Annotated in this window: 60 protein-coding genes and 1 pseudogene (1 of these 61 only partly in view); 26 read left to right on the forward strand and 35 right to left on the reverse strand. The window is 62.8% G+C overall.

The window, feature by feature from the left end; translation table 11 throughout:
- Positions 1-387, forward strand: a 387-nt coding sequence (locus AC5RT3_RS18365) for an efflux permease Rv1217c-related protein (RefSeq protein WP_494124872.1), incomplete at its 5' end; no start/stop codon positions are given.
- Positions 388-399: 12 nt separating this feature from the next.
- Here AC5RT3_RS18365 and AC5RT3_RS18370 read toward each other — a convergent pair.
- Positions 400-726: a DUF3040 domain-containing protein gene (locus tag AC5RT3_RS18370; protein ID WP_494124873.1), complete on the reverse strand. Its 327-nt coding sequence runs from the start codon at positions 724-726 to the stop codon at positions 400-402.
- 484 nt (positions 727-1,210) lie between these two features.
- Between AC5RT3_RS18370 and AC5RT3_RS18375 the strand changes: the two genes are divergently transcribed.
- Positions 1,211-1,648: a hypothetical protein gene (locus AC5RT3_RS18375; RefSeq protein WP_494124874.1), complete on the forward strand. Its 438-nt coding sequence runs from the start codon at positions 1,211-1,213 to the stop codon at positions 1,646-1,648.
- Between the two features lie 93 nt (positions 1,649-1,741).
- Here AC5RT3_RS18375 and AC5RT3_RS18380 read toward each other — a convergent pair whose 3' ends face one another.
- On the reverse strand, positions 1,742-2,437 hold the full coding sequence (locus AC5RT3_RS18380; RefSeq protein ID WP_494124875.1) for a hypothetical protein: 696 nt from the start codon (positions 2,435-2,437) through the stop codon (positions 1,742-1,744).
- A 5-nt stretch (positions 2,438-2,442) separates the two neighbouring features.
- The gene (locus AC5RT3_RS18385; protein ID WP_494124876.1) at positions 2,443-2,961 is read right to left on the reverse strand and encodes a DUF421 domain-containing protein; all 519 of its coding nucleotides are present in this window, start codon (positions 2,959-2,961) and stop codon (positions 2,443-2,445) included.
- A gap of 415 nt (positions 2,962-3,376) precedes the next feature.
- Here AC5RT3_RS18385 and AC5RT3_RS18390 point away from each other — a divergent pair, with 415 nt between their 5' ends.
- The 4 genes from AC5RT3_RS18390 to AC5RT3_RS18405 are packed head-to-tail and all read left to right on the forward strand — an operon-like array spanning position 3,377 to position 5,743.
- A complete protein-coding gene (locus AC5RT3_RS18390) occupies positions 3,377-4,492 on the forward strand; it encodes a DUF2254 domain-containing protein (RefSeq protein ID WP_494124877.1) in 1,116 nt (371 codons plus the stop codon).
- Between the two features lie 46 nt (positions 4,493-4,538).
- Positions 4,539-5,057: a hypothetical protein gene (locus tag AC5RT3_RS18395; protein WP_494051260.1), complete on the forward strand. Its 519-nt coding sequence runs from the start codon at positions 4,539-4,541 to the stop codon at positions 5,055-5,057.
- A gap of 53 nt (positions 5,058-5,110) precedes the next feature.
- A complete protein-coding gene (locus AC5RT3_RS18400) occupies positions 5,111-5,518 on the forward strand; it encodes a four-helix bundle copper-binding protein (protein WP_494051259.1) in 408 nt (135 codons plus the stop codon).
- Between the two features lie 12 nt (positions 5,519-5,530).
- Positions 5,531-5,743, forward strand: a complete 213-nt coding sequence (locus AC5RT3_RS18405) for a hypothetical protein (RefSeq protein WP_494010111.1) — start codon at positions 5,531-5,533, stop codon at positions 5,741-5,743.
- 96 nt (positions 5,744-5,839) lie between these two features.
- On the opposite strand, the gene AC5RT3_RS18410 is transcribed toward AC5RT3_RS18405, so the two are convergent.
- The 4 genes from AC5RT3_RS18410 to AC5RT3_RS18425 are packed head-to-tail and all read right to left on the reverse strand — an operon-like array spanning position 5,840 to position 8,097.
- Complete coding sequence (locus AC5RT3_RS18410; protein ID WP_494051258.1) at positions 5,840-5,992, reverse strand: hypothetical protein; 153 nt, start codon at positions 5,990-5,992, stop codon at positions 5,840-5,842.
- A gap of 46 nt (positions 5,993-6,038) precedes the next feature.
- Positions 6,039-6,887, reverse strand: a complete 849-nt coding sequence (locus tag AC5RT3_RS18415) for an alpha/beta fold hydrolase (protein ID WP_494124878.1) — start codon at positions 6,885-6,887, stop codon at positions 6,039-6,041.
- Positions 6,888-6,902: 15 nt separating this feature from the next.
- Positions 6,903-7,799 carry a diacylglycerol/lipid kinase family protein gene (locus tag AC5RT3_RS18420; protein WP_494051256.1) on the reverse strand — a complete coding sequence of 299 codons (897 nt, stop codon included), beginning with the start codon at positions 7,797-7,799 and terminating at the stop codon, positions 6,903-6,905.
- Between the two features lie 46 nt (positions 7,800-7,845).
- Positions 7,846-8,097, reverse strand: coding sequence for a hypothetical protein (locus AC5RT3_RS18425; RefSeq protein ID WP_494051255.1), 252 nt, complete (start codon positions 8,095-8,097; stop codon positions 7,846-7,848).
- Positions 8,098-8,299: 202 nt separating this feature from the next.
- Here AC5RT3_RS18425 and AC5RT3_RS18430 point away from each other — a divergent pair, with 202 nt between their 5' ends.
- Together AC5RT3_RS18430 and AC5RT3_RS18435 are read left to right on the forward strand one after the other, a co-directional pair.
- Positions 8,300-9,022 carry a TetR/AcrR family transcriptional regulator C-terminal domain-containing protein gene (locus AC5RT3_RS18430; protein ID WP_494124879.1) on the forward strand — a complete coding sequence of 241 codons (723 nt, stop codon included), beginning with the start codon at positions 8,300-8,302 and terminating at the stop codon, positions 9,020-9,022.
- A 515-nt stretch (positions 9,023-9,537) separates the two neighbouring features.
- Positions 9,538-10,434: a diacylglycerol/lipid kinase family protein gene (locus tag AC5RT3_RS18435; RefSeq protein ID WP_494124880.1), complete on the forward strand. Its 897-nt coding sequence runs from the start codon at positions 9,538-9,540 to the stop codon at positions 10,432-10,434.
- Positions 10,435-10,471: 37 nt separating this feature from the next.
- Here the strand turns inward: AC5RT3_RS18435 and AC5RT3_RS18440 are convergent, their stop codons facing one another.
- From AC5RT3_RS18440 to AC5RT3_RS18450, 3 genes are all read right to left on the reverse strand, one after another.
- Complete coding sequence (locus AC5RT3_RS18440) at positions 10,472-10,738, reverse strand: hypothetical protein (RefSeq protein WP_494051252.1); 267 nt, start codon at positions 10,736-10,738, stop codon at positions 10,472-10,474.
- Between the two features lie 353 nt (positions 10,739-11,091).
- The gene (locus AC5RT3_RS18445; RefSeq protein WP_494051251.1) at positions 11,092-11,619 is read right to left on the reverse strand and encodes a hypothetical protein; all 528 of its coding nucleotides are present in this window, start codon (positions 11,617-11,619) and stop codon (positions 11,092-11,094) included.
- 597 nt (positions 11,620-12,216) lie between these two features.
- Positions 12,217-12,975, reverse strand: coding sequence for a GAF and ANTAR domain-containing protein (locus tag AC5RT3_RS18450; RefSeq protein ID WP_494124881.1), 759 nt, complete (start codon positions 12,973-12,975; stop codon positions 12,217-12,219).
- 334 nt (positions 12,976-13,309) lie between these two features.
- Between AC5RT3_RS18450 and AC5RT3_RS18455 the strand changes: the two genes are divergently transcribed.
- Positions 13,310-13,546, forward strand: a complete 237-nt coding sequence (locus AC5RT3_RS18455; RefSeq protein ID WP_494051249.1) for a hypothetical protein — start codon at positions 13,310-13,312, stop codon at positions 13,544-13,546.
- A 25-nt stretch (positions 13,547-13,571) separates the two neighbouring features.
- Here the strand turns inward: AC5RT3_RS18455 and AC5RT3_RS18460 are convergent.
- Positions 13,572-13,748, reverse strand: a pseudogene (locus AC5RT3_RS18460) (SLC13 family permease); the annotation flags it as partial.
- A 239-nt stretch (positions 13,749-13,987) separates the two neighbouring features.
- Between AC5RT3_RS18460 and AC5RT3_RS18465 the strand changes: the two are divergent.
- Complete coding sequence (locus AC5RT3_RS18465) at positions 13,988-15,118, forward strand: carboxylate-amine ligase (RefSeq protein WP_494124882.1); 1,131 nt, start codon at positions 13,988-13,990, stop codon at positions 15,116-15,118.
- A gap of 167 nt (positions 15,119-15,285) precedes the next feature.
- On the opposite strand, the gene AC5RT3_RS18470 is transcribed toward AC5RT3_RS18465, so the two are convergent.
- Positions 15,286-16,308, reverse strand: a complete 1,023-nt coding sequence (locus AC5RT3_RS18470) for a hypothetical protein (protein WP_494124883.1) — start codon at positions 16,306-16,308, stop codon at positions 15,286-15,288.
- Between the two features lie 316 nt (positions 16,309-16,624).
- Here AC5RT3_RS18470 and AC5RT3_RS18475 point away from each other — a divergent pair, with 316 nt between their 5' ends.
- The 7 genes from AC5RT3_RS18475 (at position 16,625) to AC5RT3_RS18505 (ending at position 22,266) form a co-directional block, all read left to right on the forward strand.
- Entirely contained in the window at positions 16,625-17,032 is a 408-nt protein-coding gene (locus tag AC5RT3_RS18475; RefSeq protein ID WP_494124910.1) for an MmcQ/YjbR family DNA-binding protein, read from the forward strand.
- A 253-nt stretch (positions 17,033-17,285) separates the two neighbouring features.
- Positions 17,286-18,305: a 1,2-phenylacetyl-CoA epoxidase subunit PaaA gene (gene paaA, locus AC5RT3_RS18480; RefSeq protein WP_494051239.1), complete on the forward strand. Its 1,020-nt coding sequence runs from the start codon at positions 17,286-17,288 to the stop codon at positions 18,303-18,305.
- Complete coding sequence (gene paaB / locus AC5RT3_RS18485; protein ID WP_494010135.1) at positions 18,302-18,724, forward strand: 1,2-phenylacetyl-CoA epoxidase subunit PaaB; 423 nt, start codon at positions 18,302-18,304, stop codon at positions 18,722-18,724. Before paaA ends, paaB begins: the two co-directional genes overlap by 4 nt.
- Positions 18,721-19,647, forward strand: coding sequence for a 1,2-phenylacetyl-CoA epoxidase subunit PaaC (gene paaC, locus AC5RT3_RS18490; protein ID WP_494124884.1), 927 nt, complete (start codon positions 18,721-18,723; stop codon positions 19,645-19,647). The genes paaB and paaC overlap by 4 nt, the downstream gene beginning before the upstream one ends.
- Before the next feature lie 8 nt (positions 19,648-19,655).
- Positions 19,656-20,201, forward strand: a complete 546-nt coding sequence (paaD, locus tag AC5RT3_RS18495) for a 1,2-phenylacetyl-CoA epoxidase subunit PaaD (RefSeq protein ID WP_494124911.1) — start codon at positions 19,656-19,658, stop codon at positions 20,199-20,201.
- Between the two features lie 9 nt (positions 20,202-20,210).
- Complete coding sequence (gene paaE / locus AC5RT3_RS18500; protein WP_494124885.1) at positions 20,211-21,452, forward strand: 1,2-phenylacetyl-CoA epoxidase subunit PaaE; 1,242 nt, start codon at positions 20,211-20,213, stop codon at positions 21,450-21,452.
- 31 nt (positions 21,453-21,483) lie between these two features.
- The gene (locus AC5RT3_RS18505) at positions 21,484-22,266 is read left to right on the forward strand and encodes an enoyl-CoA hydratase/isomerase family protein (protein WP_494124886.1); all 783 of its coding nucleotides are present in this window, start codon (positions 21,484-21,486) and stop codon (positions 22,264-22,266) included.
- A 4-nt stretch (positions 22,267-22,270) separates the two neighbouring features.
- Here the strand turns inward: AC5RT3_RS18505 and AC5RT3_RS18510 are convergent, their stop codons facing one another.
- The 10 genes from AC5RT3_RS18510 to AC5RT3_RS18555 all read right to left on the reverse strand — a co-directional run bounded on the left by AC5RT3_RS18510 (position 22,271) and on the right by AC5RT3_RS18555 (position 31,273).
- Positions 22,271-22,579 carry a hypothetical protein gene (locus AC5RT3_RS18510; protein ID WP_494124887.1) on the reverse strand — a complete coding sequence of 103 codons (309 nt, stop codon included), beginning with the start codon at positions 22,577-22,579 and terminating at the stop codon, positions 22,271-22,273.
- 156 nt (positions 22,580-22,735) lie between these two features.
- Positions 22,736-24,169: an ABC transporter ATP-binding protein gene (locus AC5RT3_RS18515; protein WP_494124912.1), complete on the reverse strand. Its 1,434-nt coding sequence runs from the start codon at positions 24,167-24,169 to the stop codon at positions 22,736-22,738.
- Between the two features lie 2 nt (positions 24,170-24,171).
- Positions 24,172-25,056 carry an ABC transporter permease gene (locus AC5RT3_RS18520; protein ID WP_494010365.1) on the reverse strand — a complete coding sequence of 295 codons (885 nt, stop codon included), beginning with the start codon at positions 25,054-25,056 and terminating at the stop codon, positions 24,172-24,174.
- Positions 25,056-26,045, reverse strand: coding sequence for an ABC transporter permease (locus AC5RT3_RS18525; RefSeq protein WP_494010140.1), 990 nt, complete (start codon positions 26,043-26,045; stop codon positions 25,056-25,058). Before AC5RT3_RS18525 ends, AC5RT3_RS18520 begins: the two co-directional genes overlap by 1 nt.
- 17 nt (positions 26,046-26,062) lie before the next feature.
- On the reverse strand, positions 26,063-27,616 hold the full coding sequence (locus AC5RT3_RS18530; protein ID WP_494124888.1) for an ABC transporter substrate-binding protein: 1,554 nt from the start codon (positions 27,614-27,616) through the stop codon (positions 26,063-26,065).
- A 120-nt stretch (positions 27,617-27,736) separates the two neighbouring features.
- Positions 27,737-28,126 (reverse strand): Fur family transcriptional regulator, encoded by a 390-nt coding sequence (locus AC5RT3_RS18535; protein ID WP_494010142.1) that lies wholly within the window; start codon positions 28,124-28,126, stop codon positions 27,737-27,739.
- A 1-nt stretch (position 28,127) separates the two neighbouring features.
- Positions 28,128-29,042, reverse strand: coding sequence for a metal ABC transporter permease (locus AC5RT3_RS18540; protein ID WP_494010143.1), 915 nt, complete (start codon positions 29,040-29,042; stop codon positions 28,128-28,130).
- On the reverse strand, positions 29,042-29,830 hold the full coding sequence (locus tag AC5RT3_RS18545) for a metal ABC transporter ATP-binding protein (RefSeq protein ID WP_494010144.1): 789 nt from the start codon (positions 29,828-29,830) through the stop codon (positions 29,042-29,044). The genes AC5RT3_RS18540 and AC5RT3_RS18545 overlap by 1 nt, the downstream gene beginning before the upstream one ends.
- 3 nt (positions 29,831-29,833) lie before the next feature.
- Complete coding sequence (locus AC5RT3_RS18550) at positions 29,834-30,871, reverse strand: metal ABC transporter substrate-binding protein (protein WP_494010145.1); 1,038 nt, start codon at positions 30,869-30,871, stop codon at positions 29,834-29,836.
- Positions 30,872-30,952: 81 nt separating this feature from the next.
- Positions 30,953-31,273: a hypothetical protein gene (locus tag AC5RT3_RS18555; RefSeq protein ID WP_494051233.1), complete on the reverse strand. Its 321-nt coding sequence runs from the start codon at positions 31,271-31,273 to the stop codon at positions 30,953-30,955.
- 151 nt (positions 31,274-31,424) lie between these two features.
- Here AC5RT3_RS18555 and AC5RT3_RS18560 point away from each other — a divergent pair, with 151 nt between their 5' ends.
- Entirely contained in the window at positions 31,425-32,522 is a 1,098-nt protein-coding gene (locus tag AC5RT3_RS18560; RefSeq protein WP_494124889.1) for a GTP-binding protein, read from the forward strand.
- 29 nt (positions 32,523-32,551) lie between these two features.
- On the forward strand, positions 32,552-32,674 hold the full coding sequence (gene ykgO / locus AC5RT3_RS18565) for a type B 50S ribosomal protein L36 (RefSeq protein WP_011693081.1): 123 nt from the start codon (positions 32,552-32,554) through the stop codon (positions 32,672-32,674).
- A gap of 239 nt (positions 32,675-32,913) precedes the next feature.
- Here ykgO and AC5RT3_RS18570 read toward each other — a convergent pair whose 3' ends face one another.
- From AC5RT3_RS18570 to AC5RT3_RS18585, 4 genes are all read right to left on the reverse strand, one after another.
- Positions 32,914-33,966 carry a serine hydrolase domain-containing protein gene (locus AC5RT3_RS18570; protein WP_494124890.1) on the reverse strand — a complete coding sequence of 351 codons (1,053 nt, stop codon included), beginning with the start codon at positions 33,964-33,966 and terminating at the stop codon, positions 32,914-32,916.
- A gap of 723 nt (positions 33,967-34,689) precedes the next feature.
- Positions 34,690-35,103, reverse strand: a complete 414-nt coding sequence (locus AC5RT3_RS18575) for a PadR family transcriptional regulator (protein WP_494051230.1) — start codon at positions 35,101-35,103, stop codon at positions 34,690-34,692.
- Positions 35,090-35,521, reverse strand: coding sequence for a hypothetical protein (locus AC5RT3_RS18580; RefSeq protein ID WP_494124891.1), 432 nt, complete (start codon positions 35,519-35,521; stop codon positions 35,090-35,092). The genes AC5RT3_RS18575 and AC5RT3_RS18580 overlap by 14 nt, the downstream gene beginning before the upstream one ends.
- A 791-nt stretch (positions 35,522-36,312) precedes the next feature.
- Entirely contained in the window at positions 36,313-37,104 is a 792-nt protein-coding gene (locus tag AC5RT3_RS18585) for a GAF domain-containing protein (RefSeq protein WP_494124892.1), read from the reverse strand.
- A 381-nt stretch (positions 37,105-37,485) separates the two neighbouring features.
- Between AC5RT3_RS18585 and AC5RT3_RS18590 the strand changes: the two genes are divergently transcribed.
- The 7 genes from AC5RT3_RS18590 (at position 37,486) to galU (ending at position 43,307) form a co-directional block, all read left to right on the forward strand.
- Complete coding sequence (locus AC5RT3_RS18590; protein WP_494010166.1) at positions 37,486-37,641, forward strand: hypothetical protein; 156 nt, start codon at positions 37,486-37,488, stop codon at positions 37,639-37,641.
- 191 nt (positions 37,642-37,832) lie between these two features.
- Positions 37,833-38,360 (forward strand): hypothetical protein, encoded by a 528-nt coding sequence (locus AC5RT3_RS18595; RefSeq protein ID WP_494010167.1) that lies wholly within the window; start codon positions 37,833-37,835, stop codon positions 38,358-38,360.
- A gap of 2 nt (positions 38,361-38,362) precedes the next feature.
- A complete protein-coding gene (locus AC5RT3_RS18600) occupies positions 38,363-38,644 on the forward strand; it encodes a PqqD family protein (RefSeq protein ID WP_494124893.1) in 282 nt (93 codons plus the stop codon).
- Positions 38,645-38,681: 37 nt separating this feature from the next.
- A complete protein-coding gene (locus AC5RT3_RS18605; protein WP_494124894.1) occupies positions 38,682-39,857 on the forward strand; it encodes an ATP-binding protein in 1,176 nt (391 codons plus the stop codon).
- Between the two features lie 11 nt (positions 39,858-39,868).
- Entirely contained in the window at positions 39,869-41,449 is a 1,581-nt protein-coding gene (locus tag AC5RT3_RS18610) for a tyrosine-protein kinase domain-containing protein (protein ID WP_494124895.1), read from the forward strand.
- Positions 41,450-41,458: 9 nt separating this feature from the next.
- Positions 41,459-42,355 (forward strand): nucleotidyltransferase family protein, encoded by an 897-nt coding sequence (locus AC5RT3_RS18615; RefSeq protein WP_494124896.1) that lies wholly within the window; start codon positions 41,459-41,461, stop codon positions 42,353-42,355.
- 61 nt (positions 42,356-42,416) lie between these two features.
- Positions 42,417-43,307 (forward strand): UTP--glucose-1-phosphate uridylyltransferase GalU, encoded by an 891-nt coding sequence (gene galU, locus AC5RT3_RS18620; RefSeq protein WP_494124897.1) that lies wholly within the window; start codon positions 42,417-42,419, stop codon positions 43,305-43,307.
- Between the two features lie 15 nt (positions 43,308-43,322).
- Here the strand turns inward: galU and AC5RT3_RS18625 are convergent, their stop codons facing one another.
- The 9 genes from AC5RT3_RS18625 to AC5RT3_RS18665 all read right to left on the reverse strand — a co-directional run.
- Positions 43,323-43,724, reverse strand: coding sequence for a VanZ family protein (locus AC5RT3_RS18625; RefSeq protein WP_494124898.1), 402 nt, complete (start codon positions 43,722-43,724; stop codon positions 43,323-43,325).
- Positions 43,725-43,914: 190 nt separating this feature from the next.
- Entirely contained in the window at positions 43,915-44,508 is a 594-nt protein-coding gene (locus tag AC5RT3_RS18630; RefSeq protein WP_494124899.1) for an LPXTG cell wall anchor domain-containing protein, read from the reverse strand.
- Positions 44,509-44,689: 181 nt separating this feature from the next.
- Entirely contained in the window at positions 44,690-46,393 is a 1,704-nt protein-coding gene (locus AC5RT3_RS18635; RefSeq protein WP_494124900.1) for a DUF4012 domain-containing protein, read from the reverse strand.
- Between the two features lie 160 nt (positions 46,394-46,553).
- Complete coding sequence (locus tag AC5RT3_RS18640) at positions 46,554-47,867, reverse strand: UDP-glucose dehydrogenase family protein (RefSeq protein WP_494124901.1); 1,314 nt, start codon at positions 47,865-47,867, stop codon at positions 46,554-46,556.
- A gap of 58 nt (positions 47,868-47,925) precedes the next feature.
- Entirely contained in the window at positions 47,926-49,362 is a 1,437-nt protein-coding gene (locus tag AC5RT3_RS18645; protein ID WP_494124902.1) for a sugar transferase, read from the reverse strand.
- A 27-nt stretch (positions 49,363-49,389) separates the two neighbouring features.
- Entirely contained in the window at positions 49,390-50,364 is a 975-nt protein-coding gene (locus AC5RT3_RS18650) for a GDP-L-fucose synthase family protein (protein ID WP_494124903.1), read from the reverse strand.
- Entirely contained in the window at positions 50,364-51,392 is a 1,029-nt protein-coding gene (gene gmd / locus AC5RT3_RS18655; protein ID WP_494124904.1) for a GDP-mannose 4,6-dehydratase, read from the reverse strand. The genes AC5RT3_RS18650 and gmd overlap by 1 nt, the downstream gene beginning before the upstream one ends.
- Positions 51,393-52,492: 1,100 nt before the next feature.
- The gene (locus tag AC5RT3_RS18660) at positions 52,493-53,806 is read right to left on the reverse strand and encodes a lipopolysaccharide biosynthesis protein (protein WP_494124905.1); all 1,314 of its coding nucleotides are present in this window, start codon (positions 53,804-53,806) and stop codon (positions 52,493-52,495) included.
- A protein-coding gene (locus AC5RT3_RS18665) for a WecB/TagA/CpsF family glycosyltransferase (RefSeq protein WP_494124906.1) crosses the window boundary here: on the reverse strand, positions 53,794-55,260 show its 3' portion. Its footprint extends 105 nt past the window's final position; only the last 1,467 of its 1,572 coding nucleotides appear in the window; its start codon lies off the right edge, out of view; its stop codon occupies positions 53,794-53,796. Before AC5RT3_RS18665 ends, AC5RT3_RS18660 begins: the two co-directional genes overlap by 13 nt.

Below are 55,260 nucleotides of genomic sequence, written 5' to 3' on the forward strand. Positions count from 1 at the left end.
GCCGCCGCGGGAGCCGCGGCGGCCGCTGTGCTCACCGTCTCCCAAGCCGGGGGCAGCAGCGCCGCCACCGTCTTTGCGGCGGCACTGGCCCATGTTCCGGCGGCGCTGGTCTTTCCCGCGGTGACGGTGCTGGTGTTCGCGCTGGCGTCGCGGTGGACCAGTGCGGTGGGCTGGGGATTCCTGGCCGTGGGGCTGGTACTGGGCCAGTTCGGGGACCTGCTGGGGCTGCCGGTGTGGCTGCAGGACCTGAGCCCGTTCCGGCATTCGTCCGCGATGCCCGCCGAGGCATTCGACCCGGCCGGCGCCGTGCTGCTCGCCGCCGTCGCCGTCGCCCTGGCCGCGGCGGCCGGCCGCCTTGTGCGCGAGCGCGACCTGGCCGGGTACTAAGGGCTGCAGGGGTTACCGGAAGTCCTTTCCCTTTCCGGCACGCGAGCGGGCAGGAGGTTCGACTTTCCAGGACGAAATTCCCAGCCCATCCAGAAGCCAGTAGGCAGCAGCGCACTCGAGCACAAAGCCGGCAATACCGATCAGCAGTATCTGCGTTGCGACGCCCACGACGACGAGTACCAGGCCCGCCAGGACCGCGAGGATGGCGAGTATCATCCGGCGCGGGACCGATCCGGCCGGTTTGCCTGCTTCCAGGTTCCGGGCCAGGGAGGGATCCTGGGCGCTCAGAAGGTTCTCAAGCTCCTCAAGGCGCCTGCGCTCGTCGTCGGACAGTGGCATTGGACTTCGCCTTCTTTGGCTCTGGAAATGCCTTCACTATTCAGGCTAGGCACCCGGTTCGTCCGGACAAAGGGGTGTTACTCAGTCGTGATGGCACTGCAGTATTCTTGACGCCCTTGTAACGGCCCGTGGCCCGGGACGGACCTACGGTTAAAGGGAGCATCATCACCCGGCGTCCCCGATACAGCGTTGACACGTCGTGGGACCGCCAAGGCGGCAAAGACCCCCAGAAAGGATGTGGCATGGTGCCGTGGGCCTCCTCACATTGAGGACCGCGACGGAGCAGACATTGGAACAGTCGATGACCTTCTCATCGATCCCGAAGAAGAACGCGTCCGCTGAGAAGCCATTTATCCCGGTGGACGCGATCTCATACGTCACGGGGCCCCAGGGTACGCCTATCCGACGCATCCATTCCCGCGCCGCTGAGCACGCCGCGAACTCTGCCTGATCGGCAGCCGGCTGAGATTGGAGGACACTCTTGATGGAGAAGTCAGCGAATATTCTCACAGCAGTGCTGGCGCTGCTGCTGCTACTGGTGGGGTGCACACCCCCCGCTGACGAGGATCACGACGCGGTCGCTGTGGGGTCGAACAAGGATTTTGCCGGCCTTGAATTGCGGAGCGTCTTTATTGTTACTGCAGCCGAGAATGAACCCGGCCGGATTCTTGGAACGATCTTCAACACCACGGGCGAGGACCTTGATCTGGTCATCGGGGACAATGACGACGAGTTGCCTGTGACCATTCCGGCTGGCGGGAAGGTGGAATTCGACACTTCGCGGTTTGTCCTCACCAGCACAGAGGCCAGGCCCGGTGCGCGGACGGACCTGACAATCCAGGCAGAGGGTGAGACGGCGAGCTTTGATGTGGCTGTTGTCGACGGCACTTTGGAGCAACACGCACCCTATGTGCCTGAATAGGGCCGGGCAGCATCACGTCAAAGGCACGTCCGTGCACCCAGCGCCGGGCCCACGAGGTGGTGGTCGCATTAGCTCGAGGCGTCCCGGCCTGTGTCAATTATCCGAATCTTTCTGACGCAGAAAGTAGGCGCCCAGGGTACCCGCGAGCGTCGCGAACACCACAACGGAGTAGATGGCCATCAGCACCTGGATGAGGCGGGCGGAGAAGCTGGTGCCGGTGATCCCGCTGCCGGTGATCGCAGCCATGGCTGATTCATAGAGGGAATCCGCGTAGGAGCTGTGCTCGCCGGTGGCGTAGAGGAACTGGCTGGTTGCCAGGATGACGACGGCGGTCACGGCGGCGAGCCAGCCGATCCTGCTGGTCAGGAGCTTGCCTGCAGAACGCGAACCGCGGACACCCGCGGAGAGGATTGATCCGTAGCGGGCCAGCCTGGCGAAGCGGACCAGTCTGAATGCGTGAAGGGCCCGGAAGAACCGCAGGAACGGTACCAGCAGGAAAATCACCTGCCACCAGTTCTTGCGCCAGAAATCCCTGCCGAATGCGGCGATGTAGGCGCGGAGCAGGAATTCGAGGACGAACACCGCCCAGAAGAGCCAACCGATCACCGTGAAGGCGCTCGCCAGTGCGGGGTCTTTCGCCACCAGCTGGCCCAGCACTACGAAGAGGAAGATGACACCCAATATCCCCATCGGCTTGTCGAGCCGGCCGGCGAGGGCCTCCGCCTTGCCCAGCCTGGCGTCGCTTGCCTGCGGAACCGGGGAATCGTCAGGGACGTCCTGGCTTGCCACGGGCATCAGGAACCCGGAGTCCCGAGAACGCCACCGAGGGCCGACCCGCTGCCAAGTTTGTTCTTGGGGATGACACTGATGGTCCCGTTGGTTTCAAGCACCACCGCCGCGATGTCCGCAAGGTCCCCGGAGCCCGTGGCGCGCACCGCCTGCAGGATTTCGGAGTCACTCAGCCGGTTCCTCCGCAACTGGGCGTGCTGGAGTTCCCCGGACAACACCAGCGCCACAGGCCGTGACGTTACCGCGGACCGTGCGCCCGTGACGTGGGCCGACGCCCACGCGATGACGAACTGAAGGCCTGCAAGCATCACCAGCGCGGCCATCCCCTCAAAGAAGGCCACATCCGGGCTGAGCAGTATGGTGGCAAGAGTGGACCCGAAAGCGACCGTCACAATGAAATCAAAAGCGTTCAGTTGTCCCAAGGTCCTTTTGCCCGAGACCCGCAGCAGGACCACTACGGCAGCGTAGGAAGCCGAACCCACAACCAGTACGCGCAGAATCTCCGGCCAGGAATCAAACCACATAATGTCAAGCTCCTTCGGTAGGCAGGTGGCAGGGAACGCGGACATCTGACGGCTATGGACAGTACGCTTAGTATCGCTGGTTCCGGCGTCGGCAGGCCAACACGGGGTTGGTGACGCTGCCAGCCCGTCACCGGCCCTCGAAGGAGAGTGCGAGCCCATGGCTGAGGCAGCCTTAAAGCAGGTGGAAGACACATGAACGGGCGGGCGGCGCATTGGATGGATGCGCTCCGGACCCAGCTGTGGCCATTGCCTGCGTTGGCGGTCGCGCTGGCAGTGTCGCTCGGTATAGCGCTGCCGGCCCTTGATTCGGAAGTTGACGGGCAACTGCCCGAAAGCGTCAGCGTTTTTCTTTTTAGTGGAGGTCCGGAGGCGGGCCGGTCTGTCCTGCAGGCCATCGCGGGGGTCCCTGATCACTGTGACGTCCCTGACCTTCTCCCTTACCGTGGTGTCACTGCAGTTGGCCAGCAGCCAGTTCTCGCCCCGGCTGTTGCGGACCTTCACTGCTGACCGGTTCGTGCACGGCACCCTGGCGCTCTTCCTGGCCGCCTTCGCGTTCGCCCTGACCGTCCTCCGCAGCGTCCGCGACGAAGGCAGCGGAAATTCGCCCTTCGTGCCGGAAATCTCGGTTACCGTGGCGTTCGCCCTTGCCATCGCCAGTGTGATGGGGCTGGTGCTCTTTCTCGCGCACCTTACGCGGGAGATCCGGGTGGAAACCATGATGCGCAAAGTCAACATGGAAACCCAGGAAACCATTGACCGGGTCTTTCCGGAGGACCGCCCGGTCCAAGGGCCGGATCCGCTTCCGGGAGTTGCCAGCTTCCCTATCACAGCCGCGTCCTCAGGCTTCCTCACCTCGTTCGACAAGGACGCGCTCTTGCACGCGGCGGTTGAGTCAGGCGCTGTGGTGCGGCTGGACAAGGAGCCGGGCAGCTCACTGGTGAAGGGCGTCCCGTTCGCGACCGCATGGCCGCTGGAGCCGGCAGCGCGCACGCGGCCGGAAGACAGGATGATGCTGGGCGACGCCGTTAACGCGGCCGTGGCCACCGGGTTCGAACGCACCAGTGTTCAGGATGTGGGGTTCGGCTTCCGGCAGCTTGTGGACGTCGCCACCAGGGCGCTTTCCCCGGGCATCAACGACCCAACCACGGCGGTACACGTTATCGGGCACCTCTCGGCCCTGCTCTGCCGGCTGGTGGACAGGGAAACCGGCCCGGAGCACATCACCGACGATGACGGGCGCGTCCGGGTGGTGCTGGCACTTCCGGCGCTCCAGGACTTGCTGGGCATGGCTATGAACCAGACAAGGCACTACGGCGCCGCGGATCCGGTGGTGGCAGACCGCCTGCTGGAACTCCTGCGCGAACTCGCATGCTGCGACCGGGGAGGAAGGCACCGGGCGGCGATCCTGGACCACCTGAACCGCATGCGCAGCGCCATCAGCGCCGCTGGCTACTCGGTCCCGGAACGGCAGAGGCTCCTGGAAAAAGCCGAGTCCCAGGCTGCCGCTGTGCAGGCCGGGATGCAAAAGTAATGCAGGTGTGACCTGTCCCGCACGGATACGAAGCTAGGCTTATCAGGTGTCCACCAGGAAGTGGTCGATGGCCACGGTCTACTGCACTCCGCAGGAAATTCTTCGCCGCCTTGTATCGCTGCGAAGCATCTTCGTGTGCATTCTCCTGGCCCTCCTCGTGGCGGGAGCGGCCTCCTACACGCATGGCAGCCGCTATGCCCTTGTGGGGCACGGACCCTTCCTGACGGCGCCCGCCCAGTCCGTTGACCCTGCCGGGCCGCTGACCGAAGCACCCGCGCTGGGCTCAACCTCCCTGGGCCAGGGTGCCCCGCCGTCGTCGGACTCTTCGGTTGTCCCCGTGACCCACCATGCCGGCCCGATGCTGGACCCCCAGTCCATGGAGCGGGGCTGCTGCGAACGCCGGCAGGCACCCCGCGGCGAACCGGTTCCGCTCAGGACGGGCGATGTGAATGAGCCCTCCATGCTCTTGCAGGAGACAGGTGGCGAGGTTCTTTCCCCCGGTATGCCGTCCGAGCCGGACCTTCCCGCGCTCACGGTCATCCAGCTTTCGGTCAGCCGGACATAAAAACGCCCGCTGTTTCAACCCACCAACGCTGGCAAACCTGGAAAGACAGACCAATGACACATGTTCAATCCATGCTTGACGCCCACCCCCAGGGTTCCCGAAACATCGACAACGCCAAACTCACCGAATGCATCCAGGCGTGCTTTGAGTGCGCCCAGACCTGTACTGCGTGCGCGGACGCCTGCCTCAGCGAAGAGATGGTTGCCGAGCTGACTAAGTGCATCCGCACCAACCTCGACTGCGTGGACATCTGCGTGGCCACCGGAAAGATCCTCACCCGGCAGACTGGCCCAGACCCGGAGATGACCCGCGCAGTGCTCGAGGCATGCCGGGCTGCGTGCAGGGCCTGCGCGGAGGAGTGCGGGCAGCATGCCTCCATGCACCGGCACTGCGAGGTGTGCGCTGAAGCGTGCCGACGCTGTGAGCAGGCCTGCGCCGACCTCCTCGCTTCGCTGGGCTGAAAGGAAGCGGTCATGGCACAGCTTAAGAAAGCAGTTCATACGAGGCATCCGGAAGACCCACAGCTGCGGCGGATGCTGGCCACGCACATGCACTGCGGCGAGGAGATGCAGTTGGTGTCCGCGGGCCACGCGGCAGCCGCGGGGGTTCCCGACGGGAAGGACGACGGCGTCCTGCTCACCTACCGCTGCGCGTGCGGATTCTGCTTCGACCAGCGGCGGGCCTGACACCCGCCGGCCAGGACGGCATCAGGCCCGGGCCGGTACGGATTGGGGGGCCGGCCGGGGCCTGAGGTCCTGCGGGCGGGAGGTGGTGCGCGGGCCCTACGTGCGGGCCCTGCGCTTCAGCCAGCCCCACACCACGGTGGCGGCGAACAACACCAAACCGATGAACGCCAGCCATATTAGGCCCTCGATAATGAAGCCTAGAATCGACAGAACAAGCCAGATAATAAGCAGCGTGATGATGAGTCCCATGCTGGCATCCTAGCCCGCGGGGGTGCCCCTTGTGCCCGCGGCAGGATCAATTGCCGCTGGTCAGGGCGATGATAGCGGCGGCAGTGTGGGCTGCGGCTCCGTGCTGAACGATGTGGGGCTTGCCCGGTATTTCCAAGAAGCGCCCGTCCGGAGCGGTGGCGGCGAGTTTGTGGCACCAGTTCCGCGGCGCTACCGGGTCCCGCGACCCGCGGACCACGAGCACCGGCTGGCTTACCAGGGCAACGGTGGCTTGAAGGTCGTAGGCCATCATGACGGGAAGCTCGGTGAGGTACCAGCGCATCCCCGAGCGGACGTAGTCGCTGAAGACCATGGCATTGCCCATGGGGCTTTCCATGAGTGAATCACGCCCCAGGGCAAGGGATTGCTGGAGGACGGTACGGCGTTCCGGATCCACTACCGGCCCCAGGAGCGCCACATGGGAAACAAGGTCAGGGCGTTGCACCGCGAGCTCAGCGGCGAACTGGGTACCCATCGAGTGGCCCACCACCACTGCCCGGGAAACACCCACCTTTTCAAGGACCGCCGCGATGTGGTGTGCGTAGTCGGCGACGCCAAGTTGCCGGTCCGGAGTGGGTGTACCGCCGAAGCCGGGAAGGTCTATGGCGTGGACGTCCCCGTGCTGTGCCAGGCGGAGCTGAAGTTTCCGGTAGTAGCGGTGGGACATGCCGATGCCGTGGAGCAGCACGAAGACAAGGCCGGAGGACGAGGGCGGACCTTCCAGGAAGTGCACGTGGGAGGTCAAGGACGCGGCGGTGACCACTCTTGGCCTCAGCGGCTGGCGCAACCACGCGAGCACTCTCCCGCGGGATGCAGGTTCGGCTTCCCCTTTTTTGTCGCCCGTGGCGTTCACCGGTGTTCCTTTCAATACAGTCATCAAGGCGGCCCTGCCTTAGCCTAGAGTCGCCAGGGCGGCAGGCGCACATTCGATCGTCACCGGCGTATTGGCGGCAACGGATTTCACTTCTCCGTCGATTTGGTACGGAATGGGTTTAAGGGTGGTGAACCGGTAGCTGCTGACGCTGGGCTGGTCTCCCAAGCCCTGGGTGGTGGCCCGCAGAGCGGTCAACAGAACGCGGAGCTTTGACCGGTGGGGGAGAAGCACCACTTCGAACGTCCCGTCGGCCGCCATTTCGTCGGCCTCGCTTAGGGTGGCGTATTTTGCCATTTCGGGGATGTTGGCCAGGACGAGGCTGTCGAACTTGCGGCGTTTTCCGTCGGCTTGCCGGATTTCAAAGGGCTTGAATTTTGAAAAGGTGCGCATCACAGAGAACATCTCTTTCAGCGCTCCTTTGCTGCCCTTCTCCAAATCGATGGCCATGACCGGGGTCAGGCCGAATCCGATGTAGGAGTGCGCGTAGTCAGCGGCATCTCCACTGTTGCCGGTGCGGATACGAAGGAGGTCGATGCGGCGCACGCTGCCGCCGGCGATGGCTTCCTCCAGCGGCCGGGTGGCTATGGTGCGGTGGTGGTCGTTGGCGTTGCCGGCGGCCATAACCGCGCAGACAGCGTTGGGGTTGCCTGCCTGCATGACGCCATTGACCACTTCGTTGTAGCCGCCATCTCCGCTGACGGAGACGACCAGGACATCCTGGCCACCCTGAGCGGCTTCGCGGGCAAGTTCGACGGCGTGGCCCGCATGGTCGGTGGGTCGAAGCTGGACGTCCGCAGGGTAGGGGAGAAGCACGGCAAGCCGGGACCGGAGATCAGCGGCAAGCTTGGGCGCGTCGCCGGTGCTGTTGGGGTTGAAAATAACGACGATTCTTTGAAAAGTCCGTGCAGTACTCAAGGTGTGCTCCGTGGGTCTTTTATGGTCATGCGGTCGAATTCAGGGACTAGACCACGGCCTGGTAGCTGGACAAAATATAGTCCGCAGCAGCCGGGCCTTTCATTTTCAAACGCTGCCCGGTGAGGACGCGCTCGTTCATGGCAGCCCAGAAACTGCGCTCCACCTGGGGAGTCTTCCCGGACAGGCAGCACCAGCTGGTGTAGAGGCCGTACAGGGAGTCTCCGTCCAGGGTGGAGTCGGAATCCGGATCTGAGTATGTGGCTTCGCTGAGGAACTGGTCGAAGTGTGAATGTGCCATTGAAGGGCTCGTTTCACTGCGGTGCAGTTGTTCGCCGTTCGGCTACAGCGGTTTCCAACTCAAATGCCTTGCACAGGACATTGAGGGTAGTACCGGAACATTGCCGGAAGTTATCTACGTTGTAGACTTTACGCGTAGACTAAGGGATAAGCAACATTGCGATCCTCCAGAGGGCCCGCATGCTCCACAGGAACGGATCTTCATGGCTTCCCAGCGGAAAACCTTGAATCATAGCAAGCCGCCCAAGGCCCGCTTGAACAGGGAACTCGTCCTCTCCACCGCATTGGCGCTGGTGGACGCCGAAGGCCTTGAGGCCCTCACCATGCGTCGCCTGGGCCAGGAGCTGGGACGCGACCCCATGAGTCTCTACCGCTATGCCGCCAACCGCGCAGCCCTGCTGGACGGGGTGACCGAAGTGGTGCTCGATGAACTGGCCATTTTTCCTGACGACCCGGACTGGCAGGCCCAGCTTCGCAGGATCGGACACGATTTGCGGCTCCTGGCGCTGCGTCATCCCAACGTCGTGCCGCTGCTGGTCACCAGGCCCCTGTCCACTCCATTGGGCTTGCGTCCGCTGGGTACGCTGCGCCCGCTGGAGCAGATTCTTTCCCTGCTGATAGAGGCCGGGTTCTCCCCGGCCCACGCCCTGCACGTCTACCGCGCCTATTACGGCTTCCTCTACGGACACATCCTCAACGAACTGCAGGAATACATCGTGGATCCGGACGAGAATGAAGCCATCCTGCGCCTGGGCCTGCACCGCCTCCCGAGCAAGGACTTTCCACATCTGCGTGCGTTGGGTCCGGTCCTCGCCGAGTACGACGGCGACGCCGAGCTGGACCAGGGGTTGAGCATCCTGCTCTCCGGCCTGGCCGCACAGCTGGCGGGACCTGCCGCCAAACGCGGAGACCACCCCAGCGGCTAGTTCACGCGGCTCTCAGGAATCAAAGCAAACTCGGTTGGCTCGCCAGAATGTAGTCCACCGCCGCCGGCCCTGTCATCGACAGCCCTGGCCACACCCTCTGCCCTGCCGCACTCTGTGACTCCCGGTGCCCCTGCTGGCTCATAGCCGCCCACAGTGACGTGTCAGGGCACGGCTTCTCGCCGTTGAGCAGGCACCAGCTCAGGTACACCCCGTACAGTTCGCCTTCGCGGAGGCCCGACTGCTTCTCCGGGTCGCGGGTGATGCATTCGGAAAGAAACCGGGTGCAATTCGCGCTCATGTCTGTAAACCTCCTGCTAGGTAAAGCCCTGCCAACTGTGTTTACGCTCGGCGCCGGGGGCAATAGGAACCGGCTCCCAAGGCAGTTCGTAGCAACAAACCCGAAGGATGGGTCCGAATTTTTGTGCGTTGCGCGGCAGGGCAACGGCCTGGGCGCACCGGCGCAGGGTGACCGGCTAGGCTGGAATTGAAGCAACTGGGATTGGGAGCGATCCACAATGGCCGATGAACGGGCGCCGGCAGCCCATTACGACCGGATTACCTTGGTTTTCAATCCGAACAGGCCCGGAATGTCTGATCGGATCGATGAGGTGCAGCGGGACCTTGCAGCAGGCGTGCCGGATCTCGGCATAGAGCTGCTGGCGACGAATTTTTCAGGACACGCCCGCGATTTGGCGCGCTCCGTGGCCGGGCGGGGTGCCCCGCTGATTGTTTCTGTCAGCGGCGACGGCGGGTACAACGAGGTAGTCAACGGGGTGATGGACGTGCCCGGCAGCAATGCAGTGTGTACCGTGCTTCCGGCGGGTAATGCCAACGACCACCACCGGAGCCTGCCGGTCAAGCCCCTGGCGGAGGCCATCCGAGAGAACAGGGTCCGCCGCATCGACCTCCTGCGCGTCACGTTCGGCGGAACCCACAAGGATGAGGCGCGGTATGCCCACTCCTATGTGGGGTTCGGGCTCACACCGCTGATGGCAATCGGAATTGAACAGGGCGGAAAGGGGAAAATCCTCGAGCTCCTCTCCGTCGCCCGGACGCTCAGGGCGCTGAAACCATTCGATCTGGTCCGCGACGACGGTTCCACCGCCCGCTTCGACAGCCTGATTTTGGCCAACATTTCGCGGATGGCCAAGTACGGAACCGTGAGCGAATCGAACCAGCCCGACGACGGGCGGTTCGAGGTGGTAACCCTGCCCCACGCCGGGCTGCTTAAGATGGCACTGATGACCCTGCGCGCCGTCACGCTGGGGCTGGGAAACCAGCCCAGCGTCAGCAGCTATGCCTTCACCACGCGGGACGCTGTTCCGTGCCAGATCGACGGCGAAGTTGTGCACGTCCCGGCAGGGACCCGTGTCCTGGTGGAAAGCGCCAAGCACGCTCTGGCCACGATCTGATCAGCACACCGCTAGGGGCCTACGGGCGGACGCCGGGCTAGGGCTGCACCGAGTCAAAGAACTGGTAATCGGTGGATGGCTCCCCGCTTTGTGCCTCGTGGGACTTCATCCGGATGAAGTCCACGTCATCCTGGCTGAGCGTGGTTTCGCCGTGCGGGTCAACACTCAGGGGTTCACCGGTCGCGGCACTGATCTCCGCAGACAGGGTCCGAGGGAGGATGACGCAGCCGGGGTTGTCGACCAGCCATTGGGTTACCGGCGAGGGAAGCCTGTGCCACTGGTTGCGGATGCTGCTGTCGGTCATGTCGTCTGCCAACGTTCCTTGAGATGCACTGCCGGATCCGCGGAAAAGCGCGGAACGGCTGTGACTGGGGCTTAGGGACCCGGGCCTGGATCGCCTGTCTGGGATGGCTGCCGGTTCCCGTTTCGCCGAAGCGCTCCGGTCACGTCCGCCCTCGTTGTCCAGTAGCTGCGGTGTCAGCATCGAGGCGACTCGATCTACGTGCTCCCCAGATTCGCGGGTGCTGGCAGGAAACGGGCTCTTTTCTCGGGGAACCGGATGTCCAGTCACGACCTCCCGAGGTAGTCCTGAGTGTACGCCCTAAAAGCGCCTTTACGGGGCGCAGGGCTTATGCAAGATATTTGGCAGCCACGGCGCTATATCGCCGGCGTGCGCCGGTGCGGGAGAACGGTGGACAACTGCTGGTCTGCAGCCGGCAAAGACGGCGCGGTATTGCCAAACGAGGGGCGCAGTCCAGACCGGTAGGCCGAGTCGATGACGGGCTCGAGCTCGTCCAGGACAGTGCGGTTCCCGGGGAGGACCACGTGGGCGAGGAACTCTGATTCAAGGCTGGCGGCCCCTGCCGCCACCGCTCCGAGCTTGGCATCGATTCCCATGGCCGTGGCGTGCCACATCCTGCGGGCAGCGCGATCGAGGACCTTTCCTTTCGCTTCGCCGGCAGGGCCCTCCGCTGCATCCTTCCGGATCGGCAAAGCCGCATCCGGTTGCGGCAATGAGATGACGATACGGAACTGCCTCCCGCCGCCCCTGAACGCGATGGCGCTCCGGGTGCCGCGTTGACTGAAGATAACGTCCGTCGCCCCGGAGGATACGAGGGCTCGTTCGATGTGTTCGCGGGAGACCCCGCAACTGAAGGAATCACCCCGGGTGTAAGGACTTGTCATAGTCCCACTATGCGCCCTGCTGCGCCTCCTACCTAGAGCGCCCTCCTCGCTGACCGCGGGGCGGCCCTACGCGCTGGCTTGGTTCTGCCGCTGCGGCGGGCGGTGTTTGGCTGCAAGGTCGGAGAGGTCGTTGATGAGCTGCCGCAACTGGTGCTCGCGGCTGATCGCCTTTCGGGTCGGTGCTTGAGGGGGCACGGGAACATGCGGCCGGTCCGTGGCGGGCGCTGCCGGTGAGGTTGACTGCTTCATTGCAAGCGGAGTGCTTGGGCTTACCCTGTCCATCACCTGTTCCCCTTGGTACTGGTTGCGGCATCCTGCCCGCTGGTCCTCCTGAAGGAGTCCCTGTGAAGGCCACCCTAGAAAGCAACGAGGCCGAAGAAAAGGGGTTATCGCCATTCTTGGGATTTATTGTGCGGTTCTTGAGCTGGGCGGTCCCTGCACTCCGATGTCCTCCGTTGTTTGCTGAAATGGCTCGTGGGCGACCACCACGTCCAGGCACGTCATAAGGGATGTGCAGGAATCCTGCTACGTCCGCCTCCGCGGCAGCGACGGCTACGCGAATCCGGTCTTCATCGACGTGAGGTGAGGTGCAGACACTTACCGCCGGTCGAGGTGTGCGGTGTGAGACTCACCGGAAACGTTGCGCAGAATGCCTTCCGCCACCGTCCGGACCTTGATGTTCCTGTGGCTTGAGGCCTTGGCCAGGATCTCGAAAGCGGCCTCGTAGGAGCACTTGTTCTGCGCCATGATCACGCCGCAGGCGGCGTCGATGATGGGGCGGCTGTCCAAAGCTGACCGCAACTGGTCGGCGCCGGAGCGGGCGGACCTGAATTCCTCGGCGATCACGTAGCTGTTGCCTGCTCTCCTGCCGAATGCCGTGGCAGTGGCGGTGACGGATGCGGTGAAGACGTTGTCCCGGGCAGAGAGAAGGGTGAGCGCGGCGAAACGTCCGGAACCCAGTGGCACAGGGACGGACAGCATTGAGCGGTAGCCGGCCTGCTTCAGGATGCGCCAGTAGTCAGGCCAATCAGGATGCGGCAGGTACCCGTTGGCGATGGCTGCCACCCTTCCGGCAAGTGCCTGGGACACTGGACCGATCCCGTGTTCCTGTTCTCCTCTGGCCAATCCCAGTGCGCTGTCGTTCGATCCCACCGCCTGCTGGGTTCCGCGGCGCCGTGGCAGGGTCATGGCACAGTCGAACGGGGATCCCACCACTTCCTGCAGGGTTGTTGACGCGGCTTCGAGGAGCAGGTTCAGGGATGCGGCGGGGCTTTCCGCCCGAAGATCCAACAGGATCCCGGCGGGCGCTGCGTGCCTCCTCCGGTAGGGTGCCGGCTGCCAGCGGGGCGTCAGCACAATACCGCCTCCCTCGGCGGGCCCTCCGGGATGGCGTGCCGTATGTTTCCTTAGTTCCGTGCCCACAAAACGAACTCCCTGACAGCCCACGACCCAGTCACGGGCTGCTGGCTGAACCCTCTACCGACGGTACCCGCCAGGCACGGGGGACGCACCAGTGGCGGCTACTCGATTTCCGGTCCGCCCACCCCTGCTCTCTCGCGGTTGCCATGCCGGGCTTGCTTGAGAGGGCAGGGGATAGGCTTCTGCCGGCGTCCGCCGGCCCGGGGGTATGGTTGGGCTGGCGGAGCAGCTGTCCAAACCGTCGAACATTTCGAAGATGCGGGGTATCAGCGTGAACGAATACGAAGCCTCACTGGTCATCAAATCCGGGGCGGAGCTGCTGCTGTCTGCATCGACCGACCCCCGCGCGGATGAAGGTTATACCGCGGTCAAAACAAACGTGGCGCAAGCGCTGGAACTCATGGCGGAGGCGCTGGCGAACTTTGAGGCCGGTGTGAGTGGAACTAACCGGTCAACCGGCTGGGTCCAGGATCTGCGCCGCGTGGCGGACGACTTGGCGGAAAAGTAGGGGGCGCTTCCCGGTTGGGCGCCGGCTACATGACGCCCGTGGGTACCAGCAGTACCCAGGCGAGGACCGGTCCGGCCAGTACGACGGCGCCGGCGTAGATCATCAGCTGGCGGTAGACGCGCTGGCGGTCGTCTTCGGGGGCGTTGGCTACCACGAGGGCCCCGTCAGTACTGGTCGCCGGGTATGGCAGCGCCCTGACGGTCGCCGCAGGCCTGCTCGTTGCTGCCGCAATCCTGGCAACCGTCACCTTGCCCTCCACAACAGCAGCACGGCAAGATGCTGAGCCAGCCCTGACGGGACGGGGTTATCAGGCCTATAGCTGGAAAGTTCGAGCTGTCCGCCCGCTGCCGGTCCCGCTCAACATCCGTCGCATTCCCGCAGTCCACCAATCCGGAGAGGCCTCCCATTGGCGGATGTGAACGGGCAGGGCAAACTTGCGGTATGCGAAGTTTCGGGGTGGAAGAGGAATTTCTCCTCGTTGATTCCCAGACCGGGATGCACGCCGCCGTGGGGGAGGACCTGGTTGCCGAAACGTCTGCGCAGAAGGCGAGGCGGGCGGCAGGGGGAGCCGCTGAACCCTCGACGGCAATGCAAGGCAATACCTTGACCACCGAGGTGCAGCGGGAGCAGGTTGAAGCGATTTCCGCCCCTTTCACCAGCCTGTCCGATCTCGCTGCTGCCCTGAAGGAAGGCAGGGCCGAGGCACAGCGGCAAGCGACGGTCTTCGGCGCGAGTATCGCTGCCCTGGGAACTTCACCGCTTCCTGCACTGCCTCATTTGGTGCAGTCTCCCCGCTATCTCGCCATGGAAGAGCGGTTCGGGCTGGCCCTTCGCGAGCAACTGATGTGCGGATTACACGTGCATGTCTCGGTGGATTCTCCGGAGGAGGGGGTGGCGGTCCTCGACCGGATTCGGATCTGGCTTCCGAACCTGATTGCCCTCTCCGCCAACTCGCCCTTTTGGCAGGGCAAGGACACCGGCTACGCGAGTTACCGCTATCAGGTCTGGAGGCGGTGGCCGACTGCCGGACCAACCGAAGTGTTCGGTTCGGCGCAGGCTTATCAGGACCTAGTGGAGATGCTGCTCTCCTGCAACATCCTTTTGGACCGTGGCCAGATTTACTTCGACGCCCGCCTTTCGGCGACCTATCCAACGGTTGAAATCCGTGTCCCGGACGTCTGTACCGAGCTGGCCCATTCCGTAGCTATTGCCGCTATTGCCCGTGCCCTGGTGGAGACTGCGGCTCAGGAGTGGGCTGAGGGCAAGCCTTCCCCGGCTGTGCCTGCCGAGATGCTTCGTCTTGCCTCATGGCGGGCCAGCAGGTACGGCGTCGAGGACCACCTCATCCATCCCACCCTGAACCGGCCCCGTCCGGCCGAAGAGTGCATTGACGCGCTCCTGGAGCACATCAGGCCGGCCCTGACGGAAACCCAAGAGAGGATTTTGGTGGAGAAAAGCATCCGCCAGATCTTTGCCAAGGGGACCGGCGCGAGTCGGCAGAGGACGGTCATGAGCAGGGCGGGCAACTTCCGGAAAGTCATCCTGGATGCCGCAAAACGCACCCTAGCCTGATGCTTAAGACTTGGCTCTGACCGCTGCTGGCGACGCGGCGCGGCCGGAATTTGGCCGGCGGGTTGGCAGATGCGCGTCGAGAGTGAATTTACGCGTCGAGCGTGGGGGAATAGGGAGGGTGGAGCGTGCGACGGCGGCGCTCGCCTTTCCGCCCACGCCTTACACCGTCAGTTCGCCACAGTAAAGGGAACCACGGTCACCCCGGAGTTCGTCGACGCCTGCCTGTCGTCGCGGCAGGACGTCCGCAGGTGCAGCTTGTGCACGCCGTTGGACAGGGTCCTGGTGTCGATCGAGATGGGGGCCGCGCCCGAGGGCTCGGACCCGTATGGCCCTGCGGCATCCACCAGCACTGCTCCGGGGCTGGGCGGAACGGCGTGGAAGTCGGGGTCGATCGCAACGAAGGAGTGGGACGCCGGGCGCGAGTCACTGCCGGAGTGCGTGGTCAGGCCCACCAACGGACTCCAGATGCCGGACACCGGGCCGTCGGGAAGGGGAACCGGGCGGAACGAGGCCTCACAGTATCCGGCGCGCGTGTACCAACCCTTGCCGCGCAGAAAGGCCTCGTCCGATACGTCCGAGCCGGACCTTCCATTTTGGATGTTGACCTGCCAATTGAAGTTGGCCCGCATCTCCTTGCCGTCCGGCTCGCGGACAAAGCCGCGGAAGCGGACGTCCTGCAGCCCCGAGTGGTTGAACAGGGAAACTGGTTGCGAGAAGCTCAGCCAGCGCTCGCAGGTTCCGTTGCAGACGAAGTCGCCCCTTCCTTTGTCGGACGGTCCAGGGCAGCTGAAGTCCGGCGCTTCGGCCCGCAGATAGCACTTCTGGACAGTGGTTTCGCGGTCCGACGTCTTGAACACCATCGAGACGTAGTTGGCGGTGCCCGGGTTGTCGTGCAGGACCACCCGTACGTTCACGGTGAGATTCCCCGAACTGATGGTTTCCCGTTCGGGGATGCACGCACCCATGTGGAGGTGGCCGGTGTTGGTGCTGGCGTTGTTGGGCTGGTCAACGTCCGGCATCCACCACGACTGGGTGTCCACGAACTGCCGGGTTTCCGGGTAGACGGTGCTGTCGGCGCCCGGCGCGCCCATACACAGGCCGGGCTCGGCCCTGGCAGGTCCCGAGTGCAGTGCGGGCACGAGGGCGAACGCCAACGCGAGGGCAAGTATCAGTGCCAGGGACCGTCGCATGACCATCCATCCTCCAGGTCGCCAACCATGCCGCGCATGTTGACAGGGTTCATTGAGGCTTCGGCGCCTCCCGGATCGCAAGTCCGGAGGCGCCGGTGTCGGTTCACTGAACCGTGAGATGTTCCCGAATGCTCCAAGGCCAAACAGGCGGACAGTATATGCCCGGGCAGTGGGGCAAACCAGACTTGCCTCTTGCGGGCGACCCGGATATGCCCGCCTGCCCAGGAGGGCGTACGACGGCGGCACGCACCTACCAGCCGTACCTTCCGGTATTGCCCCTCATCGCACGCGGGGCTACCTTGTCGCCATGGATCGCATGGCCGTACCCGGGGACGTTGGCGCCATCTGCAGCGGCCTGCCGGAAGTTGAACTTGGGACTTCCTGGGGTGACCGTCCAACATACAAGGTTCCCCGCGGGCCGAAAGGGCGCGGTTTTGTCATGTACCGGGCGCCGCATAAAACGGCCGTGGACCCGGAAACCGGTGAGCCCTACCGCGACCTGCTGGTCATCGTGGTCCCGGATGACGCCGCCAAGGCGGCCCTGGTCGAGGACCCGTCCGTTCCCTTCTTCACCGTTCCGCATTTCGACGGCTACAACGCTGTCCTGGTGCAGGAGTCGCGGCTGGGTGAGATCGCGCGCGACGAGCTGGCCGAGATCATCGTCGAAGCCTGGGCAGCGCGGGCACCGAAAAGGCTGGTGGCTCAGTTCTTCGCCGGCCGTTGAACGCGTGCATCGGCGTCGGGAAAAGGGCTGCCATAGGTGAGAGAGCGTCGCCAGGAGGGCCGCCATAAGTGAGCGCGCGTTCGGGGGAGAGCAGTCATAAGTGAGCGGGCGTCGCAGGGAGAGCAGTGATAAGTGAGAGAGCGTCGCAGGGGAGGGGGCGGCGCTTGACGGCCCCAAATGCTTCCGCATATCCTGAACGAACGGTCGGTAAATAATTCCGCACGTCCCAGAAGGTCATTGCATAGGAGCAACCATGGCAGCGCAGAACCTGCAGTCAGTGCCCGCTGAGCCAACAGCCGGAACCAGCGAAGCGGCAGAAGCGGAGGCCCAGGCCCACTTCGACCGCGTCATGGCCGAGGACTCACGCATCGAGCCCAGGGACTGGATGCCGGCGGCCTACCGCAAGACCCTGCTGCGCCAGATTTCCCAGCACGCGCACTCCGAGATCATCGGCATGCAGCCCGAAGCCAACTGGATCAGCCGGGCCCCCAGCCTGAAGCGCAAGGCCATCCTCATGGCCAAGGTCCAGGACGAGGCCGGCCACGGGCTCTACCTCTACTCAGCCGCGGAGACCCTCGGCCAGACCCGGGACGAAATGATGGACGCCCTCATCGCCGGCAAGGCCCGCTACTCCAGCATCTTCAACTACCCGGCCCTGACCTGGGCGGATATGGGCGCCATCGGCTGGCTGGTGGACGGCGCAGCCATCTGCAACCAGGTCCCGCTCTGCCGCGCCTCCTACGGACCCTACGGCCGCGCCATGGTCCGCATCTGCAAGGAGGAGTCCTTCCACCAGCGCCAGGGCTTCGAGATCCTCCTCGAGCTCTCCAACGGCACCCCCGAGCAGAAGCAGATGGCCCAGGACGCCGTGAACCGCTGGTACGCCCCGGCCCTGATGATGTTCGGCCCGCCGGACGACGATTCCCCCAACTCAAAGCAGTCCATGGCCTGGAACATCAAGCGCTTCAGCAATGACGAGCTCCGCAGCCGCTTCGTCGGCATGATGGTGGAGCAGGTTAGGGTCCTGGGCCTCACCCTCCCCGATGACCAGATCCGCTTCAACGAGGACACCAAGAAGTGGGAGCACGGCCCCCTGGATTGGGACGAGTTCCATGAAGTTCTCGCCGGCCGCGGCCCCTGCAACGCCCAGCGCCTGGAGCGCCGCAGGGAAGCGCACGACGACGGCGCCTGGGTTAGGGAGGCAGCCGCCGCGTATGCGGACAAACAGCGAGCAAAACAATCAGCAAAGATGCAGAAGGAATACGCAGCATGAGTCCCCACGGCAACCCGGAAGAGCCGGCAAGCGCGGCCGCAGAAATCAAGCGCGAAGCCCCGAAGGCGTCGCCGGCGGTTGAGCCCAATGAGGCCAAGGCCCCGGCATCACAGCCGGCAGCGCAGGAGCACCACGACCGCTCCGCCTGGGGCCTGTGGGAGGTCTTCGTCCGGTCCAGCCGCGGCCTGAGCCACGTCCACGCCGGCTCCCTGCACGCACCGGACGCCGCAATGGCCCTCCGCAACGCCCGCGACCTCTACACCCGCCGCAACGAGGGCGTCTCCATCTGGGTGGTCCCCGCGGAAGCCATTGCCGCCAGCGACCCAGACTCCAAGGGCTCCTTCTTCGAGTCGCCGCAGGGCAAGGACTACCGGCACGCCACGTACTACACCAAGTCAGAAGGGGTGAAGCACCTGTGAGCAACGCCCAGGCAAGCCCCGAGCAGACCACCGGCCACGGTGACATCTCCACCGGCGTGGCAGGCGGCGACAGCAACGCGTCTGCCACCCGCATCACCCCCGGCAACGCCCTCCGCCCGGAGGACATCGCCCTCGAGGTGAAGACCGGCCTGGCCAAGCCCAGCGAGGACATCGCCGAGTACGCCCTGCGCCTCGGCGACGACGCCCTGATCCTCGCCCAGCGCCTGGGCCACTGGATCTCAAGAGCCCCCGAGCTGGAGGAGGACGTGGCCCTGGGCAACATCGCCCTGGACCAGCTGGGCCACGCCCGCTCCTTCCTCAGCTACGCCGGCGGCGGGCTGACGAACGAGGACGGCAGCACCAAATCCGAGGATGATCTGGCCTACTTCCGCCGCGAACACGAATTCCGCTCAGTCCAGCTGTTCGAACAGCCCAACGGCGACTTCGCTGCCACCATCGCCCGCCAGTTCGTGGTGAGCTACTACCAGTTCGAGCTGTACCGCCGGCTCACGGAATCAACGGACGAAACGCTGGCCGCCATCGCAGCCAAGGCCGTGAAGGAGGTGGACTACCACCGGGACCACAGCGCCCAGTGGGTCCTCCGGCTGGCCGGCGGCACCGAGGAGTCGAGAACCAGGATGATCCACGGCCTGCGCCTGATGTGGCCGTACGTCAACGAACTGTTCCAGGACGATGACCTGACGCGCCGGCTCGCGGAGGCGGGTGCCGCCGTCGTGCCTTCCAGCCTGCGGGAGGACTTCGACCGGCTCAGCGGAGAGGTCCTGCGCGAGGCCGAGCTGGAGGTGCCGGACGTCCCGGCGGCCCCCGGCGGCGGCCGGCACGGCAAGCACTCGGAGCACCTGGGCTACATCCTTGCGGAGATGCAGGTGCTGGCCCGCGAGCATCCCGGAGCCAGCTGGTGACTACGGCCATGTACATCTCGGACTTCGAAACCCGGACCCGGACCCCGCGGCAGAAGGCGTGGGGCATCGCCGCCACGGTGTGCGACCCGGAGATCCCGGTGCTCACCATCGAGGACCTGGGCATCCTTCGGGATGTCCAGGTAGAAGATTACGACGCCGGCACCGCCTCCGCGGGCACCGCGCCGAAGGTGCGGGTCACCATTACCCCCACGTACTCGGGCTGCCCGGCCATGGACGCCATCCGCGACGATCTGAAGGCCGCATTCGCCAAGGAGGGGTACACCGACGTCGAGGTTGACCTGGTCCTGGCCCCGGCCTGGACCACGGACTGGATGACCGAGGCCGGCAAGGCCAAGCTGCGGGAGTATGGCATCGCGCCGCCCACGGGCAAGGCCGGCCACCAGGGCCCCGTCAAGGTGAAGATGGCCGTCAAGTGCCCGCAGTGCTCCAGCCTGAACACCCGGGAACTCACCCGCTTTGGTTCCACGTCCTGCAAGGCACTGTACGTCTGCAATGACTGCAAGGAACCGTTCGACTACTTCAAAGTCCTGTAAGGAAGCCCCATGCCTGTTGTCCGCCAGACCGCCGCCGAAGAGGCGCAGGCCACCGGCCGCCGTCGTCCGTCCTTCCACACCCTCGCGGTGAAGGAGGTGCGCCGGCTGACCGAGGACGCCATCGAGGTCTCCTTCCACGTGCCGGCGGAGCTCGCCGGCCAGTTCGACTACCTGCCCGGCCAGTACGTTGCGCTGCGCACCACGCTGCCGGACGAGGCCAGCGAACCGAAGGAAATCCGCCGCAGCTACTCCATCTGCGCCGAGCCGCGCAGCTTCGAGGACGGCACCAGTGAGATCCGGGTGGCCATCAAGAAGGACCTGGGCGGGCTGTTCTCCACGTGGGCCAACGCCGAACTGAAGGCGGGGGACACCCTGGACGTGATGAGCCCCATGGGCGCGTTCGTATCCAGGCACGGCCGGGACGGCAAGGCCGTGGAGCAGAACCGCATGAACTCCATGAACAACCCGGAGGAGCTGGCGGGGGATGTCGCCTCCAACGGGGAAGCGAGCTTCGTGGCCATCGCCGCCGGCTCCGGCATCACCCCGGTGATCGCGATCGCCCGGACGCTGCTGGCCGCCAACCCAGACACCCGGTTCGACCTGATCTATGCCAACAAGGCCGCCATGGACGTGATGTTCCTGGAGGAGCTGGCGGACCTGAAGGACAAGTACCCGCAGCGGCTGGCCATCCACCACGTGCTGTCCCGCGAGCAGCGGATCGCGCCGCTGCTGAGCGGCCGGATCGACGCCGAGAAGCTCCAGCAGCTGCTGGGCACCGCCATCCACGCGGACGACGTGGACGAGTGGTTCCTGTGCGGGCCGTTCGAGCTGGTGCAGCTGTGCCGGGACACCCTGGCCGAGCGCGGGGTGAAGCCGGAGAACGTCCGGTTCGAACTGTTCACGTCCGGCAAGCCGGACCGCCCGGAGGGGCACGCCGGCCGTCCCGTGGTGGTGGACGAGTCCAAGGAGACGTACAAGATCACGTTCAAGCTGGACGGCCTGCAGGGCGAGGTGGCCAGCCCCACGCATGCCCGCGAGTCGATCCTCAACGCCGCGCTGCGGGTCCGGCCGGATGTGCCGTTCGCGTGCGCCGGGGGAGTGTGCGGCACGTGCCGGGCCAAGGTGGTCTCCGGCAGCGTGACCATGGACGAAAACTACGCGCTGGAGCAGGATGAGCTGGACAAGGGGTACGTGCTGACCTGCCAGAGCCACCCCACCAGCAAGGAAGTCACCGTCGACTTCGACGTCTAAGTCTTTGCCCGGTCTCAACCAAGGAGCCTGAATGATTTCCCTTTCCATCAGCAACGGCGTGGCCGAAGTTGTACTGGATGCCCCGCAGAAGCTGAACTCGCTGGACGAGCATGCGCTCAACGAGTTGCGGCAGGCGTACGACGACGCTGCTGCCGCCGCCGAGCGCGGTGACGTGCGGGCCCTGCTGCTCCGGGGAGAGGGGCGCGCCTTCTGCGCGGGCCGCGACATCCAGAACGTCACGCCGGAGAGCGACGACGCCGCCGCCTACCTGGGCGGGCTGGTGGAGCCGCTGCTGAAGAAGATGGCGGCCTTCCCGGCGCCCACCTTCGCGGCGGTGCAGGGCGCCGGCTTGGGCGTGGGGCTGGGGCTGCTGCTGGCCACGGATGTGGTGTACGTGGCGGAGAACGCGAAGTTCGGGTCCCCGTTCGCCAAGCTGGGCGCCACTCTGGACTCGGGCGGCCACTGGTACTTCACCGAGCGGCTGGGCATGCACCGGACCCTGGACCTGATCTACACGGCGGACCTGATCTCCGGCGCCGAGGCGGTGGCGCAGGGGCTGTTCAGCCGGGCGATGCCGGCGGACACGCTGCTGGACAGCACCCGGGAGATTGTGGCCCGGGTGGCGTCCGGTGCCACGGGCGCGTTTGTGGCCAGCAAGGAGCTGGTGGCGCACATCCGGGACCAGCGCCTGGGCCTGTGGGAGGCAATGCAGGAGGAAAACACGGAGCAGGCGCGGCTCTGCAAGACCGAGGACTATGCCGAAGGATTCCGGGCATTCCAGGAGAAGCGCGAGCCTCGATTTGCCGGCAACTAATAAATCAGGACGGCACTGATTCGGAGCAGGGATCAAGGCCCTCTGAACGGTTATCTGTGGAAGTTGTCAGATCCGGAATCGCGAAGGACTGGAACACCTCACGCAACTGGTTCCCCACGGTGTGCGCTTCCATCAGGTGCTCGCTCATGTCGCCGGAGCCCAGGACGCCTGCGGCGTAGTCCCTCAGGTCATTTTGGAGCTCGAGGATTTCGGCGTGAAGAGCACTATTAGTACGCACCCAGCCGCAGTCCTGGGATACGGCCCGCGAAAGCCCGCTCATGACTTGGGCTGCCCGGTTGATATGTCGTGCCATCTCTGGTGTCAGTTCCATTAGCAATGCCCTCCGGCTGTTAGCGGCAGGCAACGATGAGGCCCAGGCCACAGTTTAAAATAAATGAATCATAACCGTTTAGGCCAGGGCCGGGCACGGTCTCCAGCAGGAGGAGACAGTGCCCGGCCGTTTTGCCGTTTAGGCGAACGCTTCGGCCCTTTCCACAGATTCTTCTGATATTCCCAGCGGGATGCTGCGGTGGGTCACGGCGCCGGCAAGGGTGCTGTCGTGGGTGACGAGTACCAGGGCGCAGCCCTGGCGTTCCACCTGTTCCATGAGGCAGGCCATGGTTTCCTCCTGGGTGATGAGGTCAAGGCGTGAGGTGGGTTCGTCGGCGAAGACCAGGGCCGGTTCCAGGAGCATCGAGCGGATGATGGCCAGGCGCTGGAGTTCCCCGCCGGAGACCTGCCCGGGGGTGCGGGCCAGCAGCGCCGGCGCGAGGCGCAGGGCGGCCATGAGCTCGTCCAGGCGTTCCGGGTCCAGCCGGTGGCGCCGGATGAGGTCCCCGAAGGAATCCCTGAGTGCCACACGCGATGGAAAGGCCAGGGCGGGGTCCTGGTAGAGCTTTTGCAGCCGGCCGCCCTGGAGCGCCGGGGAGTGCTCGATTGACCCGGCATCCGGGGGCAGCAGGCGAAGCAGGACATTTCCCAAGGTTGTCTTGCCGCTGCCGCTCGGTCCGCTCAGTGCCAGCCGCTCCCGGGGGTGGATAGCCACGTCCAGGCCGGAGAAGAGCTGCTGCTTCCCGAAGGCCTTGGCGAGCCCTTCGCCGCGGATCAGGGCCGGACCTGTTGGCTCCGGTGCTGCCGGGGCCGTTGCCCAGGCGTGGCGCCAGTTGGCGGGTTCGGCGGCAAGCAGGCGCCGGGTGTAGGGGTGGGCGGGTTCGGTGAGGACCTGCCCTGCGGGTCCGTGTTCGATGATGTTGGCGTTTTGCATCACCAGGACGTCGCCGCCGAGTTCACGGGCAAGCTCCAGGTCGTGGGTGATGGTCAGCAGGATGCCATCGTTGCTGGCATGCCGTTTCAGCAGTGCCGCCAACTCCGTCCGGGCACGCTCGTCCAGGCCTTTGGAGGGCTCGTCCGCGATCAGGACCTGGGCTCCGCCGATGGTGGCCGCGGCGAAAGCCACCCGCTGGGCCATGCCGCCGGAGAGCGTATGCGGGAATGCGCCCGCCGCATGGGCCAGGCCCAGGGCGGACAGCAGGCTCCCGGCGAGGCTCCTGGCGCTTTTCCGGTCGGTCCTGAAGCCGGCCGCGGCTTCGGCCACCTGGTCCCTGGTCCGCATGGTCGGGTCCAGGGCCAGCATGGGTTCCTGCGGCAGCAGGGACATGACCGGGCCCCAGAGCTTGCGCCTGTTGCCGGGCTCGGACAGGTCGTACGCCTCCCCGTCCATGCTGAGGCTTCCCCTCGCGGTGAGGTTTGCCGGAAGGGTGCCCATGATGGCATGGGCCAGCAGGGACTTGCCGGAACCGCTCTCGCCTACGATCGTGACAGGACGTCCGGGCGTGAAGTGCAGGCTGTCCGCCTCCACCAGGGTTGTCCGGCCGTGGGTTACTACCAGGTCGTTCAGGCGCATCGTCACGGGCGGGACTCCTTGTTTCGCAGGCCCAAGAGCCCGGTGAGGATGGTGATGAGGACCAGGACAGGTGCCAGGGACATCCAGGGCGCCTCATGGTAGTAGGGGAAGGCTTCGGTGATCATCTGCCCCAGTTCCGGCGTCGGCGGCCGGACGCCGACTCCCACGAAGCCGAGGGTGGACAGGGCCAGGATGGAGGATCCGACGCCGAAAGTCGCCATGGTGGCCAGCAGCGGGCGCAGTTCGGGCCAGAGGTGCCGGCGCACGATGTGCACGGGCCCGAGCTGGAGCAGCCCGGCTGCCTCCACGGCCGGGCCGGCCAGCACCAGCCCGCTGCGGGACCGGATCATCCGGAAGTACTCCACCCACTGGGCCAGGGCGAGCCCGATGTACAGTGACCACAGCTCGCCGTTGGCCAGGGCCGAGAAAATGAGGACCACCAGGAGCGCCGGAAGCGCGATGAACGCTTCCGAGAGTCCATGAAGGACAGTGTCCGCCCATCCTCCCCGCCAGGCGGCGGTGATGCCGGCCAGGGTTCCGAGCAGCAGTGCGGTGCCGACGCACAGCAGGGCCATCAGCAGGGACAGGCGGGTGGCGTGGGCGAGCCGCGCGATGACGCTGCGGCCCAGGTGGTCCCGGCCCAGTGGCTCGGCCAGGCTGGGGGCTTCCAGGAACCGGGACAGGTCCTGGACCGCGTGGCCGGGCCAGAGCAGCGGCCCGGCCAGGGCGAAGAGCACCAGGGCGGCCAGCAGCACCGCCGCGGCGCGCTGGGCCCCGGAGGCGGCGGCGAACCAGCGGGTCCGGCCGCGGACCAGGGTGGAGGCGGACAAGCTGTCCGGCCGCGGCAGCTTGTCGCCGGCGGGCCGGTTGCTGAGGATAGAGGGCATCACAGGACCACCTCCCGGCGGCGCGGACGGGGGTCGATGGCGGCGGAGCCCAGGTCAACGGCCGTGTTAAGGGCGACGACGAGGAGCGCCAGTGCCACGGCCGTGGCCTGGATCATGGGGATGTCCCGCCAGAAAATAGCGTGCACCAGTGCGTGCCCCAGGCCCGGCCAGGCGAAGAGGCTTTCGACGATGACCACGCCTTCGATCAGGATCAGCACCTGCACGCCCACATAGGCGATCAGGGTCACCCCGGTGTTCCTCAGCACGTGCCGGAAGAACACCAGGCGGGCGCTAAGGCCTTTGGTCTGGGCGAAGTGGACGTACCCCGATTCCCGGACCTGCACCACGGTGTCGCGGGTGACGCGGGCGAAGAGCCCGGAGAGGCCCACGGCAAGGGTGGCTGCCGGCAGCACAATGTTGCCTGCTTCACCGTGCCCTGCGGCCGGCAGCACCCCAAGGTGGACGGAGAAAACCAGGATCAGGACCAGGCCGAGGAGGAACGGCGGAAGTGCCCGTGCTCCGGAGACCCAAAGGTTGGTCAGCCGGTCCATGGCGCCGCCGGGTTTGGCCGCGGCCAGGGCGCCGGCGGTGGCGCCGGTGGCGAAGGCGATGGCCAGCGCCGCCACGGCGAGCTGGGTGCTGCTGGACAGGTAGAAGGCCAGTTCCCCGGCGACGTCGGCCCCTGTCACCAGGGAGGTTCCGAGGTTGAAGGTCAGCAGGTCGGCGATCCAGTCCAAAAGCTGCTGCCAGAGGGGCCGGTCCAGTCCCAGTTCAGCGCGGACGCTGTCCGCTGACGCCGCGGTGACCTGGTCGTAGCCGTAGCGGCCGGCGGCGATGCGGAAGGCGATGTCGCCGGGCAGGTTCTGCACAATGGCGAAGCACGCTGTGGAGACCAGCAGGACGACGGCGGCCGCCTGGACGGTGCGTTGGCGAAGGATGCGGGCGGCAGGTCCGGAAAGGACCTGCAGGCTCGCTGCGGGTGTGTGCACGGAAGTTCTTTCCCCTTTTACTTGGCCCAGCTGAGGTCCGTGAGCCGCCAGGAGCGTTCGAGCGGATCGAGGACCAGGCCGTCAACCCTCTTGCTCACCACGGCGCTTTGCCGGTACCAGGCGACGGGGATTACGGGCAGTTCGGACTGCAGGATTTCGGTCACCGTCCGCCGGTTCTCCTCCGGTGTGCCGGTGCCCGTGCCGGTGGCCATGGTGGTCAAGGTCGAGGTCAGGTCTGCATTGTTCCAGCCCATGGCGCCGTAGTCCGCGCCCTCGGGAGCGAAGTCGTCCGCGAGGGTCACCAGTGCGTCGGGTACAAGTGCGTAGTTCCGGGAAAACAGTGCCAGTTCCAGGGAACCGTCCTGGTGGCCTGCGGGGATCTCGCTGGAGTTGCCGATCTTCACGTCAAGGGCAATGCCCAGGTCTTTGAGTTTCGCCTGGATGGCGGTGGCCAGCAGAGGCAGCTCGGGCCGGTCGGGGAAGGTGCGCAGGCTGATCGAGAATTTCCGGCCCTCGCGCTCCAGGGTGCCGTCACTTCCGGGTGCCCAGCCTGCCTCGGTGAGCAGTTTGCGGGCTTCTTCCATGTTGTGGGTCAGCGGCGCGGCGTTGTCCTGGTGCCATTCCGGCAGCGACGGCGGGAAAAGCTGGGTGGCGGCCATCTCAGGGTCCCGGAGCAAAGCTGTTGCCATCGCTTCGCGGTCCAGGGCCAGGCTCAGGGCCTGGCGGACCCGGACGTCGCCCAGGATTTCGTGGCCCGCGTTGACCTTCAACAGGATGCTCCGTGGGAGGGTGACCTGTTCGATGTCCTGCTTGCCGGCCTGCCTGATCCGCTGCAGGCTGGTGGGGTCCATCCCGAAGGTCACGTCGGCCTGGCCGCTTTCGGCCATCAGTGCACGGCTTTCGGACCTACCTACTGCCTGGTAATGGACTTCGGTGATGGCCGGCTTTTCGTCCTTCCATTGCTCGGAGACAGCCAGCTCAATGGTGCCCGGCTGTTCCAGGCGGGTCACCTTGTAGGGGCCGGAGCCCACCACATCGGTGACCGTCCGGTCGGCCCCATACGAGCTGGGGGCGAGAATCTGTGTGCTGGTGTGGGCCAGCACGGCGGGCAGCGGGGCATAGGGCTGCCCCAGGTCCACGCGCACCGCGCCGTCCTCGGCCGTGACGGCCTTCACCGGGACAGCGGAGAAGGGGCTGCCGGCTTTGCCCCGGGCGGTTTCCAGTGCAGCGGCGACGGCCTCTGCCGTGACGGGGGTCCCGTCGTGGAAGCTGGCACCCTCGCGGAGGGTGAAACGCCAGGAGAAGTTGTCCGGGGAGGCCTCCCAACCGGTGGCGAGCCCCGGCCGCAGTGCCCCCTGGTTGTCGGCGTCCACCAGGGTTTCGGCAACCTGCAGGCGGGTGAAGAACCCACCGCTGGTTGAGGGGTCCAGGCTGTGCAGCTCGAACTGCCCCACCACCTTCAACGGCTGCTCCGGAGCCTGGCCTTTGGTCGCGCCTTCCCCCGCGCAGCCGGCCAGCATCATTACCGCGGCCGCTGACGCCCCGGCCATTCTCATCGTGCGCCCAAGCATGGTCCGCTCCTCTTATATCGCCAAATGTTCAAGTTCCAACGCGCCATCGTACTTGCAAATGATTATCATTACCAAGCAAGTAGCGGCGGGTGGGCGGGAACGGGCAGTAGGAGCTTAGGCCTAGCCCCTGTCCTCACAGCCGGCGCAGACGCCGAGGAGTTCAACGGCGTGTGAGACGACTGTGAAGCCATGCTGGCGGGCGGTCCGATCTGCCCAGCGTTGGACGGCGGTCTCGGTGACTTCCACGGTGTATCCGCACTGGCGGCACACCAGGTGGTGGTGGTGTTCCTGGCGCTGGCAGCGGCGGTACCGGGTTTCGTTGTCTTCGCTGCGCAGCACATCCACTTCGCCTTCCCGGGCCATGGACTGCAGAAGCCGGTACACCGTGGCCAGGGCCACCGATTCCCCGTCCTCGCGCAGTTTCGCGTGCAGCTGCTGCGCGCTGCGGAACTCCGGCGTGCGCTTCAGCAGCTCATCAAGCGCGCAGCGCTGCCGGGTCCGGCGCTCCACGCTAGGCGTCCTCGTGAAGCCGCAGATCGTCGTCGGCATCCAGGTGCGGGCCGGAGGCCTGCTTCGGCCGCGGAAGGAGGGGCCGCACGAGGGCCACAACAGCGTAGACGCCGATAGCGAGGACCACGATGGTGGCCCCGGGGGACAGCCGGTGGAAGTACGTGATGGACAGCCCAGTAACGCAGACCGCGGCACCTATGATCATGGCGGTGCCCATCGTGGCACGGAAGGATTTGGCGGTCAGCTGGGCGATGGCAACCGGTACGATCATCAGCGCCGAGACGAGCAGGACCCCTACCACCCGCATCGACACGGAAACCGTCAGGGCTGCCAGCACTGCGATGAGGATGTTCAGTGCCCGCACGGGAAGGCCGGTGGCGCGGGCGAATTCCTCATCATGGCTCAGGGCGAAGAGGGCTGGCCGCAATCCCAGGCCGATGCCCAGGATGAGCACGGCCAGGCCGGCGGCGAGCCAGACGTCCAGCGCCGTGACGGTGGAAATGGAACCGAACAGGTAGCCGGTGAGGTTGGCCGCGGTACCGCCGGCCACTCCGATCAGGAGCACTCCGCCGGCGATGCCGCCGTAGAAGAGCAGGGCAAGGGCCACGTCACCGCTGGTCTTGCCCTTTTCCCGCACCACTTCGATCAGCACCGCCCCGATGATGGCGGCGACGACGGCCCCAGGGACAGCGAGCAGGTCGTGGGGGGTGAGCCCTGCCGCGCTTCCGGCGAGCCAGCCCATGGCCACGCCTGTCAGGGCGACGTGCCCGATCCCGTCCCCCAGCAGGGCAAGGCGCCGCTGGACCAGGTAGGTGCCCATGACGGGCGCCGAGATGCCCACCAGCACAGCGACCATGAGGCCGCGCTGCATCAGCGGGCTGGCGAGCATGGTTGCCATGGCGTCGAAGAAAGCCATCACCACTCCGATCGCAGGTCAGGGACGGTATGCCCGGGCAGGGGAGGGTCGGCGTGCGCGTGGACGTGGTCATGGTCCGGGTGGTCGTGGCCCGGTGCGGCTGCGGGCGGCGGGCCGTCGAAAATGACCCGTCCGCGGCGCAGCACCACGGCCCGCTCCACCATGCCGGCCAGTTCGCCCAGTTCGTGCAGCACCACCAGGATGGTGGTGCCCCGTTCACGCATCCGCCCCAGGGTGCGGGCGAGGGCCTCCTTGGATGCGCGGTCGATTCCCGCCAGCGGCTCATCGAGAATGATGAGATCGGGTTCCCGCACCAGGGCGCGGGCGATCAGTACGCGCTGCTGCTGGCCGCCGGAGAACACCTGGACGCTGTCATGGGCGCGATCGAGCAGCCCCACCTGCTCCAGCGCCTCCAGCGCTTTCCGGCGGGCAGCGCGGCCGATCCGCAGCCGCCGGTTGTCCAGCAGCCCGGAGGCCACCACTTCGACGGCGGTGGCGGGCACCCCGGAGCTTGGCCCCAGCCGCTGCGGGACGTAGCCCACCCGGGACCAGGGGACTGCGCGTCGGGCGGCGGTGACGTCCGCGCCGTAGATCTCGGCGGTTCCGGAGGTTACCGGGACGATGCCCACCAGCGCCTTGACCAGGGTCGATTTACCGGAGCCGTTGGCTCCGAGCAGCGCAACGGCTTCGCCCTCCGGGACGGTGAGATCGATGCCGTGCAGGATGGTCCCGCTTTCCACGGACACCTGCAGCTGCCGGGTCCGGATGGGCGGCTGGTGGGCGGCCACGGCCTAGGCGCAGTCCAGGGCGGTGCGCAGGGCTTCGAGGTTGCTGCGCATCACCTTTTCGTAGTCGGAGCTGTTGTCTGTCAGCCCTTCGAGCGGGTCCAGGACCGCGGTTTTGACGTTTAGGTCGGCGGCGAGTGTTTCAGCGACCTTGGGGTTGACCAGGGTCTCGGTGAAGATGGTGCTCACCCCTTCATCCTTGACCACCTGGCCGATTTCGGCCAGCCGTGCCGGTGACGGTTCCGTATCCGGTGCCAGGCCCGAAATGCCGGCCTGGTTCAGGTCATACTTGTCCGCGAGGTAGCCGTAGGCCTCGTGGGAGACGACGATGGTGCGCGTCTTGCAGGTCTTCAGGCCCTGGCTGAAGTCCTCATCCAGTTTCGTCAGTTTCCCGGACAGGGCTTCGGCGTTGGCCTCATACGCGGCGGCGTTGGCCGGGTCGGCGTCGGCCAGTTCCTCCGCTACGGCGTGGGCCGTGTGGGCGAGGCGTTCGGGGTCGAGCCAGAAGTGCAGGTCCTGGCCTTCATCGGAGTGGCCTTCCTCCGTGTGGCCTTCTTCTGAGTGGGCTTCCTCGGAGTGGCCGGCTTCCGTTTCCTCCGCGTGCCCGTGTTCCGCCGCGGCTTCGGTCTGGGTTTCCGTGCCGTGGTCATGTTCCGAGTGCCCGGCGGGGAGGGTTGCTTCTTCCGAGACGTCCAGGGCGCGGGCGGGGGACGCCTGCTTGATGGCTTCATCGACGGCGGGCTGGAAGCCGGAAAGGTACACCACGGCGCCGGCGTTTTCCAGGGAAGCCACGGCTGCCGGGGAGAGCTCGAGGTCGTGGGGCTCGGTCCCCGGAGGGGTAAGTGATTCAACCTCCACCTTGTCTCCTCCCACCTGCTCCACCACGTACTGCAGCGGGTAGAAGGACGCCATGACCTTCAAGGGCGCAGCGCCTGCGCCGGACGTGCCCGAGGGGGAAGCCTCCCCGGAGCCAGAGGCGCAGGCCGTCAGTGACAGGGCGGACAAAAGGGGCATGGCGAGAACAAGCCGGGTACGGGGTTTCATGTCACCGATTCTCATGTAAATGAGAATCAGTGTCAATTGACGCCGATAGGTGCGGTCCCGTCCTGGCGCCCCGTCCGGTGGTCAGTGCTCGTCGTAGTGGTCCCCGTGTTCGGCATGGCGGTGGCCGTCGTGGAGGTAGTCCACGTGGTCGCCGTGGGGCACCGTTTCATGCTGGCAGTCACCTCCGTGCCGGTGCTCGCTGGCCGTATGTTCGGCCGGATCGTCGTGTTCGTCGTAGTGGTCCTCGTGGGCGGCGTGGCGGTGGCCGTCGTGCAGGTAGTCCACGTGGTCCCCGTGCTGGACGGTTGCATGGGTGCAGTCGCTTTCTCCGTGCGTGTGCTCGCTGAGGGTGTGTTCTGCTTTGACTTCCTCGGTCATGATGGCTCCTTCAATGCCAGTCATTCATTGTGGCTGTTGCGGTGCGGTTCCCCGCTGCGGGGGATGGTGTCACGGATGACGTGGGCCAAATATACGCTTATGGGCTTTCGAGGGACAGGGGATGCTTCAGCGCGTCAATTGATAATGAGAATCTTTCTCATGTAGCATCTGGGTCATGCCTGTGACTGTTGTGAGCTCCCTTGACATCCTTAGCCGCCAACAGGCGTGCGCCGCGCTGGCGGCCGGATCGCCCGGCGCCCTTGTCATCCTTCATGACCTGTTGGAGGACGGCGTGGTGGCCCGCCGGGTCTACCAGGACGGCCGATGCATCGAGCGGGAGGAATCTACGCTGGAGCATGGCTGCCTGAGCTGCACCGTGCGGTTGGACGTGGTGCCAGCCGTGGCCCGGTTGGTGAGGGCTGGCCTGCGCATCATTCTGGGTTTGCCTCCGGCTGTGGCTTCACAGACCGCGGTGCAGGCCCTCCGCAAGGGTCTTGGGAACTCCCTGGTGGTTGATTCGGTGGTGCTGGCCTGTGCCCCTGACGCAGTGGAAGACCAGATCTGGGACCATCACACGCTGTTCGAGTCCGGGTTTACTCCCGTCCCGGAGGATGACCGGACCCCGGGGGAGTTCCTGATGGGGGAGCTGCTGTTCAACGACTCGGTGGTGCTGGCCGATCCGGCCCTGGTGCCGGTGGATGCACAGGCACGTGCCCGGGGTGTCCAGCTCATCAAAGAGCTGGCGCCGCACGCCGCCGTCACCGAAAGCAGCGGGGACATCCGGCTGGGGAGGCATAATCTTGCGGACGCTGCAGCCCGGACAGTGCCAGGCTCGGTCCGTGTCCCCATTGCCTCCTCTGCGCCTTTCACCACGGTGGTGCAGAAGGTTGAGCGTCCCCTGCACCCGGAACGTTTCCGGCATGCCCTGGCAGCGCTCGCCCAGGGATGCTGCTGGTTGCGCGGACGGATCTGGGTAGCGTCAGCGCCGGCCTGCCGGATCTCCATCCAGGGCATTGGGCCACGTGTCTGGCTGGAAAACACGGGCCTGTGGCAGGCCGGACGGCCTTCCCTGCCCGGTGTGCCGGCTGCGGAACCCTACGGCGCCGGACTGGAATGGCGTCCCGAATTCGGCGACCGGGGAACCGTCCTGGCCGTCACCGGCGATGCACTGGACGCCGCCGAAATCCGCGCACTGCTGAAGGCATGCGAACTGACGGAAGCGGAAATGGCGTCCGGCACCACCTCTTTCCCTGATCCTTTCGGACTGAACTAACCAACAGCAACATCACTGAGGAGCACAACATGAAGGTAAGAAACTCCCTGCGGGCACTGAAGAAAATCCCCGGTGCACAGATTGTCCGCCGCCGCGGCCGCACTTTCGTCATCAATAAGAAGAACCCGCGCATGAAGGCGCGCCAAGGCTGATCCAGGCCCCGAAAGGCTCTTCTTCCTCCGGGCGCCTCCGGACGGACATCACCACAACAACGGCCAGACCCGATACGGAACACGTCATGCCCAAAAGCAGAATACGGAAAAAGGTGCAGCAGAAGCTGACGCTGGAACGGCAGAGTAAACAAACGGAGCCTACGGGCTGCGCAACCAGCTGCTGCCCGCCTCCCGGTCGCCAAGGCTCCAAAAGCTAAAGCCAGGCACAGTCGGCGTGCCTACGGGCAGAGCCGGTCCAAGGTCTCTTGGAGGGCGGAGACCATTTGGTCATCCCACAGATTGAGCTTGTCATCCGTCTCCGGATCCTCAAGGGGTGTGGGCATCGGGGGCGGGATCAGGGTCATGCTGGCTTGGTACCGTCCGTCGGTGCTGGCAACCGAGGCGGTGCGGTAGGTCCAGAACCCGCCCAAACCGCCGAACCGGTGGTTGTCATCGCAGTCCTGGTTCCACTTACGCAGTCCGAGGCCAAACAGGGGGATGGCCTCCGTCTTCATCATTTCCTGCAGTGAAGCCGTGGACAGCAGGTCTCCACGGAACAGGGCTGCATAGAAGTCGTTGATATCGGACATGGTGGAAAGCGCTCCGAAGGCAGGTGACCCCAGAATGCCCGGGGCTTCGGTGATATCGAGGCGTTCCCCGTCGTATGTGATGTAGCCCCGTATGACGGAGGGGTTGGCGGCTGTGGCCGGATCAAGGGACGTGCTCTCCAGTTTGAGCGGATCAATGACGTCCGCCCGCAGCACCTCGGTAAACGGCTGCCCCCGGAGTTTCTCCACGAGCTGGCCGAGCGCCATGTAGTTGGAATCGGAATAGCGGAAGGAGCCCACGTCCCGGGCGTCCCATGGCAGTTGGGCTGTCAGTTCCAAGGCCCGTTGGGTACTGATGTCTTCCGTGACGACCCGTGGGACGTCGTCGGCGGTTTTCTCGGTGACCTCTTGGAAGGAGTGCATGCCGGATGTGTGTCCCAGGAGTTGCCGGACGGTGATAGGTCCGGGCGGCTTGAGTGCGGGGGTGAAACTGTCCAGGATGCCGTTCACAGGATCGTCCAGACCGATCAGGCCCTCCTCCACCAGCTTCATGACCGAGACGGCGGTCATGGACTTGGTGATACTGGCGACGAACACCTGGTCCTCGGGCGTCGCCGCCTCCCTTGACTCCAGGTTGCGGACGCCGTAGGCCCGGGACCAGGTACCTTCCGGCCACCTGACTTCCGCCACCACAGCAACGGAGCCCTGGTCAACAAAAGCGCGCATGGTGTTATCGATTGACATGGTGGGAGGCGGCGCGCTGCCAAGGGAAACGGGGGCGGGAGCCGGCTCTGAATAAGTACACGCGCCCAGGGCCAGCGCCATCGCAGCCAACGCGCTGAGAAGGGGCACTCGGGATGTTTTCATGACGCCGCCAGATGTCGATGGCAAGAGAACTGAAAGGGCGGCCGCAGGACGCAGCACAGCCTTCCGGTCTGGAATTAGAAGGCTAAGCGGCCATCGCCCGGTACGGTCAACCGACTGGGTGGCCGTGGCTGCAGGTGTTTTCACCCGGCAAAAGGTCGTGACCCTGAATGCAGGTGGCCGAGGGAGGGGGCGGCGTATCGTGCGCCAGGAAAAAGAGGCTGCTGTGGCCGTCGGCGATGGCGGCGTCCTCGCGCTTCAACCAGGATGTCCGCTGAGGGCCCTCTTTAGCCTCACTTTTGTGGAAACGGTGGCTGTTCCTGAATGGGTTACCGACCACGGCTGACCGCGACCTTTCCAACGACCCGTCGCTGCAATGCAGTGATTTCCGGTACCACGAGTATAGGCTTGCACCCCTTTCGACGACAGAGACGCTGGCGCAACCCACGGAAACAGGTAGGCCCGGACCGGAAGACGGGTAACAACTACTGCTGACCGTGGGTCTGCCTCGTCTATAGACTCCGGGTCCAGCCCACTTCGCTCGGAAAATGCAGGAGGATCTGATGGCGAACCACGCTCATCGTTGTGATTGGCAATGCTGCGTTAGCGTGGTTGGGCGCGTCGGGCAGCAGCGGTTGAATCTCGGAAGAGTTCGGTGTTCACGTACGCCATCGGCCCTTGGAGGTAGCTCGCCAAAACCCGCTCGCCGGAGGCGGTGAGCTCGTAGATTTTGCGCTTGGCGCCGGTGCCCACGACAGATTCCTGGCTATGGGTGATGAGGTTTAGGCCTTCCACTCGCCGTAGGGCCCGGTGCATGCTCTGCTCGTCCACCGCCAGGTGGCCCTCGCTAAGGTCGATGATGAAGCTCCGGATTTGTCCGGACCACCGCGGTTCTTCAGATAGGGCTAGCAAGATGAAGAGCATCAGGGTGCTCTTTTTGTGAGTATCGGTCCAGGCGGCGAGGACTTTGCGCTCATAGTCGGACAGTTCGTCTGCTGCCGGTTCAGACCTCGACATGCTCATAACCTCTGCTGAGCATGGCGCCGATCGTATGCACCAGAAGCCCAGCCCCCCACAGTACACTCATCGACAACAGTGGACCGGACCACCCCTGCTGCAGCACCTCAGCGCGTCCGCTAAGCATCAGGATCCACGCGTGTACCCAGAAACTGCCGTTGATGATCAGGAAAGCGACAGCGTGGGCGAAGTACGATGCGTACGCGCGTTGGCGCAACGCGGTCGCATTCCTCATTGCGAACACCACCATATAGAGCGCCACTGCGGCCAGCAGCAGCATGGTGCCGGCTGTGATCTGTCCGTCCGCAATGAAGGCTGTAAATCCTTGGACAATCAGAACCCCCATTACCAGGGCTCCCGTGTAGCGGGCGAGTGTTTGATTCGTGATCGGGATGATGCCGTCGGGTCGGGTTTTCAACTAAGCTCCTTAGTAGACTATAGGCATAGTACCTTTGGTTATTACCTCAGTCCAGCGAGAATGGGGGCCCCCGACCTGCTTGTCCCGCATGCCGAACGCTTGCTCGCTGAGGGATGCTCGTTACCTAGTGCGTGAATCTCCGCCTGGTGGCGATTCTCGTAACTATGTCTTTAGGCAAAGCCTCTAAGACTTCTCTGATCTCCCTGACGATCCCGCCGCGAGAGTGCTATCTGGAGGCCGAGTAGGAGCGGTCGAAAACGACCCTTTTTGAATGCGCTTTTGAGCGCAGCCAGGGGAGCGGATGAAGCGGGCCAATTTTGCCGCTGCCTGAGCGGCCAATTGGGGTAAGTCAATAACGACAGTTTCCGATCTGCCGCCTCGTATGTACCTCGGGGCTCTGTTGCTCATAGCGAGCCAGAGACTCTTGAGCTCGCTGCTTGGGGGGGGGAGAAGAGGCGGGCGGCATTGAGTACCCCACGCCGCGGCACCAGGTGTAGTCGGCGTCCCGGCCGAAGACTTTCTCGGGCCCTAACAGCGGATTTCGAGTAGAGGTCGGATGTGGACTTCTATTGGCAGCCGCAGGATTGCCTGACGGCCACGTCGTCTGCGCCGACGTAGGGCGAACGAGTCCACGAACCAGGAGCGCCAGCCTCAATCGACAAAACCATACCGGAGCTGTGGTCAGTGGTGGTTCCCAGAGTGCGGCTCCGCCGATGTTGTCGTTGCCTTTGCCTCCCACCCTGTCTATCGTTAGGAACCCTATTCAGAGTTTCTGGCTGTGCAACCCGCAGCTAGTTCCTTGCATCCACGAGGTTTTGGACGATTGCGGCGAGTATCCGAAGTACTTGCTGTTCAGATGGCGGAAAGCTCCGGGGTTGTTGGTCGATGATGCACAGGGTGCCGATGTTCCAGCCGCGCGGCCCATGCAATGGATAGCCGGCGTAGAAGCGGATATGGGGCTCGCCGGTAACGAGCGGGTTGGAAGAGAAGCGCTCACTGGTGAGCGTGTCGTTGATGATGAGCATTGAGTTGTGTTCCACGGTGGCCGCGCAGAGCGCGACTTGCCTGGGAGTCTCCTCACGGAGGGGTCCGATGACAGACTTGAGGTACTGGGTGTCTGCGCCTATAAGCGACAAAGAAGCAGCCCCGACATTAAAGAACTTTCTGGTGGCAGCGACGATCCGGTCGAAAGCTTCCTCCGGACCGGTATCTAACAGGCCTGTTCTGTGCAGTGATTTCAGGCGTTCTGTCTCGGCTTGTTCGGGCGTAAGAAGAAACCTGCCCGCGGCTCCAAGCGACGAGAGCCCATGCTCCAGGATCCTCTTCTTGTTGGCTGGGTACGGCTCGGGCCGTCCGAGCTGTATGTGGTGTGCGTGGCTGGGATGTGGTCCCGCCGCGAGACGGTAACCGCTCCTGCCACCAGGGTCGTGTTCAGCTTTGGACCGGGTGTGGGCGCCCTGGATGTAGGTGTCTACCTCGAACTTCGACCAGCGGGAATGACCGGAAGTAGCGGGCAGGAGTTTTCGGGGATCTATACCGAGCGTGGCGGCGAGCTCAAGCCGGCGCTGCAGTTCCTCATCCATGAATCCACCTCCAACAAGGTCTCGTCTCACTTATCCAAAAAAAGCAACGTTAATAAGGCTACTTACTACTTTGCCCCTCGGGCTAGTCGTGGGTCTAGAAACTCACTTCCGCTGGCCACGGGCTGCACTCTGTCAATCAGTGGCCCATCCGCAGTGAGGGTAGGTCTGCCGCCTTGCTTTTAGGTAGGTACGGGAGGCCTGCTGGAACGGGTATTGCCTACTCGTGATTCCCACCTCCGCTGGTAGTTCACTGGAAGTGCCGGCGAGGAATGGGAGCTTGCCACTACGGCTCCCGCTCCGCAACGTCGCCGGCACCACCATTGCGGCGGCTGAAACAATGAGTCCCCGGCGGGCCCGGACCGGCTCAGGAACGGCGGAATCATGCGAGTCCGATTGTCCACAGAGGACGGCACCAACCTCGCGGCCTGCCCCCACCAATTTGTTGGCCGGTGCGATGACTGTTCCGCGGCGGCAGGCCTGGAGGAATCCGGCCAGATGGTGACGGATGAAGGCGGAACAACGTTCTCCGCCGAGTGAGAACCCAATCTTGACTGAAGCTTGAGTCCCACTTGCAGGGATCTTTATCCCCGTTGGAAAGAGTAGAAGAGGCCGGAGTTCGCCGGCCCAAAAGCACAGCGTCGGCCATAAGCGGCTGACCACGCTCAAAAACTACTCCGGGGGCTTATTTGTCTGAGATTTTGCAGGAAGAAGTTGGCAACGAAAGCGGTGTGAGCCGCCGCAGGGTAGTCGCAGGCGTTGCCTGGTCGCTGCCGGTCATTGCTACAGCCATTGCCGCGCCGGCAGCTGCAGCGTCGGGAATTTCGGCGATCACACGCCTAAGTGCTGCTTCCACTATCAGCCTCGCCAGTTCAGCCACCGGTCAAGGTACCAGCCGCCCGGGCACGGGCCCGGCGAATTTCCAGATCATCAACAGCGGCAGTGCATTCACTGGCGCAATCACCGGAACGGTCAACATCAAGCCGATCGGGATCGCAAGCGCGGGTGTCGGCGTCCACTCCATCACGTCCGCCACACTGACATCCTCGGCGTACACGAGTGCCCATGAGTACAACGCCACGTTCACCCTCGCCCAAGAGGTCCCGGCCGGCCAGACAGTAACTGTCCCCATCTTCTTCCAATACCAGCGTGTCAACCCGGCACCCTCCGGCACTCTCGCTTACACCCTGACGATAACCCTGCGCCTTCCCGACAACACGAGCCGGATTATTACCGGCACCGTGACGGTCACCTACTAGCGATGGTCTGGAAGCGTGGCGGCCTGGTGGCCGAAGTATGCAGCGAACGCCGGAGCCGGGTTGCCCTGCTCCATGTGGACGCAACCCAGCCCGTGGTCCTGGAGGGCCCGGCCGCGGTCATCTGGGACCTGATCGACGGCCAGCGCACAGAACAGTCCATCCTCGCGGAACTTGAGGCCACCTTCGAGGACCGGACAGGACAGATGCATTCCCAGGTGGAAAGCTTCCTGGCCAGCCTGGAGGCCCAGCGCCTGATCGAGGCTGCGCCCGGCAGTGGCCGGTAGCAGCTTCATCCCCGGGAGCACGGTGCGGAACGCCCTTGTGAGGTGGGAGAAGCGCCTGTTCGAGGAACTGGCAAAAGGCAGCGACCTGCTGTGCGTGGACATCCTGGGAGTGCAGTTCGGTGTCCGCTGGGGCCGTGCCGTCACCCGGCAGCAGCGGGAGGCCATGAGCGCGGCGTGGGCACGTTGTGCCAGCGTTCGCCAGCTCATGTTGCCGCCGCTGCCGGAGGAGCCCACGGCTGACCTGCCGTTCACGGCGTCAGTTGCCCACCGGTCCGTGACGCACGACGGCGGCACGTTCCTCCTGCAGGCCGCCTCCTTTGAGGAGCTGGCCGAGGCCCTCACCACCAGGCTCACGCTGGTCGCCATCCTGGCCAACGCGGGCGAGCTCACGATGCTGCACGCCTGCGGTGTCGCGGATCCCCTGACGGGTGCGGTGGTGGCGCTGGTGGCAAAGTCGGGGACGGGCAAGACCACCGCGGCTTCCGTGCTGGCCCGGAGCTACGGGTACGTCACGGATGAGACTGTGGCCATCGCCCATGACAGTTCCGTGGTGCCGTACCCCAAGCCGCTGTCCGTGAAGGACGGCCACAGCCCGTACAAGCGGCAGGTGGGGCCGGACGAACTGGGGCTCCTGCCGGTCACCGCCATGCCCTTCATCCAGTCCGTCGTGCTGCTTGACCGTGTCCAAGGCGGCCCAACCATGGCCCCGGTGCTGAAGAAGGTCCCGCTGGCCGACGCCGTGCTCGCCCTGCTTCCGGAGACCTCCTCGCAGGCCGAGATTGGCGCACCGCTGCAGTCGCTCTGCCACCTGATCGACGACGTCGGGGGAGTGTGGCAGGTGACCTACGCGGAAGCTGAAGACCTGCCGGCGGCCCTGGAACCGTTGTTCCGCCAACAGCCACGATCGAAGCCGGAGTGGGAAGCCAGGGTCGCCGAGATCGCCCGGCCCGGAGCCATTCCGGAGGGCTGTTTCCGGCGTGCAGCAGCACAGGATGCCGTGGCCATCGGCGGCGACCTCCTGGTGATGATGGAGAACCAGGTGGTGCGGCTCAGCGGGATTGGCCCGGCCATCTGGGAAGCGGGCGCCAGCCCGGTCCCGCTGGACCACCTGGTGGAGGCCGTTGCCAGGGTGCACAGAGCGCCGGAAGGCTACCGGGCCGCCGTCGTACGAGCCGTAAAGCAGCTCACCGCGCAATCAGTTTTGGAAAAGTAAGGAAACCACCCATGACCACACCAGCCGCCGCTGCGGAAGCTCCTCCCGGCCTGGACCTGACGGACTACCTCCGCGTGGTCCGGGCGTACTGGAAGGGGATTGTCGCCCTCACCCTGCTGGCCACGCTCTCGGCGCTTGGCTGGACGGTGCTGCAGCCCAAGATCTACTCGTCGGATTCCAGCGGCATTGTGGTGACGCCCGGCTCTGACAACGTCAGCCTTTCCCTTGCAGGCGATAGCCTGGCCAAGGCCAAGGTCAAGAACTATGAGTCCGTGGCGAAGTCGCGACTCGTGGCGGACCGCGTCATCGCCGCCCTGGGGCTGGAAACCACGGCTGACGCCCTCCTTGGCAGCGTCGCGGTTAAGGTCCCGCTGGACACCGCCGAGATCCGGGTAACAGCCCAGTCGACTGACCCGGCCACGGCGCAGCGTGTGGCGGATGCGTGGGTCAATGGCCTCGCCGCCCAGGTGGAAGCCATAGAGACAGTGCCGCCGGCCCAAGCGGCTGTGGAGCCTGGGGCCGCGGTAACGCGCGACGCCGGGACGGCGGCAGGTGCCACGGCTACCGCCGTCCGGGTGCTCCCGCTGGGCAAAGCCGTCCTTCCCACCAGCCCCTCGTCCCCCAACACCAAGTTGAATCTGGCGCTGGGCGCACTCGTCGGCCTGGCGCTCGGCATGGCCTATGCGGTGGTCCGCCGGCACCTCGACCGGCGCATCCGCCAGGCTTCGGAGATCGAGCGGTTGTTCGGGGTCCCCGCGATCGGCACCCTTCCTGCGGACCGCCGCCTCGACGGTAAGAGCAGCGTCCTGGACACGGGCACCCCGGAACAGATGCACGATGCCGGGGGAGCGATGGCCGAGGCCCTGCGCGAGCTGCGCACCAACCTGAGCTTCCTGGATGTGGACCAGCCGCCCCGGATAATTGTGGTGACCAGCTCCGTACAGGCAGAAGGCAAGTCCACGGTCACCGCCAATCTCGCTGTCACCATGGCGGCGGCCGGCGAGAACGTGGTGGTGGTCGACGGCGACCTCCGCCGCCCCACGCTGGTGGACGTTTTCAACCTGGTGCCGGGCGCAGGCGTCACCGACGTCCTCACCGGCACCGCAGAGCTTGAGGATGTCCTGCAGCCCTGGGGTGCCCTTCCCAACCTGTCAGTCCTTGGTTCAGGCCGCATACCCCCGAATCCCAGCGAGCTGCTCGGATCCCGGGCCATGAAGACCATGCTCACCACCCTCGCCGAAAATGCCGTTGTCCTGATCGACGCCCCGCCGCTGCTGCCCGTGACGGACGCTGCCGTTCTCTCACGCGTGGCAGACGGTGCCATCGTGGTGATCCGGACCGGCAGGACGACGCAGGAGCAGCTGGCCCAGTCCCTGGGGAACCTGGACAAGGTCAAAGGCCGCGTGCTGGGTGCGGTCCTGAATTACGTGCCGACCCGGGGGACGGACGCGTACTCCTACTACGGCACGTACACCTCCACTCCTGCCGCGGTGCCTGCAGCCGCTGCTGCGCTGCCCGCACGTGCCGTCCCGGATTCTCCAGCGGAAAGTGCCGTGGAAGCTGCCCTGAGCGGGCGCCGGGGAAAAGGCTAAGCGTTCTCCGTGGCAGACCAAACCGATAAGGCCCAACTCAGCATCTCCGAAGGCGTGCTGCTGGCTCATGCCCTGGTCGCACGCGTGGCTGACAGCTTGGGCGTCCGCGCCTTCTTCATCAAGGGACCGGCCAGTGTGATGCAAGGGCTTCGCCAGCCTAAAACATCAGCTGATGTGGATGTTTTCGTGGACCCTGCCGGCCTCGACGTCATGCTCCAGGGCCTGCGGGAGCGGGGCTGGCGCCAGCGCCCTGTGGATCCGGACACAACCACGTTTCCCAAACACGCTGTCACCCTTCATCACCCGGAGTGGCCGTGCTGCATCGATGTCCACTTCCGGTTTCCCGGGATGGAAGCTGACCCCGCTGATTGTTTCGAGGCAATGTGGGCCCATGCAGAGGACTTCGACCTTGCAGGGCAGACCGTGCGGGTTCCGTCACCCGCCCTCGCAATTTTGATCCTGGCACTGCACGCGCTCCGGTCACCACACCTGCCTGCCTGTCGGCAGGAACTCGCGTTCCTGACACAACAGGTCTGGCGCCAGGGTCAAGCGCCCGTCGTCCTGGACATCGCCGTAGCCACAGGCTCCCTGGCGGCAGTACGGCCCTTTCTTGAAGGCCTCCTCGAGGATTCAAATGAGGTGCAATGGCCGCAGCCGTCCACGGAATGGCGCAACCGCCTGATGGCCCGGGAACCGGGCAGCGCCCGGCTTCTTGCCATCGTCCAGGCCCCACGGCGGGACAAAGCGAGGCTGTTGTGCCGGGCCGTCTTCCCGCAGCAGCAGGTCTTTCTGAGCGGAAACATCTACGCGGACATGTCCTGGCGGGGGAGAGCCATGCAGCATCGGGCGAGATGGGCCCGGTTCCTGCGTGCTGTTCCCCACATCGTGCGGGATTCCAGGGACTGAGGCGGTGCAGGAGCCTGCCACAAAATTGCCATTGTCCACCGCTGATTTGTAAGGTTCACCTATGACTACGGGGAAAGCTATCACCAAAGCCGTCATTCCTGCTGCCGGATTGGGGACTCGCTTCCTGCCCGCCACCAAGGCGATGCCGAAGGAAATGCTGCCGGTTGTTGACCGGCCCGCCATTCAGTACGTCGTGGAGGAAGCCGTAAACTCGGGCCTCACGGACCTGCTGATGATCACGGGGCGCAACAAGCGTTCCCTCGAGGACCACTTTGACCGCGAGCCGGGCCTGGAGCGGGTACTGGAGGAGAAGGGCGACAAGGAGCGTCTGGAGTCCATCAAGTACGCTTCGGAACTGGGTCCCATCCACTATGTCCGCCAGGGCGAGGCCAAGGGCCTGGGACACGCGGTCCTTTGCGCCAAGCAGCACGTGGGCAACGAACCGTTTGCCGTCCTGCTGGGCGATGACCTTATTGACGAGGCCGAGACCCTGCTGAACACCATGATGGAGGTGCAGCAGAAGACAGGCGGTTCCGTGATCGCCCTGATCGAGGTGGACCCGTCGCAGATCAGCGCGTACGGCTGTGCCGACATCACGGCCGTGGAGGGTGAGGACTACGTCCGCGTGAACAGCCTGGTGGAGAAGCCGGCCGTGGGCGAGGCGCCGTCAAACCTGGCCGTGATCGGCCGCTACGTGCTGCACCCGTCCGTGTTCGGCGTTCTCGAGAACACTCCGCCCGGCCGCGGCAACGAAATCCAGCTGACCGACGCCCTTCAGACTCTTGCCGCCGGCGAAGGCGAAGGCTCCGGCGTGTACGGTGTGGTCTTCAAGGGCCGCCGTTTCGATACCGGGGACAAGCTGAGCTACCTCAAGGCCGTCATCACTTTGGCCTCTGAGCGTGTGGAGTTCGGTGAGGACCTGAAGACCTGGATGAAGGGCTTCGTGAACTAGCCACGGTCTTTAGACCTACTGGAGGTCCGCTGCCGAAAGGCGGTGGGCCTCCAGACGTTTAAGGGCCACAGAGGCCATCAGAGCCCCGATCACAGCTCCTGACGTGTTTGTCACGAGGTCCACAGGACTAGCAAAGCGATTGTGGAGAAACAGGAGCTGGCCCAGCTCCATGCAGCCGGAGATGAGCAATCCGAAAGCCCCCACTTGCCACCAACGTTTTTCCGGAAATGCAAGGGCACTGACCATTCCAAAAGGAACAAAGAGTGCCACATTGGCCGAAGCCTCAACGAATCTGTAATCGAACCAGCGGGGCATTCCGTGGTGATGGAGGAACCGCAGAACGTCGGCGAGCTGTCCCTGAATGGGTTGATCTACCGGGCTAGGCCAAAAGGCTATAAAGGCCAGCGGGACCATCATTGCACCGAGAATGAGCTGCCAAAGACGACGATTGGAGAGGAGATGCAAAGGGCCCTCAGGGTTCTAAGCGGGGAGACAGTCGTTAGGAACATAGCTTGAGGGTTGGCTTGGCCAAAGACCGAAAACAAGAAGGTGGGTGGTCTCCTTTCCGGAGACCACCCACCTTCTTCGGCGTTAGCGCGTGATGCTGTTAGGCAGCAGCCTCTGCCTTAGCGCGGCGGCGTACAACCACTACGGAAGTTGCACCGGCGGCCAGGGCGCCAGCACCAATCAGGGTCCAAAGGACCAGGCCGGAGTCGGCACCAGTGTTGGCCAGGCCGGCGCCGGTGTTAGCCAGCGGGGCGCCGCCGGTGTTGGCCAAGGAAGCAACGACGGTGACCGTGACGGGTCCAACAACAACGCCGGAAGTGTTGCCCGTTGCTGTCAGCGAGTAGGTACCTGCTTCGCTGATGGAAATCGGAAGTGAGAAGCGGCCCTGTGCGTCTGCAACTGTCGAAAGCGTCTGCGGAGCCTGAACGACGGGAATCTTGGCCGCTACAGCAGCACCACCGGCGATGCTCGCGCCGTCCGATGCCGGGGCCTGGCCCGGAGTGACGGTGATGGTAAGGGTTTCACCGGCGAGGAAGCCCTGGCCGCTGAAGATGAAGTCTTCACCGGGACCAACGACGCCGTCAGAAACGGCGGCCTGCGGCGGAAGAGCGGGGTAGGTGGCTGCCATTGAAGGTGCCGCGCCTACAAGTGCGATAGAACCGGCAAGAGCGAGTGCTGCGAGTGTTTTCTTCATGTGTCCCCCCGGAGACGTTTAGGTTTTTGATGTACCCGATTTTGGGGAATATTCCCCTCCGCACGAGACCCTGTGCAGAACTACGGATAGGTATCCCGAAACGACGTTACCACCTAGTTCTCGTGGTGAGCAATCTTGAGCATCTTGGTTTACATACTGTTCACTATCCGTAATATCTGGATCAACGACAGGTCGCATTTTCAGTGTGCAATCTGACTTCCGATACTGGTTGTACCGTCGGTGTAACAAACAGTTCTGGATCCGCGTGCTGGACGATCTTGCCGAAGGTGAACTCTATTGTTTTGGTTTCACCAGGCGCTAGGCTGACCGCATACACTCCCACCGGCCGATTCCGATGGATGTAAGGGGCAAAGTTTGCCCGTTCGCCATCTAGCTGCGCAGTTTCAATCTGCGCCTGTACAGGTCCGTAAGCCACCACATTTGTTTGCACTGTGCCTGGCGGAATTCCGAATGCTCCGGCAGCAGTTACATAGGGCGGCAAGGATGTCGCTGCATCGGCAGGTGCGGTATTCGTGCTGGTGATGCGGACAATAGTTTGCTCGTATCCATCTTTTGCGCATTGACGCAGCAGTTGCACCGTCCGCCTGACGTAGAAGTCCATCTTGGCCCCTGTACCGTCATTGAAGTAAACACCGAACTGTGCAGGTGAGATGCTGGGACCATCTATGGACCCACTGAGGGAGTACTTCCCAATCACAGTCTGCTGGTCGGGCAGACTAGACCAAAGCAGTACCCGACCCTCATCTACGCCACGAGTGATACTCGCGATCAATCGTGGCGTATCTCCTTGACCGCTGGAAAGGGCTGCGAACACTTCCTTCGCCACGCCGGCAAAATAGCCGTCCTGATGCTCAGGCTGCTCAATCTTGTCGTAGACGTCGGAGAGCAACGTCTGGACGACGTTGCTGCTATCCAACGAACTCGGCAGTCCAATCTGTGCCAAATTGCCCGCCTCCGGGACCGTCAGAGTGACTGGTCCTGTTACTTCCAATATGTAGCTCAAGGCCACCGGATCAATTGATATGACCCCATCCACCCGTTGACCTGTCTTACGCTCCCACATTGCTTGGGCTGTGACGGCGGCAGTTGGAAAATTTGGGGTGAGATTAACATCCTGGATGTACTTGCCCATCCGAGAAGTAAAGATTTGCTGCTGCTCAGGGTCAACAGGCACGTTAGGAGACATAACGCCGACGCCGCCTGCGCTGTTCTGCGCACTGAGCGAAAGCTTGCCATTATCGATGGTCAAGATAGCAAGTGCGCCTGGTATGCCACCGGAAGCCCGTGACTCCGCATTGTTCTGAATCATAAGCAAGTAGCTCTTAGGATCCTCAGCCCCCATCATAGCGGGGGCTATACTCGCCACATCCGCTGCAGTGTTCAGGGCACCGGTGGCCTCTCTGAGCTGCTGTGCAGCGTCTGATACCGGTTTTGCTACTTCCGGCAGAAGATGTGCCTTTTCAATTGCCTCAAGTCTTTCTGCGGAGACTTGAACGGCATAAGCGGAAGCGGCAACGACAGGGGATGCCGTCTTGAGCGGCTCCAAATTCGCACCGGCGCCCGCAGGCATCAGAGCTTCCCAGTCCAAAGACGTGTACACGTTTACTAGCGGCGCTAATCCCAGGGCGGACACGTCGTCCGCTGACCGAGCAACCTCGGCTATCGCACCGAAATTGACCCCCAGCCAAGGCAATCCTGTCGCTAGCGTCCAGACGGGGTCACTCGCCGTTTCGCGTGCAGACGACGTGCGTCGCTGTAGCTCAGTGACAGTGTTCCTAGCAGCCTGCGTGTCTGAAGTTGCTATTTCCTGTTTGAGCTGTGGTATAAGGCCTGCGGCGACTTCTAAATCTTCTTTGATAGACATTGCCTTGATGCTGAGCCATCCACCTACCAATACAACGCCCGCCACAAGGGCTGCAATAAGTAGCAGTGCTTTGTAGAGCCGAGGGGCTCGACGATTGCTTCTGCGTCTAGCGTCGGCATACCGCCCGAAAAACGTCGGTTCGCTCTTTTGGGGTTCCATGTCAAGGGCGCCCAAGTCCGCGGTAGATCCAGCCGGCGGAACGCCACTTTTCTGGATTTAGAGCATTTCTGCCATCCAGTATTCGTGGCGTGCCAACCTTACTCACGGATTCATAGGGGTCCAATTCGCGGTACTCAGACCACTCTGTGAGCAAAAGAAGAACGTCCGCGCCTGCCAAGGCAGAATCAGTTTCCGATTCGTAGTGCAATTCTGGAAATCTCTGAGCAGCATTACCGAGGGCTTTTGGATCTGTTACCGTGACCACCGCTCCTTGAAGTTGCAATTGGGCAGCAATGCTGAGAGCGGGCGAATCACGGACGTCATCACTTTCCGGTTTGAAGGCCGCACCCAGTACGGTGATCCGCTGGCCAAGCAGAGATCCGCCACAAATTTCACGGGTAAGCTCCACGACACGTGTCCTTCGGCGCATGTTAATGGAATCAACTTCGCGAAGGAATGTTAGTGCCTGGTCAGCCCCAAGTTCACCGGCCCGCGCCATAAAGGCCCTAATATCCTTGGGGAGACAGCCTCCACCGAAGCCGATGCCAGCGTTGAGGAACTTTCGACCGATGCGGTCATCTAGGCCGATCGCATCTGCCAGTAGGGTCACGTCTGCTCCAGCTGCATCACAAAGCTCAGCCATCGCATTAATGAAAGAAATCTTTGTTGCTAAGAACGAGTTGGCCGCAGTCTTTACCAACTCCGCTGTTTGCAGATCGGTAACTAAGCGTGGTGTCCCTGACTCCAGTGGAGCGGAATAAACCCGGTCCAGGACTCGAACAGCAGGATGGTCATACGAAGCACCTGGGACACCGTAAACAAATCTGTCAGGTTGGAGGGTGTCAGAAACAGCGTGTCCTTCCCGAAGAAACTCAGGGTTCCACATCAGGTGTGCGGAAGGGTGGCTGCCTTCTACGATTGAGGCGAGTCGTTGCGCTGTGCCCACAGGCACGGTGGATTTGCCAACGATGATGTCGTCGGGGGATATATAGGGGATAAGGGCAGAAACCGCAGAATCCACATATCGCAGATCGGCGCCGTTTTCTCCCTTCTTTTGGGGGGTGCCTACGCATATAAAGTGCACCGCACTTCCCGCGGCGGCGGACATGTCACTTGTAAACGATAGTCTTCCTGTTCCCTGGACTTCTTTAAGGAGCGCGTCTAGGCCGGGCTCAAAAAAGGGCGCCTGCCCCCCGGCAAGTTCTGTGACTTTGCGTTCGTCGACGTCAATTCCGACGACCTCATGCCCTAGCTTTGCCATGCAGGCCGCATGGACAGCACCCAAATAGCCACAGCCAATTACAGATATACGCATTCTGTTGAGTTCCTTCCCCGTGGGGTCAGTTGTGTCCGTAGAATCAGGACGAGCGAAATCAATAGGCGCCCGAGCTGCCAAATACAGCGCGGACTGTTTTAAGGATGATTACGAGATCGCCAGCAAGAGACCAGTTTTCTACGTAGTACAGATCCAGTCGAACAGAGTCTTGCCAAGACAAATTTGAGCGCCCGCTTACCTGCCACAGCCCAGTAAGCCCAGGTTTAACGAGGAGGCGCCTTCGAACGTCACTTTCGTAGACGTCAACCTCGCTAGGAAGCGGCGGACGTGGACCGACAAGGCTCATCGAACCTGACAGCACGTTAAGGAGTTGGGGGAGCTCGTCGATACTGAAGCGCCGCAGGACCCTACCCAATCGCGTTACCCGAGGATCGTTTTTGAGTTTGAAGAGCGGACCGCTACCTTCATTCGCGTGGTGGAGCCCGGCCAAATGGGTCTCTGCGTCCACAACCATAGATCGGAACTTGAGCATAGAGAAAGGGATACCCTCCATGCCCACTCGCTCTTGCCGAAAGAGCACAGGGCCAGGGCTATCGATCTTAATCAGGATTCCAACTAAAAGCATGGCAGGAAATGCTACGACTAGTAGAAGTAGGGCAGAAACGAAGTCAAATAGGCGTTTAGCAACCCGTTGACCTGCCTCCAAGGTCGGTGTAGTTACGTGGATCAGCGGTAAGCCAGCTACTTGTTGAGTATGGATGCGTGGACCTGCAATATCGGTGAGGGCTGGTGCCATTATTAGTCCGATGTTTCGCGCCGCTAGCTCCCACCCGAGATGCCGAAGTGTCTGAGGGTGCAACTGCACGCCAGCGGACACTGCGACCGCATCTGCTCCGCAAGCTTCCAACGCAGCGACTATAGATCCTGTGTCAGGGTCATGACCCATAACCTTGAGGCCTAAGCGTTCCTCAAAACCTGCGTTTGCCTCGACCCCCGGCGTGTAGACGGCGACTGGCAGGTAACCCGCGTGCTTGGCACGGTAAAGAGAGGATGCCAGATGTGACACAGCACCGGGCCCACCTAGCAAAAGCAACCGAGACATGCTCCTGCCTTGCCCCCGCTTGACGTTGAGATGTTGACGAATAAGCCACCGTCCAAGAAGTAGGCCAAGAAGCCCTACAGGGAGCGCTAGTCCGACGTATCCACGTGCTGTATCGATTCTCAATACATAAGAAACGATGGCAATTATTCCGAACAACCACAGTGACGCTGCGGCAACTCTTTTGTACTCATCGGGACCAGAACCAAGAATTCTACTCTGCCTACTATTCCAAGCTCCGAGCATAAACCACCAAGCAATAGCTAATACTATGGATAACCATACATAGCTGAAGTCCTGATCCACTGACGTAAGCTCGGGGTCCACTCCAAACCTGATTAGATACGCCCCTACGACGGCCCAAGTGACGATGAATGCATCGACTATTCGCAGCAATCGTGATGAATTTCTCCGCCAATCGCTGTCCTCTTTCACCGACGTTCCCCCAATTTCATAAGCTTTCTAGCGCCGAATGGACAGAGAATGCTCTCTAAACCATTCGACGGTTGTACGAACACCTTCTTCAAGCTGGATCGCGGCCGACCAGCCAGCTTGATTCAGTTTCGAAACGTCGAGTAACTTTCTAGGCGTACCATCGGGTTTGGAGGTGTCCCAGTGGATTTCGCCGGTGTAGCCCACGGCTGACGCGACGAGAGAAGCCAACTCGCGTATGGTCACGTCCTTCCCCGTTCCCACATTCACGTGAGAATGCCCGTCGTAATTCTCCAAGAGATGAAGACAGGCAGAAGCCATATCATCAACGTGCAGGAACTCCCTACGCGGTGATCCTGATCCCCAGTTGGTGACGAAAGACGCTCCTGAGTTGGCCGCCTCGTCAAAGCGACGTATCAGTGCTGGTAACACATGAGAAGAGGTAGGGGAGAAATTGTCGCCCGGACCGTAGAGATTTGTTGGCATAGCAGAAATCCATGGAAGGCCGTATTGCCGGCGAACCGCTTGAACATGCATGATGCCCGCTATCTTCGCGATGGCATAGGCATCGTTCGTCGGCTCAAGGTGCCCGGTAAGGAGAGAGTCTTCTCGTATGGGCTGCTCAGCAAATTTTGGATAGATGCATGACGACCCTAGAAAAAGCAAGCGCTCGACATTGAACTCCCTGGCGGCATCTAGTACGTTCACCTGGATCTGCAGGTTGTCGCTGAGGAAATCGACAGGTGAATTCTGATTTGCTAGTATTCCGCCCACTTTGGCGGCAGCAAGTACGGCATAACGGGGCTTGATTTCGGCGAAATATGCCATGACAGCATCACGGTTCCGAAGATCGAGTTCAGATGAGGGCACCCCGTGGAGACTTGTGAAGCCTTCTGCCACCAGTTTCCGCCAAATTGCAGAACCCACTAATCCGCGATGGCCCGCGATGAAAAACGTGGCGGCCCTGTCTAAGGGCGCGGGCTCAAACCGTGACTCGACTGACACTACTTTTCCCAACTTTCCAAGGCAACCCTATCGATCCAATGGTTACCGGCATGCTTCAGGGCCTGAATGTCTGCATCGACCATGATTCGTGCCAGTTCTGGTGTGTGTATTGAAGCCTTCCACCCCAGTTTCGATTGTGCCTTTGAGGCATCGCCGACGAGAGCGTCGACTTCGGTGGGACGGAGGTACCGCTCATCGAACCGGACATGATCTTCCCAATTCAAACCAACATGCTCAAAAGAGAATTGCAGGAAGTCGCGGACGGTGTAATTGTCACCCGTGGCGAGCACGAAATCTTCCGGTTCATCGGCCTGCAACATCCGCCACATACCCTCCACATACTCAGCAGCGTAGCCCCAGTCACGCACAGCATCTAGGTTGCCCATGTATAGCAGGTCTTGCTTCCCCGCTTTGATGGCTGCAACGGCGCGGGTTATTTTCCTGGTTACAAACGTTTCACCGCGACGAGGCGATTCGTGATTGAAAAGAATGCCATTAACAGCAAACATGCCATAGGCTTCACGGTAGTTTTTGGTGATCCAGTGACTGTAAACTTTCGCGGCTCCATAAGGAGAACGAGGATAAAAGGGTGTCTCCTCGTTTTGGGGCGGTGGCGTTGCCCCAAACATCTCTGAGGACGAGGCTTGATAGAAGCGTGTCTGGATGCCGGAAAGACGAACAGCCTCCAACAAACGGATTGTTCCGACTCCTGTCGTATCCGCCGTATGTTCCGGCTCGTCAAATGAAACACGGACGTGAGATTGTGCTGCTAGGTTATAGACCTCGTCAGGCTTAATTTGGGCGAGAAGGGTAACCAGTCGCGCCCCGTCACTTAGGTCGCCGTAGTGGAGGAACAGTCGCGCGTTCGCATCGTGAGGATCGACGTAGAGATGATCAATACGTGCAGTATTGAACGTTGAAGCCCGCCGAATAAGTCCGTGAACTTCATACCCCTTCCCCAGTAATAACTCCGCGAGATAAGACCCGTCTTGTCCAGTGATGCCAGTAATGAGTGCACGTTTAGTCATTATATTGTCCCCTTTGTTTTTTCTCTCATATCCCGATGCAACCAACCGAGGCCTGCGCCGTCCTGCCGATGATCATGATCGCTGAAGTGCGCAAGAATACATCGAGATTGATTTCTGTTGTAACTATTGCGCATTGCTGGACCCCTCGAGGGAGCGCCAGCTCAGGGTCGCCTTCTTGGGATCGGACAGGAGTGACATTTGGTGTTGCGAACCAGTCCAAGGTCCTAAGTCTCTCTTTGAGACCGCGTGCTCCACACGGATACCAAGCTCAGCTGTCGTGAGTAGTTCTCCATCGTCCCGGTCGAACGCGAAAATTGTCCTGCAGTGTTTCGAAAGCCATCCTGCAGCTAGGGCAAGAGTGCCTTGTGACAAGCACAACTCGTCGAAACTAGCCAGCTCCCTGAAATCGCTTTCGAGATATGACGAACTAACACCGCACTCAATGCCTTGGCTTGAGCAGTAGGCGACCAGTTGGTTTACGTAAGGATGACGTATATCTTGGCATACCAAGTGGACTCCGCCGAGCTTGGCCGCATGGGAACGATCGATCGCATCCAAGAAGAAACGAAATGGTGGCGGCATATAGAGTGGATGAGGCCTTGCGTCGAACGTGTCACCAGCGCGGAGGTGAATTCCAAGTTTCTCGACGCGAGAGGTCCCTTGCAGTAGAGGCACGTTGGATCGGAGAGCTGCTACGGTGCGGCCGCGGTGCAAGCGGTCCAGGGTGATGCCAAGCTTCTGAAAATAGAAAAAATCACCGGACAGGTGATGCCCCCTCTTTGCTCCGGCAGGATCGCAGGCGAGGAGCGCGATATCCCGGACTCTTCCGGGTGAGAAGAACGATCCAGCTGGGAGTCGGACGGCGGGAATGCTGTGTATTTCGGCGAATCTCACGGCATTGGAAACTTGGCGAATGTGATTACCGAGGTTATATCGTCTCACAATGGACAACTCGTCAAATTCCCCAGCAAATGGGGTCTTGTTCGTGAAGATTACCTCTCGGCCCGCGCTGGGGTTTGCCTTCTGGCCGACAGAATACAACCACGATATTCCGTACTTGCGAGCTTCAAGAGGTAGCAGGGGTCGAACAAATTGAATTTTCAATATTTTTCCATAATTGTCTGGGGCTGTTGTTTCATCCGAACGAGGAGGATCACAGCAAGGAGAATAAGTGTGGTGGTCGAAGAAATAACAGGCCCACTAATCCCCAGTGTCATGGTAAGCACTATGGAGAGGCATACGTTTGTAATGGCCAGCAGTGCCGACATTTTTGCCCGGAACCTAGAACCGCCCGCGCCAGCAAAAACACCCATCAAGGGTGCACTGACAGCGCTGGTGAAAGCAAATATCGCCAATGCTACATAGAGCGACAGCGGACTTGCTATCTGGTTGTGAGATAGAAGCCCAGCAAGCCACGGTCCAACGGCGATGCTAACTGTGCAGACAACTAAAGAAACAACCCCTACAAGCAGACTGAGCCGCCGGACTTTCGCCAGCATTACTTGAAGATTATACGAGGTTCTCCAGGAGCTAACGCGAGTCGTAATGAGCGGGTTGAGCGCTAATGACAGAAGCATGGCCAGTGTCATCACACGGCTGGCAAGCCCAAACTCGCCAGCCGCTACTGTCCCTGCTACGAGGCTGACGATACTTGCATCGAAGGCATAGTTCAGTGAGTTCGACCAAGCCCAGACGGTCATATTCTTTACTGCCCTGAGCTCACGTAACCGGCGAAGCTGTCGCCAGCTAAAAAGCGTTTGCCGAAGGTATATGCGTGATGATTTTATAGTCTTCTTTAGGGCAAAAAGATAGGTGAGGTAGGGAAGCGCTAGACCGAGCCCAGTCGCAGCAGAGGCTGCAACCAAGTTTGGACTGACCAATAAAACTACGAACAGTAGCGGTAACCCAACAACTGTTGTCGAGGTCTGAAGTAGATGAACTAAGGCAGTCTTTCCCGTTCCCTCCAAAAATCCTCTAGCGGGGCCGCCAAACAAGGCTGTGGCAGAAAATCCCATGCAAAGTAGACCCGCCGCCCACGGGTTATCTCCTGAAGGCGAGATAATCAGGGCAACTGTTCCACTGCCAAGGAAACCCATGACAACGACAACGCCAGCCGTTGAAGCCAAGTTATGCAGCCTGTTTAACCGTCCGAAGTTAGGTGTACGGCGCTCGGCAATAATCGCACGTGTCGCTTGGCTTAGGCCGTCAGCTACCGCTAGAACAATGATGCAGAGGCCGCTGAAGGCAACAATGCTGCCATACCCGGTCACAGCAACGCCGGCAAGGAGCAACGGGATCCGCAAGAACGCGCCGATGGCGAGGACTGCTTGTGCTGTTCCGTAAGCTGCCAGGGTGTGGCTCCAAGAGCTCTTAAAAACCGCCGGTAGAGCCGCGGAGACTTTCAGAGCGACCATGGCGCAGCTATCGCTCTAGCAACAGTAACCAGACCCTTAGAGTATCGGGGAGCAGTCCGCTTCGCGTCTGTACCTAATCTCCATGCCCACTCCAAGTGAACTTTCTGTAGCAGCTTCGGGGCACGCTTTTCCACTTTTGCTAGCAGCCTTAGCCAGCCTCCACATGTGATCACCAGGGGCGCATGGACCCTTGACTGATGACGTTCCAGCCATTTGGCCTCCAACGGCATTCCCAAGCCAAGGACGAGAACGTCTGGGGTGTGCCGATTGAATTCGGCCAGGGGAAGCGCGTAGTCGTCCCAATAGCCGTGAGTTGAGTAAACGACCTCCACGGCCGGTAACGCGTTAAGCTCACGACCCGCTTGAATCGCCACGTGCTCTTCGCCGCCGATAATTCCTACCTTAACTGGCCGCCCGAGTCGTTTTGCGGCTTGCACAAATACCGCGGGAGCAAAATCTGTAGTTGCCATTTTATCGAGCGCAGGTCCTGGCGTAAGCCTAGAAATTAGGGAAAGAGATATACCGTCGACCATAGATATATCTGCGCGATTGAACGATGCCCGGAAAGTAGGTTCGGCAGCATGAATCAAAGAAGTGATGTGTGCTGCTACAACTGACTTCGTCTCACCATCTCTTGTCACCACAAAATCGCACGCCTTGTCGATGAGCTGAACGGGTTTCAACGTATCAATTTGTAGTCCCGCGATGCTCCGACGTAAGCGCACCGACTGATTTCCTGTCTCAAGGCCAAATATTAGTGACAGAGGGGAACTAACCAGAGCGCGAACTCCTTTAATACCCTGAATTACCGAAAGAAGCTTGGCGAACGCACGAGCTTGGGAGATCGGAGGAAGCAGGTCTCTATGTCTCCGTACAAGAGCGAAGTTTCCGAGCTGACGTGTGGGGATGGTTGCCTTATACGCATGTAAAACGGCGATGTCGCCCCAGTAGCTCATACGTGGTGAGCTGCGGTACGCACGCAGTACAAAGTCGACATCTTCTGCCGCCGCAAGGGGGGCACCTACGCCAAACTGCTCATCGAATCCTCCCAGTGTCCGTATCTGCGCTGCCCTAATGAAGATGCCAGCCGAGGAAGTTACCTGCATGAGGATTTGCGGCGTCAATTGCTTGATGTAGCCTGGCCACCGAGACCTATTTATGTCGTTTGGGCTAGGGGCGTAGGGCATGATCACCAAGTCTGCCCCCTCTGCCGTGAAACGATCGCGAACAACAGAACCGAATCCTGAAGAGAAATGGCAGTCATCGTCGGGGAAGCAGATTATGTCATTATCGGCGTCTGGCACTGAGGCTAAGTAACCTTCAAGCCCCGCGTTTCTTGCCTTTGAAATCCCACAGGGATCTGTGATGATTACGTTTGAAATTCTATCCAGTCCATGGGTTTGCAAGGTTCGATCGAGGTCTTCACGGGCTGAAAAGGCGGTGCTTCTTAGGAC

The organism is Arthrobacter sp. Y3221159 (assembly GCF_059089885.1).

Excerpts from the sequence above, each read along its gene's own strand:
- AC5RT3_RS18385 (WP_494124876.1), bottom strand. The coding sequence starts at position 2,961 with ATGTGGTTTGATTCCTGGCCGGAGATTCTGCGCGTACTGGTTGTGGGT.
- AC5RT3_RS18520 (WP_494010365.1), bottom strand. The coding sequence starts at position 25,056 with ATGCCCTCTATCCTCAGCAACCGGCCCGCCGGCGACAAGCTGCCGCGG.
- AC5RT3_RS18505 (WP_494124886.1), top strand. The coding sequence starts at position 21,484 with ATGATTTCCCTTTCCATCAGCAACGGCGTGGCCGAAGTTGTACTGGAT.
- paaA (WP_494051239.1), top strand. The coding sequence starts at position 17,286 with ATGGCAGCGCAGAACCTGCAGTCAGTGCCCGCTGAGCCAACAGCCGGA.
- AC5RT3_RS18570 (WP_494124890.1), bottom strand. The coding sequence starts at position 33,966 with ATGTCAATCGATAACACCATGCGCGCTTTTGTTGACCAGGGCTCCGTT.
- AC5RT3_RS18410 (WP_494051258.1), bottom strand. The coding sequence starts at position 5,992 with ATGGGACTCATCATCACGCTGCTTATTATCTGGCTTGTTCTGTCGATT.
- AC5RT3_RS18510 (WP_494124887.1), bottom strand. The coding sequence starts at position 22,579 with ATGGCACGACATATCAACCGGGCAGCCCAAGTCATGAGCGGGCTTTCG.
- AC5RT3_RS18635 (WP_494124900.1), bottom strand. The coding sequence starts at position 46,393 with ATGTCTATCAAAGAAGATTTAGAAGTCGCCGCAGGCCTTATACCACAG.
- AC5RT3_RS18540 (WP_494010143.1), bottom strand. The coding sequence starts at position 29,042 with ATGGCTTTCTTCGACGCCATGGCAACCATGCTCGCCAGCCCGCTGATG.
- AC5RT3_RS18470 (WP_494124883.1), bottom strand. The coding sequence starts at position 16,308 with ATGCGACGGTCCCTGGCACTGATACTTGCCCTCGCGTTGGCGTTCGCC.
- AC5RT3_RS18575 (WP_494051230.1), bottom strand. The coding sequence starts at position 35,103 with ATGTCGAGGTCTGAACCGGCAGCAGACGAACTGTCCGACTATGAGCGC.
- AC5RT3_RS18610 (WP_494124895.1), top strand. The coding sequence starts at position 39,869 with ATGACCACACCAGCCGCCGCTGCGGAAGCTCCTCCCGGCCTGGACCTG.
- AC5RT3_RS18425 (WP_494051255.1), bottom strand. The coding sequence starts at position 8,097 with ATGGCACATTCACACTTCGACCAGTTCCTCAGCGAAGCCACATACTCA.
- paaE (WP_494124885.1), top strand. The coding sequence starts at position 20,211 with ATGCCTGTTGTCCGCCAGACCGCCGCCGAAGAGGCGCAGGCCACCGGC.
- ykgO (WP_011693081.1), top strand. The coding sequence starts at position 32,552 with ATGAAGGTAAGAAACTCCCTGCGGGCACTGAAGAAAATCCCCGGTGCA.
- paaB (WP_494010135.1), top strand. The coding sequence starts at position 18,302 with ATGAGTCCCCACGGCAACCCGGAAGAGCCGGCAAGCGCGGCCGCAGAA.
- AC5RT3_RS18640 (WP_494124901.1), bottom strand. The coding sequence starts at position 47,867 with ATGCGTATATCTGTAATTGGCTGTGGCTATTTGGGTGCTGTCCATGCG.
- AC5RT3_RS18475 (WP_494124910.1), top strand. The coding sequence starts at position 16,625 with ATGGCCGTACCCGGGGACGTTGGCGCCATCTGCAGCGGCCTGCCGGAA.
- AC5RT3_RS18405 (WP_494010111.1), top strand. The coding sequence starts at position 5,531 with ATGGCACAGCTTAAGAAAGCAGTTCATACGAGGCATCCGGAAGACCCA.
- gmd (WP_494124904.1), bottom strand. The coding sequence starts at position 51,392 with ATGACTAAACGTGCACTCATTACTGGCATCACTGGACAAGACGGGTCT.
- AC5RT3_RS18600 (WP_494124893.1), top strand. The coding sequence starts at position 38,363 with ATGGTCTGGAAGCGTGGCGGCCTGGTGGCCGAAGTATGCAGCGAACGC.
- AC5RT3_RS18560 (WP_494124889.1), top strand. The coding sequence starts at position 31,425 with ATGCCTGTGACTGTTGTGAGCTCCCTTGACATCCTTAGCCGCCAACAG.
- AC5RT3_RS18445 (WP_494051251.1), bottom strand. The coding sequence starts at position 11,619 with ATGACAAGTCCTTACACCCGGGGTGATTCCTTCAGTTGCGGGGTCTCC.
- AC5RT3_RS18660 (WP_494124905.1), bottom strand. The coding sequence starts at position 53,806 with ATGGTCGCTCTGAAAGTCTCCGCGGCTCTACCGGCGGTTTTTAAGAGC.
- AC5RT3_RS18590 (WP_494010166.1), top strand. The coding sequence starts at position 37,486 with ATGCGAGTCCGATTGTCCACAGAGGACGGCACCAACCTCGCGGCCTGC.
- AC5RT3_RS18375 (WP_494124874.1), top strand. The coding sequence starts at position 1,211 with ATGGAGAAGTCAGCGAATATTCTCACAGCAGTGCTGGCGCTGCTGCTG.
- AC5RT3_RS18415 (WP_494124878.1), bottom strand. The coding sequence starts at position 6,887 with ATGACTGTATTGAAAGGAACACCGGTGAACGCCACGGGCGACAAAAAA.
- AC5RT3_RS18370 (WP_494124873.1), bottom strand. The coding sequence starts at position 726 with ATGCCACTGTCCGACGACGAGCGCAGGCGCCTTGAGGAGCTTGAGAAC.
- AC5RT3_RS18430 (WP_494124879.1), top strand. The coding sequence starts at position 8,300 with ATGGCTTCCCAGCGGAAAACCTTGAATCATAGCAAGCCGCCCAAGGCC.
- AC5RT3_RS18440 (WP_494051252.1), bottom strand. The coding sequence starts at position 10,738 with ATGACCGACAGCAGCATCCGCAACCAGTGGCACAGGCTTCCCTCGCCG.
- AC5RT3_RS18465 (WP_494124882.1), top strand. The coding sequence starts at position 13,988 with ATGCGAAGTTTCGGGGTGGAAGAGGAATTTCTCCTCGTTGATTCCCAG.
- AC5RT3_RS18555 (WP_494051233.1), bottom strand. The coding sequence starts at position 31,273 with ATGACTGGCATTGAAGGAGCCATCATGACCGAGGAAGTCAAAGCAGAA.
- AC5RT3_RS18530 (WP_494124888.1), bottom strand. The coding sequence starts at position 27,616 with ATGCTTGGGCGCACGATGAGAATGGCCGGGGCGTCAGCGGCCGCGGTA.
- AC5RT3_RS18585 (WP_494124892.1), bottom strand. The coding sequence starts at position 37,104 with ATGGATGAGGAACTGCAGCGCCGGCTTGAGCTCGCCGCCACGCTCGGT.
- AC5RT3_RS18550 (WP_494010145.1), bottom strand. The coding sequence starts at position 30,871 with ATGAAACCCCGTACCCGGCTTGTTCTCGCCATGCCCCTTTTGTCCGCC.
- AC5RT3_RS18515 (WP_494124912.1), bottom strand. The coding sequence starts at position 24,169 with ATGCGCCTGAACGACCTGGTAGTAACCCACGGCCGGACAACCCTGGTG.
- galU (WP_494124897.1), top strand. The coding sequence starts at position 42,417 with ATGACTACGGGGAAAGCTATCACCAAAGCCGTCATTCCTGCTGCCGGA.
- AC5RT3_RS18625 (WP_494124898.1), bottom strand. The coding sequence starts at position 43,724 with ATGATGGTCCCGCTGGCCTTTATAGCCTTTTGGCCTAGCCCGGTAGAT.
- AC5RT3_RS18400 (WP_494051259.1), top strand. The coding sequence starts at position 5,111 with ATGACACATGTTCAATCCATGCTTGACGCCCACCCCCAGGGTTCCCGA.
- AC5RT3_RS18435 (WP_494124880.1), top strand. The coding sequence starts at position 9,538 with ATGGCCGATGAACGGGCGCCGGCAGCCCATTACGACCGGATTACCTTG.
- paaD (WP_494124911.1), top strand. The coding sequence starts at position 19,656 with ATGTACATCTCGGACTTCGAAACCCGGACCCGGACCCCGCGGCAGAAG.
- AC5RT3_RS18630 (WP_494124899.1), bottom strand. The coding sequence starts at position 44,508 with ATGAAGAAAACACTCGCAGCACTCGCTCTTGCCGGTTCTATCGCACTT.